The following is a 50918-nucleotide window of genomic DNA, read 5'->3' on the forward strand; positions in this document are numbered from 1 at the left end:
GGATGAACAGCACCAGCCCGGCCATGGAAATGCGCCGGTAGCCGATGATGTCGCCCAACGAGGCCAGGGGCAGCAGGGCCGCGATCATGGCCAGGTGATAGATGCTCACCACCCAGATCGACTGCGCATCGGTCGTGCCCAGGTCGGCGGCGATGGTCGGCAGGGCGGTGTTGGCGATCGCCGTTTCCAGATTGGCCATGGCGATGTTGAGCATGATCGCGATGACGGCGACCAGCCGTTGTGGTTTGGGTACCCCTGCACCGGGCGGCGACAGGGCGGTCTGTTTGAAGGAGAACAAGGCGAAACTCATGGGCAGCTCAGGGCGATGAAGCGCTGGCACATACTAGGGAAAGAACGCCGTCGTCAGAAATTAATTATCGGCATTGCCCGCAGTTGGAATTCGAATCCCCCCCGTGCGCCCTGCGACACCGACACCCTGGTGGGGGACGGTGGTCATGCTAGAATCGGCCCCTTCGAATCAGGAGATAGACGCGTGCGCAAACTGGCGGTGGTAATGGCAGTGCTGGCCCTGGCCGGCTGTGAGAACGAGGTCGAGGGTGTACACAAGCAGGTCGCCGAATACCTGCAAAACCCCAAGACGGCCAAGTTCGCCAACGTACGGATCGACACCCAAGGCTCCATCTGCGGCCAGGTCCGTGGCAAGGACGACGCCGGGCAATACGAGGCCTACCGCAGCTATGTCGCGATCAAGCACGACGGCCAGTACGAAATCATCGTCGACGAAACCGGCAATAACCTGCGTATCCGCGAGGTATGTGGCGGCGCCGACCTGCAGCGTCGCGCCGATGCATTGGCCGACCAGCCGGCCCCGGAAGGCTGGGACGTGGAGGTGATCCAAGGCGCCAACATGGGGGCGCTGAGCGACATGACCGCACGCCTGATCGAGAAGGGTATCCCGTCGTCGGTGGAGTACCGTGACGGCAAGCCGGTGGTGCTGATGGGGCCGTTCCCCACCAAGGCCGAGGCCGAGGCACGCAAGGCGGACGTCATGGCGCGGCTGGGCACCGACTCGATCGTCATCCAGCATGGTGCCAAGCGCTGATGAACGGAGGGTGCGCCGCAGCCGCGACGGCAGGGTAGCCCGAGGGGTAATGCCGGTTAGTTAAACAGTTGGGGCCGCTACGCGCCCCATCGCGGCACAAGGCCGCTCCTACGGGAAAACCGCCATTTTTGCGTGATTTCTGTAGGAGCGGCCTTGTGCCGCGATGGGCTGCATAGCAGCCCCAATAGCTTGACTGACCGGCATTTGCCCGAGGGGCGGGATATTTCTCGCAGAGGCGTGCACAAGGATAGGCAGGATTGTGCAGCTATGCTTGTAGGCAAGGCAGGCTGCAGAGGGGGAGGGGCTCATGTCTACGCTGGAACGGGCCATTGCCGTGGCGACCAAGGCCCACGAAGGGCAGTTCGATAAGGGGGGGGTGGCCTATATCCTCCACCCGTTGCGGGTGATGGCGCGGGTCACCACACCGGAACAGCGGATCGTCGCGGTGCTGCACGACGTACTCGAAGACACCCCTGTGACCCTCTCGGACCTCGCCCGCGAAGGGTTCCCCCTGAAGATCCTCGCCGCTGTGCTGGCCCTGAGCCGGCGCGACGGGGAAAGCTACGAGGCTTTCGTCATGCGCCTGGGCGTCGACCCGCTGGCGCGGCAGGTCAAGCTGGCCGACCTTGCCGACAACAGCGACCTGTCGCGCATCCCATGTCCGGGCCCGGCCGACCTGGCCCGGCTAAGCCGCTACCAGCAGGCCAGCGCCTACCTGCAGACGCTGGCCTGAGGCTCAACCGCAGGCCTTGAGGTTCACCGGCCCGACGAACTCGTTGCCGTGGCCCATCACGCAGGCCACCCGCTGGTTGCGTTGCAGTTCCCAGGGCTGTGGCGGGTAGGTCTTGTTCCAGGCGTTGAACAGCTGCCGGTCCTGCTTGGACAGGCGCAGGTTGTAAGTCTTGCTCATGTAGAAGTAGGTGCGCGCGATCATCCCGCGAATCGACGGGCGCGGCATCACCTTCTTGGCCTTGAAGTCCACCTGGGTCAGGCAACTGCCGTATTGGCCGTGCTGCTGGGGCAGCCAGCCGAAGCTGTAGTTGCTGCGATCGCCATTGACCTCGCCGATGCTCGGCACCAGGTTGTGCAGGTCGGCCTCGGCGCGCTTGTACACCTCGTCATGGCGCGAGCAGTTCTTGCGCCCGCCGTTCTGCCAGCATTGGCGCTGGTGGCCGATGTGCCAGGCCGGCACGATGTGCTCCCACTCGATGCGCGAGGCGCGCTGGGCATTCTTGCGTGGGGTGTAGCCGCAGGAGGCCAGGTCGACCTTGTTGCCCTTGTATTTGCAGCCGCAATAGAACTCCGTGGACTGCGGCGCGTACAGCCGCCACGCGACCTTCTTGGCTTCCTGGAAGGTGCGTGGTGCATCGGCGTGGGCGGTGGTGGCGGTGAACAGCAGGCAAGCGACAGCGAAAAGCGAAACTCTCATGCGGGGTCAGTCTTCCTTGGGCACGGTCCAGAAGATCTGCACGCCGCCGTCGTCGCGGTGGGCGAGGGTGACGTTGTCGTTCTCGGCGATCTCCTCGAGCAAGGTTTCCCAATCGTCGGGGGACTCGTGCTCCAGGCGGAAGATCAAGGCGGCGCGGCTGCGCTGGGCGATGGGGCTGTTGATGATCTTCTGGATACGGATACCCAGTTGTTCATAGCTGCTGAGGGTTGCTGCAGAGGTACTGGCCACGGGGCTTTTCCTTGTTTTGCTGTATGCGCATACAGTATTTCACTGTAGGCATTTTCGCAACAGCGTGTAAGGTGAAAAGCCTATATGACCGTGGTAGAGCGGTTGGTTCCCACAAGAAGCGTGACGCTACGCCCGTGGGAGATTTACCCAGCCCTTCGGGCTGCGCTGTCGCGCAGAGAACAAGCGGCTAGCGCCGCCCCCCTGTGTGCGGGCTTGCCCGCGATCAAGGGCGAAGCCCTTGCCAGGCGACGGTGATATCGGCCCGGCCCAATCGCGGGACAAGCCCGCTCCCACAAGTCCCGCAAAATCAAATAGTTATGAGTTGTTCTATGAGAGTGGGCTTGTCCCGCGATTGGCCGGCATGCCATGCACACCGGCCAGGCCTTGCGAGGATCAGTATTCCCAGAAGATCCGCTGCAGTTCCTTACTGTCCTGGGTCTTGGTCATCGCGACCATGGCCAGGATGCGCGCCTTCTGCGGGTTCAGGTCATGGGCCACGACCCAGTCGTTCTTGTCATCAGGCTGCTCGGCATTGCGCAGTACGAAACCGCCCTGGTTCACGTGGGAGGAACGAATGATCTGCACGCCGTTCTTGCGCAGCTCCTGCAAGGCCGGCACCACGCGCGAGGACACCGAGCCATTGCCGGTACCGGCATGGATCAGCGCCTTGGCACCGTTCTGCGCCAGCGCCTTGTAGGCCGTGTCGGTCACGTTGCCGTAGCCATAGGCGATGTCCACCTGCGGCAAGCTGCTGATCTGCTTGATGTCGAACTCGGAGTTGACGGTGTGGCGCTTGGCCGGCAGGCGGAACCAGTACGATTTGCCTTCCACCACCATGCCCATCGGGCCCCAGGCGCTCTTGAAAGCTTCGGTCTTGATGTTGACCGACTTGCTCACGTCACGGCCGGACTGGATCTCGTCATTCATGGTCACCAGCACGCCCTTGCCGCGGGACTGCTTGTCGCTGGCCACGGCCACGGCGTTGTATAGGTTGAGCATGCCGTCGGCGGACATGGCAGTGCCCGGGCGCATGGAGCCGACCACCACGATCGGCTTGTCGGTCTTCTCCACCAGGTTGAGGAAGTAGGCGGTCTCTTCCAGGGTGTCGGTACCGTGGGTGATCACGATGCCATCGACGTCCTTGCTATCGGCCAATTCCGCAACGCGCTTGCCCAGCTTGAGCAGGTCGTCGTTGGAGATGCTCTCGGAGGCGATCTGCATCACCTGCTCGCCGCGTACGTTGGCCAGGTCGGCCAGCTCCGGCACGCCGGCGATCAGCTTGTCGACGCCCAGCTTGGCGGCCTGATAGGTGGCACTGTTGGCAGCGCTGGCGCCGGCTCCAGCAATGGTGCCGCCGGTGGCGAGGATGACCACGTTGGCCAACTTCTGCTGGGTTTCGGCTTCCTTGGCAGACACGGTGGAAGGCAGGACCAGCAGCAGGGCGAGTGCGCTGGGGGCGAAGGTTTTAAGTGCAGCATTCATCGTTATTGTTCTCTCTCTTCCTAGTGAGATGGTCGCTGTATCGCACAGGCTGTCAGGCATGTTTCGTACCAGCTTGATGTGCAGGCGGGGCCATGTGGTGCAATGGGTTGCGCAGTGACTCCAGGACCTGCGTTCGACACGGCTTGTAGGGCTGCGGCGCAGCCCATCGCGGCACAAGGTCGCTCCTACAAGGAGGTGCATTCCATTCGGAATACCGAACAAGCGTAGGAAAAGGTGTTCGGTTTTTCGGAAATATTCCGGATAATCCCGACGTACGTGGCCCAGGCCGAACCGCATAGTGGGTTTGACAAAAGCAGGTCTTGTTTCCATAGTGATTCAACGCAAACGTTTGCGATCCGATAAAAACCACAAGATTCGGAGTCAACTCCATGAAACTGCCATTCCCCGGCCGCGTCCTGGCCCTGGCTGTGCTCTCCACGCTTTCCCTCGCGCTGCCCTTGTCCGCCGCCCATGCCGAAGACAAGCCGAAGGTCGCTTTGGTGATGAAGTCCCTGGCCAACGAGTTCTTCAGGACCATGGAAGACGGCGCCAAAGCCTACCAGCAACAACACCCTAACGATTTCGATCTGGTGGCCAATGGCATCAAAGACGAGTCCGACACCGGTAACCAGATCCGCATCGTCGAGCAGATGATCGTCTCGGGCGTCAACGCCCTGGTCATCGCCCCGGCCGACTCCAAGGCCTTGGTGCCGGTGGTGAAGAAGGCCATGGACGCCGGCATCACCGTGGTCAACATCGATAACCGCCTGGACCCGGATGTGCTCGAGAGCAAGGGCATCAGCGTGCCCTTCGTCGGCCCCGACAACCGCAAGGGCGCTCGCCTGGTCGGTGACTACCTGGCCCAGCAAAAGCTCAAGGCGGGCGATCAGGTCGGCATCATCGAAGGCGTGCCCACCACCACCAACGCCCAGCAGCGCACCGCCGGCTTTAAGGATGCCATGGACGCTGCGCAGATGAAGGTGGTCTCGGTGCAGTCGGGCAATTGGGAGATCGACAAGGGCAATGCCGTGGCCGCGGCCATGCTCAACGAATACCCCGATCTCAAGGCGCTGCTGGCCGGCAACGACAGCATGGCCCTGGGCGCCGTCTCGGCCGTGCGCGCCGCCGGCAAGACCGGCCAGGTGCAGGTGGTGGGCTACGACAACATCCGCGCCATCAAGCCTATGCTCAAGGATGGCCGCGTGCTCGCCACCCTCGAGCAGCATGGCGCCGACCAGGCCGTGTTCGGCATCCAGGCGGCTCTGCAGATGCTCAAGGGCGAGAAGCCGGCGGTAGATGCCGACAACGTCATCCAGACGCCGGTCGAACTGGTCACCCAACCCTGAACCAGGCAGGAGCGTCGGCCATGTCAGCCTCGGCCAATCAAGCCACCCTCGCCGTCAGCGGCCTGGGCAAGACCTACACCCAGCCGGTGCTCGGCGAGGTGACCCTGGAGCTGCGCGCGGGCGAAGTGCTGGCGCTGACCGGCGAGAACGGCGCCGGCAAAAGTACCTTGTCCAAGCTCATCAGCGGCCTGGAAACCCCGACGGTCGGGCACATGCACTACCGTGGCCAGCCTTATGCCCCCGCCAGCCGCAGCGAGGCCGAGCGCCTGGGGGTGCGCATGGTCATGCAGGAGCTGAACCTGCTGCCGACCCTGACCGTGGCCGAGAATCTGTTCCTCGACAACCTGCCCAGCCGCTTCGGTTGGATCAGCCACAGGCGCCTGCGCCAGCTGGCCACGGCGGCTATGGCCCAGGTCGGGCTCGATGCCATCGACCCGGACACGCCGGTCGGCGAATTGGGCATCGGCCACCAGCAGATGGTCGAGATCGCCCGCAACCTGATCGGCGACTGCCGTGTACTGATCTTCGACGAACCCACGGCCATGCTCACCGCTCGCGAGGTGGAGCTGCTGTTCACCCAGATCGAGCGCCTGCGCCAGCGCGGCGTGGCCATCGTGTACATCTCCCATCGCCTGGAGGAGCTGCAGCGCGTGGCCCAGCGCATTGCCGTGCTGCGCGATGGCAAGCTGGTGTGCGTCGAGCCGATCCAGCGCTACACCGCGGCCGAGCTGGTCAACCTGATGGTCGGGCGCGAGCTGGGCGAGCACATCGACCTGGGGCGTCGGCAAATCGGCCAGACGCTGCTCAAGGTCCAGGGCCTGAGCCGTGGTGACAAGGTGCGTGACGTGGCGTTCCAAGTCAGGGCAGGGGAGATCTTCGGCATCTCCGGGCTGATCGGTGCCGGGCGCACCGAACTGCTGCGGCTGATTTACGGTGCCGACCGCGCCGACAGCGGCCATATCGAGCTTGGCCAGCCGTTGCGGCGCGTGCAGGTGGACTCCCCGAAGGCTGCCGTGGGCGCCGGCATTGCCCTGATCACCGAAGACCGTAAGGGCGAAGGCCTGCTGCTGAGCCAGTCGATCAGCGCCAACATCGCCTTGGGCAACTTGGGCGCCGTGTCCCGCGCCGGCATTCTCGACACCGACGCCGAGCGCGCCCTGGCCGAGCGGCAGATCAACGCCATGCGCATCCGCAGCGCGAGCCCCGCGCAGGCGGTGGGTGAGCTGTCCGGCGGCAACCAGCAGAAGGTGGTGATCGGCCGTTGGCTGGAGCGCGACTGCCAGGTGCTGTTGTTCGACGAGCCCACCCGCGGCATCGACGTGGGCGCCAAGTTCGACATCTATGGCCTGCTGGCGGAGCTGGCGCGCCAGGGCAAGGCCTTGGTGGTGGTTTCCAGCGACCTGCGCGAGCTGATGCTGATCTGCGACCGCATCGCCGTGCTGTCCGCCGGCCGCCTGGTCGACACCTTCGATCGCGAGCGCTGGAGCCAAGACCAATTGCTCGCCGCGGCCTTCGCCGGCTACCAGAAACGTGACGCGTTGCTGCACGAGGCAGCGCCCAGGATGGCCCCATGAAAACCACACCCCTCGATACCCCGGGCAATACGCCTGTGCGCCGCAGCGGCACCTATTTTGGCCTGGGCACCTACCTGGGCCTGGCCGGTGCCTTGTTGGCGATGATCGTGCTGTTCTCGTTCCTGAGCAGCCACTTCCTGTCCTACGCCACCTTCAGCACCCTGGCCAACCAGATACCCGACCTGATGGTGCTGGCCGTGGGCATGACCTTCGTGCTGATCATCGGCGGCATCGACCTGTCGGTCGGCTCGGTGTTGGCCCTGGCGGCCTCGGCGGTCAGCGTAGCGATCCTTGGCTGGGGCTGGAGCCCGCTGCCCGCTGCGCTGCTGGGCATGGCCGTGGCGGCGCTGGCCGGCAGCATCACTGGCGGCATCACTGTGGCCTGGCGCATTCCTTCGTTCATCGTCTCCCTGGGCGTGCTGGAAATGGCTCGGGGCCTGGCCTACCAGTTCACCGACTCGCGCACCGCCTACATCGGCGATGCCTTCGCCTGGTTCTCCAACCCCATCGCCTTCGGTATCTCGCCGGCCTTCATCATCGCCTTGCTGGTGATCGTCCTCGCTCAGCTGGTGCTGACGCGCACCGTGTTCGGCCGCTACCTGATCGGCATCGGCACCAACGAGGAGGCCGTGCGCCTGGCCGGCATCGATCCACGCCCGTACAAGGTGCTGGTGTTCGCCTTGATGGGCCTGCTCGCGGGCCTGGCCGCACTGTTCCAGATCTCTCGCCTGGAGGCCGCCGACCCCAACGCCGGTGCCGGTCTCGAGCTGCAGGTGATCGCAGCCGTGGTGATCGGCGGTACCAGCCTGATGGGCGGGCGCGGCTCGGTCATCAGCACCTTCTTCGGCGTACTGATCATCTCCGTGCTGGCCGCGGGGCTGGCGCAGATCGGTGCGTCGGAGCCGACCAAACGCATCATCACCGGGGCGGTCATCGTCATCGCCGTGGTGCTCGACACCTACCGTAGCCGGCGCGCGGGCCGGCGGAACTGAAACCATGGCAACCATCAAAGACGTCGCGGCACTGGCGGGTATCTCCTATACCACCGTGTCCCATGTACTGAACAAGACCCGCCCGGTCAGCGAGCACGTGCGCCTGAAGGTCGAGGCGGCTATCGCCGAGCTCGACTACGTGCCCAGCGCCGTGGCTCGCTCGCTCAAGGCGCGTAGCACCGCCACCATCGGCCTGTTGGTGCCCAACAGCGTCAACCCGTACTTTGCTGAGCTGGCCCGGGGCATCGAGGACGGCTGCGAGCGCAACGGCTACTGCGTGATCCTCTGCAACTCCGACGATAACCCGCAAAAGCAGCGCAGTTACCTGCGCGTACTGCTGGAAAAACGCATCGACGGCCTGATCGTCGCCTCGGTGGGCGAGGACCGCGACCTGCTCGAAAGCCTGGCGGGCGTGCGCACGCCCATGGTCATCGTCGATCGCGCCCTGGAAGGCGTGGATGCCGACCTGGTGCGCATCGACCACGAGCAGGGCGGCTACCTCGCCACCCGCCATCTGCTGGACCTGGGCCATCGCGACATCGCCTGCATCGGCGGCCCGGCGGACACCGGTGCCAGCCAGCTGCGCCTGGCGGGCTTTCGTCGTGCCATGGCCGAGCAGGGGCTGCAAGTGCCGCAAGGCCGCGTACTGCATTGCGACTTCAGCAGCCCCGGCGGCCATGCAGCAGCCGGGCACTTGCTCGATGGCGCGCGCCCGACGGCAATCTTCGCCGGCAATGACATGATCGGCTTCGGCGTACTGCGCGCCGCCGCCGAGCGCAACATCAGCGTGCCCGGCGAGCTGTCGGTGGTCGGCTTCGACGACATCGAACTCAGCCGCTACGTCTACCCGCCATTGACCACCGTCGGCCAGTCGATCCGCGAGCTGGGCGAGAGCGCCGCACAGTTGCTGCTGTCGCGCATCGCTGTGCCTCGCAGCGGCGACGCCGAGCAGCGCATCGTCGCCCCGCGTATCGTGCTGCGCGAGTCCACCGGTCCGCGCCCGGACCTGTTCAATGATTACCGTTAAGGAGGTGCCATGAGCGCCAAGGTCGTGGTGGTCGGCAGCCTCAACATGGACCTGGTGGCCCGCGCCCAGCGCCTGCCCCGGGCCGGTGAGACCCTGGCCGGCGACAGCTTCTTCACCGTGCCTGGCGGCAAGGGTGCCAACCAGGCGGTGGCCGTGGCGCGCCTGGGGGCGAGCGTGGCGATGGTCGGCAACGTCGGCGATGATGCCTACGGCGAGCAACTGCGTCAGGCCCTGGAGCACGAAGGCATCGACTGCCAGGCGGTCGGCGTGTGCGAAGGTGTTTCCAGCGGCGTGGCGCTGATCACGGTGGATGCCGCGAGCCAGAACGCCATCGTCATCATTGCCGGGAGCAACGGGCGGCTGGCACCAGAGAGCGTGCAGCGTTTCGGCGCGCTGCTGCAGTCGGCCGAGGTGATCATCTGCCAGCTGGAAGTACCCATGGCCACGGTGGCCTGGACCCTGGCCCGCGGGCGCGAGCTGGGCAAGACGGTGATCCTCAACCCGGCACCGGCCACTGGCCCTTTGCCGGCGGACTGGTTCGCCCATATCGACTACCTCACTCCCAACGAAAGCGAAGCCCAGGCCCTGACCGGGCTGCCGGTCACCGATCTCGACAGCGCCCGCAGTGCCGGTGAGCGGCTGCTGGCCCTCGGGGCGGGCAGGGTGATCGTCACCCTGGGCGCGCAGGGCGCCTTGTTCGTCACGCCTGCGGGCAGCTGCCACTTCCCCGCGCCAGTGGTGCAGCCGCTGGACACCACGGCGGCGGGCGACACCTTTATTGGTGGGTTCGTCGCAGCCCTGGTGCGCGGCCTGGAGGAGGGCGAAGCCATCGCCTTCGGTCAGCGCGCCGCTGCGTTGTCGGTGACCCGCGCCGGTGCCCAGCCTTCGATTCCCTACCTGGCGGAGCTGGTGCCATGAAGAAGACCGGGGTGCTGAACATCGCGCTTTCGCGGGTGATCGCCGGGCTCGGTCATGGCGATATCGTGGTGATCGGCGATGCCGGGCTGCCGGTGCCGCCTGGGGTCGAGTTGATCGACCTGGCAGTGGTGCCAGGTGTGCCGGATTTCGCCAATGTGTTGCGAGCAGTATTGGGGGAAATGCAGGTGGAGCGGCATGTGCTGGCCGAAGAGATGCTAGACGTCGCACCGCCTGCGCTGGTGATGGTGCAACAGTGCTCCGGGTTACTGGGCTCGCAGGCACTGTTGCCGCACCTGGCGTTCAAGGATCTTTGCCGGCAGGCCAAGGCCGTGGTGCGCACCGGGGAGTGCAAGCCCTACAGCAATATCGCCCTGGTGGCCGGCGTTACCTTCTAGGCTCTGTCTGAAAAGTCTTGAGACGCCGGTCAGGCAAGGCGAAAACAGCCGAGGAAGCGGAGTTTACGGGTTGTAAATGAGCATTCCGAGGCTGTTTTCAACGCAGCATGACCAAGTATCAAGGCTTTCAGACAGAGCCTAGGCGGGGCCCTGTAGGAGCGGGCCTGCCCCGCGATCGGCTGCAACGCGGCCCCAAACCTCTCATCAAGGCAACAAGGAGTGCCTCATGCTAAAGCACCTGCTACAAGGAGCCATCCTCATGTCCATCCTGGTCGCTACCACCCTCCAGGCCGCTCCACGCGACCTGATCATCGACACCGACCCCGGCGCCGACGACGTGGTGGCCCTGTTCCTGGCCATGGCATCCCCGCAAGAGCTCAACATCCGCGCCATCACCACCGTCGCCGGCAACGTGCGCCTGGCCAAGACCTCGCGCAATGCCCGCCTGGCCCGCGAATGGGCGGGCCGCGAGGACATCCCGGTATACGCCGGGGCAGGGCGCCCGCTGGTACGCAAGCCGATCTACGCCGCCGACGTGCACGGCGAAGAAGGCCTGGAAGGCGTCGAGGTGCACGAACCTCGCCAAGGCCTGGCCCAGGGCAACGCCGTGCAGTACCTGGTCGATACCTTGTCCAGCGCCGAGCCCCACAGCATCACCCTCGCCATGCTCGGCCCGCAGACCAACCTGGCCCTGGCGTTGATCCAGAAGCCTGAGATCGTCAAGGGCATCAAGGAAGTGGTGGTGATGGGCGGTGCCCACTTCAATGGCGGCAACATCACCCCTGTGGCCGAATTCAACCTCTACGCCGATCCCCATGCCGCCGAGGTAGTACTGGCCAGCGGCGTAAAGCTCACCTACGTGCCCCTGGATCTCACCCATAAGGTGATCACCAGCGAGGCCCGTTTCAAGCAGCTGGCCGCGGTCAACAACCAAGCCAGCCGGCGCGTGGTGGACATCCTCAACGTCTACGTCAAGCACGACATGGACCTGTACGGCATGCCCGGTGGCCCGGTGCACGACGCCAGCGTAATCGCCTACCTGCTCGAGCCCGAGTTGTTCAGCGGCCGCCGTGCGCACATGGTGATCGACAGTCGCGAAGGGCCGACCTTCGGCCAGACCGTGGTGGACTGGTATGGCGTGCTCAAGCAGCCTGCCAACGTCTTGTGGTTGAACGAAGGCGACGCTCAGGGCTTCTTCGACCTGCTCAGCGTGCGCCTGGCTCGATTGCGATAGCCGCGTGCGGTGCGTAGCGCTCGAACACCTGTTCGATGAAGCTACGCGCCGCCTCGCTGCCGCGGTCGCGCACCAGCAGGTCGATGGCGATCAGTAGCAATTCCTCGGGGGTGCCGGGGCTGTAGGCGCTCTGGCCCTCGGCCCATTTGACCTTGATGTCGGCATCGATGCTGTGGCTGCTCATGGAAGGCTCTCGTGGCGGGCCCGGGCTGTGGGTCGAACACCTGACCTTGGCATTCGAAGGGAGGCGTGGTGCGCTCCGCTTGCAGCAGTAAATCATGCCTTTGCCCTGGCCGCACAGTGGCGCACCGGGCATCCGTCGCAAAATCCGGTCACGATTGGCTTTTGGCCTGAGGGGCTCGCTTCAGGCAGACTTGTCCGGTTTTGCAACAAATGTTGAATGGAGCTGTCGCATTAGGCAGTTCCCGTGATCGATTAGGAGGATTCATGTTCCGTACCCGTGCTTACCTGGCGACCTTGCTGGCGGCTGCAGTCCTGGCAGGTTGCAGCACAGGCGGTTCTTCGGACCCAGCCACCCCGGCCGACAACGGCGGGCGCTGCGAAGCCAGCGCGGCCGACTTCACCATCGGCAAGCAGGCCACCCCTGAATTGCTCGAGCAGGCCCGCAAGGCCAGCGGCTCGCAGCTGGCGCGCATCCTCAAGCCCCACGACGTCATCACCCTGGAGTACCGCTCCGAGCGGCTGAACCTGAACGTCGACGACAAAGGCGTCGTCACCCGCGTCAACTGCGGCTAAGCACGGCGCCCCCCTTAAGCCGGCGCGCCCCTGTGGGGGCCGGCTTGCCGGCGATTGAGTAATACCGACGCCCACAAAAAACCCGCCACGAAGGCGGGTTTTTTGTATTCGTATCCGAATTACTCCGGACGAACCTGCGCAGCCTGCATGCCCTTCTGACCGCGCTCGGCAACGAAGGAAACGGTCTGGCCTTCTTTCAGGCTCTTGAAGCCGTCGGTTTCGATGGCCTTGAAGTGTACGAACAGGTCGTCGCCGCCGCCTGCTGGGGTGATGAAGCCGTAGCCTTTTTCATCATTGAACCATTTGACGGTGCCGTTTTGGCGATTGGACATGGGGTGAATCTCCAGAAACATGATTTTTATCGAGGGTGCAATGTCGCCGAGGCTACGCAGCACCGGCGACATCATAGTCTAATTCTGCGCATCTAGCGCCTGTTACCTTCGCAGGATACTGATCTACGGCAAACAATGCGTAGATCGACCGCCAAAAGGCCTCAGCTTTTGGGGGCGCAGGCCTGCTTCACGGCGCTCTGGGCCCGCTGCATCAGCTTGGCATCGACGCCGTCCTTGCTGTCGAGGTCTTCGATTTCCGCCTTGGTGAAGTTTTTCTCGATGGCGTCGGCGCCACATTTGCAATGCTGGTCGGCCGTCTTGGCATCGACGCCTTGCGCGGTGGCCACCTGGACACACTGGTCCATGTAGGCGCCTTTCTTGCCGGCAGGCCATTCTGCCTGGGCCGCCACCGGCAGCAGCAGGGCGCTGGCAGCCGTCAGGGCCAGAAGAGACTGAAGTCGCATAACCACACACTCCTTGGGTTGAGTCTCATCAAGAGTAGGATGCTTCAGAGACTCTGAGGTGGAATTTTCCGAACAAGTTCACCGAAGCGGTGTAATTTCCAAATATTTCTGCCTGGCGCCCAAGCCGCGTGCTAGGATGATCGGCTTGCAGCGCGTCCTCACGCGGCCTGCATCCCATTTATCATTTTCCAGTCACTCTGGTTCGTCCCTGGCAGGCCGAAAGGTCTCTGCCACTGTGAGGCAGGCTTTCCCACGGGAAAGGCAGGGCGGATCTTGTACTGGCTCATCCCAACCCATGTGACCTTTGGTAGGGGTCACCACTAGGAGAGGAGGCGCCATGCCCGTAATTACTCTTCCCGATGGCAGTCAACGTTCGTTCGACAAGGCCGTCACCGTTGCCGAAGTCGCCGCCTCCATTGGCGCAGGCCTGGCCAAGGCCACCCTGGCCGGCAAGGTCGACGGCAAGTTGGTCGATGCCTGCGACCTGATCGAGAACGACGCCACCCTGCAGATCATCACCCCTAAAGATGAAGAGGGACTGGAGATCATTCGTCACTCGTGCGCCCACTTGGTCGGCCACGCGGTGAAGCAGCTGTACCCGACCGCCAAGATGGTGATCGGCCCGGTGATCGACGAAGGCTTCTACTACGACATCGCCTACGAGCGCCCCTTCACCCCTGAAGACATGGCCGCCATCGAACAGCGCATGCAGCAGCTGATCGACAAGGACTACGACGTCGTCAAGAAGATGACCCCGCGCGCCGAAGTCATCGATGTGTTCAAGAGCCGTGGCGAAGACTACAAGCTGCGCCTGGTCGAGGACATGCCCGACGAGCAGGCCATGGGCCTGTACTACCACGAAGAGTACGTCGACATGTGCCGCGGCCCGCACGTGCCGAACACCCGCTTCCTCAAGGCCTTCAAGCTGACCAAGCTGTCCGGCGCCTACTGGCGCGGCGACGCCAAGAACGAGCAGCTGCAGCGTGTGTACGGCACTGCCTGGGCCGACAAGAAGCAGCTGGCGGCCTACATCCAGCGCATCGAGGAAGCCGAGAAGCGCGACCACCGCAAGATCGGCAAGCAGCTCGACCTCTTCCACCTGCAGGAAGAAGCCCCGGGCATGGTGTTCTGGCATGCCAACGGCTGGACCGTGTACCAGGTGCTGGAGCAGTACATGCGCCAGGTCCAGCGCGAGAACGGTTATCAGGAAATCAAGACCCCGCAGGTCGTCGACCGCATTCTCTGGGAGCGCTCCGGCCACTGGTCCAACTACGCCGAGAACATGTTCACCACCTCGTCGGAAAGCCGTGATTTCGCGGTCAAGCCGATGAACTGCCCGTGCCACGTGCAGGTGTTCAACCAAGGCCTCAAGTCCTACCGCGACCTGCCGCTGCGCCTGGCCGAGTTCGGCGCCTGCCACCGCAACGAGCCGTCCGGTGCGCTGCACGGCATCATGCGCGTGCGTGGCTTCGTGCAGGATGACGCGCACATCTTCTGCACCGAAGACCAGGTGAAGAAGGAAGCCGCCGACTTCATCAAGCTGACCTTGGACGTCTACAAGGACTTCGGCTTCACCGACATCGCTATGAAGCTCTCCACCCGCCCCGCCAAGCGCGTGGGTTCCGAAGAGCTGTGGGACCGCGCCGAAGGCGCCCTGGCCGATGCGCTGAACGAGTCGGGCCTGGAATGGGAATACCAGCCGGGCGAGGGCGCCTTCTACGGCCCGAAGATCGAGTTCACCCTGCGTGACTGCCTGGGCCGTAACTGGCAGTGCGGTACCCTGCAGTACGACCCGAACCTGCCCGAGCGCCTGGATGCCAGCTACATTGCCGAAGACAACAACCGCAAGCGCCCGGTCATGCTGCACCGTGCTATCCTCGGTTCCTTCGAGCGCTTCATCGGCATGCTGATCGAGCACTACGCGGGTGTATTCCCGGCGTGGCTGGCGCCAACCCAGGCGGTGATCATGAATATCACCGACAAGCAGGCCGATTTCGCCCTCGAGGTGGAAAAAACGCTGAACGGAAGCGGTTTCCGTGCCAAGTCCGACTTGAGAAATGAGAAGATCGGCTTTAAAATCCGCGAGCATACTTTGCTCAAGGTCCCATACCTTCTGGTTATAGGGGACCGCGAAGTCGAAACGCAGACCGTTGCAGTACGTACCCGTGATGGCAAAGACCTGGGCTCCATGCCCGTCTCCCAATTCACTCAACTGCTCGCTGAAGCCGTAGCTCAGCGCGGTCGCCTAGAATCGGAGTAATGACTATTAAGCGTGAAATGAGAAACGATAAACGAACTGCACCGAAAGCCCCGATCAACGAGAATATCTCGGCACGCGAGGTTCGGTTAATTGGCGCTGACGGCGAGCAGATTGGCATCGTCTCGATTGATGAAGCGCTGCGTATCGCTGATGAAGCGAAGCTGGATCTGGTGGAGATCTCTGCAGACGCGCAACCGCCTGTCTGCAAGGTGATGGACTACGGCAAGCACCTCTTCGAGAAGAAGAAGCAGGCTTCCGAGGCCAAGAAGAACCAGAAGCAGATCCAGATCAAAGAAATCAAGTTTCGTCCAGGGACGGAAGAAGGGGATTACCAGGTAAAACTACGCAACCTGGTACGTTTCCTTAGCGATGGGGACAAGGCCAAGATCTCTCTGAGATTCCGCGGCCGTGAGATGGCCCACCAGGAGCTGGGCATGGAGCTGTTGAAGCGGGTCGAAGCTGACCTCGCCGAATACGGCACCGTTGAGCAGCATCCGAAGATGGAAGGACGCCAGCTTATGATGGTCATCGCCCCCAAAAAGAAGAAGTAATCTCCCGGGCACGGCAGGCCTGATGATTATGTGTAATTTTATCGAATGCGGAGTTCCAACATGCCAAAAATGAAAACCAAGAGCGGTGCTGCGAAGCGTTTCCTGAAAACCGCTTCCGGCTTCAAGCACAAGCACGCTTTCAAGAGCCACATCCTGACCAAAATGTCGACCAAGCGTAAGCGTCAACTGCGCGGTGCCAGCCTGCTGCACCCGTCTGACGTGGCAAAAGTCGAGCGCATGCTGCGCGTACGTTAATTCTGGTCAACGATAGAGGAAGTTACTCATGGCTCGTGTAAAGCGTGGCGTCATCGCTCGTAAGCGTCACAAGAAAATTCTGAAACTGGCTAAAGGCTACTACGGTGCGCGTTCGCGCGTATTCCGCGTTGCCAAGCAAGCGGTCATCAAGGCTGGCCAATACGCCTACCGTGACCGTCGCCAGAAGAAGCGTCAGTTCCGCGCTCTGTGGATTGCTCGTATCAACGCCGGTGCCCGCACCAACGGCCTGTCCTACAGCCGTCTGATTGCTGGCCTGAAAAAGGCGTCGATCGAAATCGACCGTAAGGTTCTGGCCGACCTGGCAGTGAACGAAAAAGCGGCGTTTGCTGCGATTGTCGAGAAAGCTAAAGCCGTTCTGGCTTAAGTACCCACGACAATCATCCGGCGGCGCCCTGCGCCGTCGGGTGTAAAACGTCATCGATAGGGGAAGAGCCTTCAAAAGCTCTTCCCCTATTTTCGTATCTGGAGTCTGTACATGGAAAACCTGGACGCGCTGGTTGCCCAAGCCCTCGAGGCCGTGGAACGCGCTGAAGACATCACTACCCTGGAACAGATCCGGGTCCAATTCCTCGGCAAGAAGGGCGAGCTGACCCAGGTGATGAAGACCCTGGGCAACCTGCCAGCCGAAGAGCGCCCCAAGGTCGGCGCGCTGATCAACGACGCCAAGGAACGCGTCACCGACGTGCTCAACGCACGCAAGGCCGCCTTCGAAGAAGCCGAGCTCAACGCTCGCCTGGCCGCCGAATGCATCGATGTGACCCTGCCAGGCCGTGGCCAGACCACCGGCGGGCTGCACCCGATCACCCGTACCCTCGAGCGCATCGAGCAGTTCTTCACCCATATCGGCTACGGCATCGCCGAAGGCCCCGAGGTCGAAGACGACTACCACAACTTCGAAGCGCTCAACATCCCCGGCCACCACCCGGCCCGGGCGATGCACGACACCTTCTACTTCAATGCCAACATGCTGCTGCGCACCCACACCTCGCCGGTGCAGGTGCGGACCATGGAGTCCAGCCAGCCGCCGATTCGCATTGTCTGCCCGGGCCGTGTGTACCGCTGCGACTCGGATATCACTCACTCGCCGATGTTCCACCAGGTCGAAGGCCTGTTGGTCGACCGCGGCATCAACTTCGCCGACCTCAAGGGCACTATCGAGGAGTTCCTGCGGGTATTCTTCGAGAAAGAACTGGCGGTGCGCTTCCGCCCGTCGTTCTTCCCCTTCACCGAGCCGTCCGCCGAAGTCGACATGGAGTGCGTGATGTGCTCCGGCAAAGGCTGCCGCGTGTGCAAGCAGACCGGCTGGCTCGAGGTCATGGGTTGCGGCATGGTGCACCCGAACGTGCTGCGCATGTCCGGCATCGACCCTGAAGAATTCCAGGGCTTCGCCTTCGGCATGGGCGCCGAGCGCCTGGCCATGCTGCGCTATGGCGTCAACGATTTGCGTCTGTTCTTCGACAACGACCTGCGGTTCCTCGCCCAATTCCGCTAGGCCCGATCGACGCACTTTCTAGGAGAACAGCATGAAATTCAGTGAACAGTGGCTGCGCGGTTGGGTCAACCCGCAAGTCTCCCGTGACGAACTGGTTGCCCGCCTGTCCATGGCCGGCCTCGAAGTCGACAGCGTAACCCCCGCTGCCGGCCAATTCAGCGGCATCGTGGTGGGCGAGATCCTCACCACCGAACAACACCCGGACGCCGACAAGCTGCGCGTGTGCCAGGTGAGCAACGGCCAGGAAACCTTCCAGGTCGTCTGCGGCGCCCCCAACGCACGCCCCGGCATCAAGATCCCGTTCGCCATGATCGGCGCCGAACTGCCAGGCGACTTCAAGATCAAGAAGGCCAAGCTGCGCGGCGTCGAGTCCTTCGGCATGCTGTGCTCGGCGGCCGAGCTGCAGATCAGCGAAGAGAACGACGGCTTGCTGGAACTGGCGGCTGACGCCCCGGTCGGCGAAGACATTCGCGTGTACCTGAACCTGGACGACGCCAGCATCGAGATCGGCCTGACCCCGAACCGCGGCGACTGCCTGTCCATCGCAGGCCTTGCCCGTGACGTCGGCGCCCTGTACGACGTTCCGGTCACCCGTCCCGAAGTGCCTGCGGTCGCCCTGGCCCACGACGAAGTACGCCCGGTCGAAGTCTCCGCTCCGGCTGCCTGCCCGCGCTACTTGGGCCGTGTGATCCGCAACGTCGACCTGAGCAAGCCGACCCCGCTGTGGATGGTCGAACGCCTGCGCCGTAGCGACGTGCGCAGCATCGACGCCGCCGTCGACATCACCAACTACGTGATGCTCGAGCTCGGCCAGCCGATGCACGCCTTCGACCTCGCCGAAATCAACGGCGGCATCCGCGTGCGCATGGCCGAGGAGGGCGAGAAGCTCGTCCTGCTGGACGGCCAGGAAGTCGCCCTGCGTGCCGACACCCTGGTCATCGCCGACCACACCCGCGCCTTGGCCATCGCCGGCGTCATGGGTGGCGAGCACAGCGGCGTGAACACCGAGAAGACCCGCGACCTGTTCCTGGAAAGCGCCTTCTTCGAGCCGATTTCCGTTGCCGGCAAGGCCCGTTCCTACGGCCTGCACACCGATGCCTCGCACCGCTACGAGCGTGGCGTCGACTCGCAGTTGGCCCGTGAAGCCATGGAGCGTGCCACCGCGCTGGTACTGGAGATCGTCGGCGGCGAAGCCGGCCCCATCGTCGAGGCCGTGAGCGAACAGCACCTGCCGAAGGTCGCGCCGGTCACCCTGCGCGCCGAACGCATCAACCAGATGCTCGGCATGGATATGGACGCCGCCCAGGTCGAGCAACTGCTCAACGCCCTGGAGCTGAAAACCAGCGCTAGTGGGGGGGCTGATGGTGCGGCGCAGTGGACCGTCGAAGTCCCCAGCCACCGCTTCGACATCAGCCTCGAAGTCGACCTGATCGAAGAGCTGGCCCGCCTGTATGGCTATAACAACCTGCCGGTACGCTACCCGCAGGCCCGCCTGGCCCCCCAGGCCCGCCCGGAAGCCCGTGGCGAGCTGCCGACCCTGCGTCGCCTGCTGGTCGCCCGCGGCTACCAGGAAGCCATCACCTACAGCTTCATCGACCCGAAACTGTTCGAGCTGTTCACCCCTGGCGTCGAGCCGCTGCTGCTGGCCAACCCCATCTCCAGCGACATGGCCGCCATGCGCGCGTCCCTGTGGCCGGGCCTGGTCAAGGCGCTGCAGCACAACCTCAACCGCCAGCAAGACCGTGTACGCCTGTTCGAAAGCGGCCTGCGCTTCGTCGGCCAGTTGGGCGACCTCAAGCAGCAGCCGATGATCGCCGGCGTCGCCACCGGCAGCCGCCTGCCGGAAGGCTGGGCCAACGGCCGTGACAGCATCGACTTCTTCGATGTGAAGGCCGACGTCGAAGCCCTGCTGGGCTACTCCGGCGCCCTGGGTGACTTCACCTTCGTCGCTGGCAACCACCCAGCCCTGCACCCCGGCCAGACCGCCCGTATCGAGCGCGACGGCAAGGAAGTCGGCTACCTCGGCGCCATCCACCCAGAGTTGGCCAAGACTCTGGGCCTGGAGCGCCCGGTATTCGTCTTCGAACTGGTGCTGGGCGATGTGGTCGAAGGCCGCCTGCCGAAATTCAGCGAACTGTCCAAGTTCCCTGAAGTGAGGCGTGACCTGGCTTTGATCGCAGGACGTGATGTAGCTTCTAGCTCCGTGCTTGAAGTAATTCGTGACAATGCGGGCGAATGGCTCACAGACCTCAGGCTGTTTGACGTCTACCAGGGTAAAGGTATTGATCCTGATAGAAAAAGCCTGGCTGTCGGCTTGACCTGGCAGCATCCATCGCGCACTCTTAACGACGATGAGGTGAACACTACCCTGCAAAACATCCTCACCTCGCTCGAACAAAGGTTGAACACCACGTTAAGGAAATAGCGTATGGGTGCTCTGACGAAAGCTGAGATGGCCGAAAGGCTGTACGAGGAGCTGGGGCTCAACAAGCGAGAGGCCAAGGAGCTGGTCGAGCTGTTTTTCGAAGAAATTCGGCATGCACTTGAAGAGAACGAGCAGGTCAAGTTGTCCGGTTTCGGTAACTTTGACCTTCGCGACAAACGCCAGCGGCCGGGCCGCAACCCCAAAACGGGGGAAGAAATCCCGATCACTGCTCGCCGCGTCGTCACCTTTCGTCCAGGGCAGAAACTGAAAGCCCGGGTTGAGGCCTATGCTGGAACCAAGCCATAACGATGAGCTGCCCCCCATTCCGGGCAAGCGCTACTTCACCATCGGTGAGGTCAGTGAGCTCTGTGCGGTAAAACCGCACGTGCTGCGTTATTGGGAACAGGAATTCCCGCAGCTCAACCCGGTCAAGCGCCGCGGCAACCGGCGGTATTATCAGCGCCAAGACGTGCTGATGATCCGCCAGATCCGCGCGCTGCTATATGACCAAGGCTTCACCATCGGCGGGGCGCGCTTGCGCCTCTCCAGTGATGAGGCCAAGGATGACACCACCCAGTACAAGCAGCTGATTCGGCAGATGATTGCGGAATTGGAAGATGTGTTGGTGGTGTTGAAGAAGTGACCTAAAGCCTGATGAGTGGATTTTTTTGAAAAAAAGCTTCCATTATTCAAAAGGTTAGGGTAGATTCTTCACCGTTCTCAGCAACATCGAGAATGATGTCGGGGCGTAGCGCAGCCCGGTAGCGCACTTGCATGGGGTGCAAGGGGTCGAGTGTTCGAATCACTCCGTCCCGACCAATAATCCCAAGGACTTAGGCCATTTCCGCAAGGGGTGGCCTTTTTCCTTTGCGTGACTTTTGCGTGACTTCTCAGGTTTCTACGCCTGCCTCCTCTTCAAAATGGTCAGCACCGGCCCACGCGAGTCCGTCGCTGAAACTTTGTTTGCCGCCTCTATCAACTGTCCCAGCTCCGCGCCAGAATAGTGGCTGGTCACGCTGCCGTTCTTGTGGCCAAGAAGCGACTTCCGATCTTCCTCTGTTACACCGGCTGCTTTCAGGCGCCTGCCGAAAGTGTGCTTCAAGTCGTGGACCCTGATAGAAGCGAACCCAGGGTGTGCCGGTCGCAAGTGTTGCTCCTGCCAGAGCTTTGCCGCGCGCACCCTCGCTTTCTTCCAGGCCGAGTCGTTCATCCTGTGCATCCCGGTGCCGTTGTAGGGAAATACCCATTCCCGGCTAATCCCTCGCTGCCCGTCGATGATCGACTTTGCCACGCTATTCAGCACCACCAGACGCTCATCTCGGTTCTTCACGCCTGAGTTCTCGTGCCGGCCGCCGAAATCGGCAGGTATCAGGAACACACTGGTGCCCAGTTCGGGTACTGAGATCTCCCAGTCCCACCTCAGTTTGCAGACCTCCTGCTCCCGGCAGCCCGTGTTCACCTTGAACAGGGCCATACGCTGCAGGTGGTCCGGCAATTCACCGAAGAGAATCGATTGCTCATCCCATGACATGGGGTAGGGCTTTCGACTGGACCTCTTCTCCTCCAGCTTGGTCAGCAGCGGAACGCTGTCGAGCCACGGCCTGCGCTCTTCATCCCGCCACTTCCGGCAAGCCAGCGACAGAACGCGAATAACCCGCTCGATCGCGATGTTCACCGTCCGGTTGCTGACCGCCTTCCTAACTTTCCCATTCGGCAAATCTTCGTCCGTCTGCCGGTCCCGAATGAACGGGGCCAGTGCCTGGTCGTCGATGTGCGTCAGCGGCAGGTCGCCCAGGTATGGATCAAGTTGCTGGAGGCACAGGGCAGTCAGCTTGATTGACGGCTGATCCTTGTGCTCGAGGAGGTATCTGGTGGCCGCCTCCCGGAACGTCCGAACCTGCCGAACACCATATACTTTGCGTTGGCGGATCTGCTCGAGCCGGTGGATCAGGTACTTTTCCGCTTCCGCCCGGTCACAAGTTCCAGTGCTTTCGTAAAGTCTCTCGCCGTTGATCCTCTTGTCGATGTGCCAGATGCCGTTCCTTTGGGAAAGGCCTGTGATTGTCTTTCGCGCCATCCCTTATCTCCTGATGGGCGCTCGCTGCCGGGTGATTGTCGTCCCTGAGCGCCTTCTTTCGCAATTGCCATGGCCTGGATGTAGTCGTTCACCCAGGCGTCCAGTTCTTCCCGATCAAAGCCTATGCCGCGCTCCCCGATGGGGAACTCGCTCACATGCGGCCTCACGGTCTTGTTGAATTCCGATCGGCACATGCCGAGGTAGTGGGGTGCATCGCCGGCTCGGATGATGCGCGGCTGAATGCGTGCGGACGGTGCCGCGCTGGCGTTTGCCATGTGGTTCTCCTGCGGCCGATCAGGCCAAGAAGTGGTGCCCGACCTGCGCCGCCCGGGCGGCTTGCTCGGTGCGGAACATGATTTCTTTGGTGCCAGGCCAGCCTTCCGCCTCGAACTCCACCGATACCCACCAGTAGCCAAACTTGCGGTACGGCTCGCCGAGGATCTTCGTGACGTAGCAGTCGATCAGGTTCATGGATGGTCGCCTCCCTCGATGATGGAGTGCTCGACAGTGCGCGACTGTGGATCGGCATCACCCAGGAACACCATGTTCAAGGCCGTGTCCTGCAGGTTGCCGACCTCGTCGGTTCCTTCTTCGTCCTCGGATAGCACGGGCAGGGCCTGGTGGCGGATCATGTCGATGCTCAGGCCCTCGGGTATTTCGAACCGGGTGGTGATGGTGGTTTTTACGGTGATCACTGGCATGGATGACTCCTTGGTCAGTCCCAGTCGTGGCTGACGCCTGGCTTGATTGGTGGTGTGCACTGGAGGGAGCCAAGCTCCAGCAGGGTGAAGTGGCCATCCATCCAGCCGGCGGTGTCGATGTGGTAAACATTGCCGAGCACGGCCGGCTGCCGGAGCGGGGTGTGCCCACATACAAGGGCGCGCAAGCCTTCGACGCCCTCCTTGTCACCGTCCTGAATTCTGCTGCGCGACCACATGCAGGTGTTCTGCACAAGCTTCAACCGCTTGTTGCTCTCGGGTGATTCCAGTTCGTAGCGCAACCTATCCCACGACGAGAACGGGCAGTCGGCGTGCACAATGCCAACCAGGCCTTCGGGCGTTTCCACCTCAATGGCGATCGGGATCTCGCGGAACTGGGTCGCGAACTCGCGTTGCTCATCCCAGGCTAGGCCGGCGAACCAGCTGCCGCCGTTGTAGACCCAGTTCTCTGTGTCGCAGGTGTCGAACCGGCAGACGTAGTCGTCGTGGTTACCGCGCACCGGGTGGAACCATTGCTTGGCCAGCCAGTTGAGCGCGTCGCGGCACTCGGGCCCGCGGTCGACAAGGTCACCAACACTGAACAGCCGGTCAACTGCCGGGTCGAATCCGGCAGAATCCAGGGCGGCCTGCAGGCGGGTGAAGTGCCCGTGAATGTCGCCGACCGCGAAATCGCGGCCAGCCGTGTTTGCGGCGAAGCGCTTTATGCGTAACACCTCGATGTTTTCGAGCATGCAGAATCCTCGCCCGCGCATGTCGGCGGGCTTGAGTAGTTGGGGGAGGGGTTAGGCTGGAATCAGCCGCAGCGGACGCGCGGCGAGTGGAGCGTCTGCGGGCGAGCTGGGCGGACAGCCTCGAAGTAGAGGATCTACATGTCGTCCCAGGCTTCCTTCATGGTGGAGCCCTGGCCGGTGCAGCCCATTCGCCGGCACCACCAGGAGCCGTTCCAGTAGGTCATGCGCGCTTTCATGGTCGCGGCCCCCTGTAGATCAGGTAGGCCATGTAGGCGAGGGGAAGGATCACGGTCATGGCATCAGCTCCTTCGGCACGTGGACGGTATCACCAAGCTTGTGGTTGACGAGGCCACGGCAGAACGCGACCAGTGCGGTTGGGCCGTAACACCAGACTCCGGCACCGGCAGGGCCGCCTGCGTAGCAGACGTCGTCCGGTAGCCCGTGGACGTGCTGCGATGTTCCAGAGTGTTTGTCGATCAGCAGGCCGCCCTGGCTCCAGTCCTTCGAAGGCTGATAGAGGTTCGTCCAGCAGCCACCTTCGGGCGTGTCGTAGATGCAGATGACGCCATGCTCACCAATAGCGACTTCCGCAGCATCAGTTGCGATGGCCACAGCCCAGTCCAGCGCAGCGCCTATCAGTCTGGCCGTCTTTACTTCGATCAGGTCGGTCATCGCTGCACCGCCTTCGGCTCAATCCTGGCAAGGCGATCGCGCAGAGAGTTGATTTCATCCTGATATTCATCGGCGAGCTTGGCCAGGTCATCGAAGTTGACCCAGTTGCCATGCTTGTCTGGCACGCGGATGACGCTTCCTTTCTCGTCCTCTCCGCCACGCCAGAAGTTGAACCTGGGGAGCTGGTGCGCCTTATCCCAAAGGTCATAGCCTTCGCGTGTTTTGATGTTCCTCACAGCTCATACCTCTCATCAATCCAGCGCCCAGGCGCCAGAGCCGGTGTAGGGGTGGTGGGCAATTGCTCGTTTTTCCACATGGAAGTAGGCGCATAAGCCCGTGATTTCGGGCTTTCTATGGTGGTGGGCGAACTCAGCTGGCTGTCAGGGATGCAGCTGATGCCTACCCCATTGAGCAGGTAGCAGGTGACGCCGCGCTGGCTGTCGTGCTGCACGTCGATGACGTTCTCGGTTGCGCTGGCGCCGGTGGCCAGCAGCAGGAGGCAGAGGGCGAGGCGGGTCATGATTGCACCTCGGCGTTGTAGCGCTTGTAGCCCTCGCCGAACTCCCAGCAGTAAGTCGCCGGCCATGCACCACGGGTACCCTGCGGCACGATGTTGTACATGCAGTCGTAGGTCCCGTGGCCCGGGGTTGTCTTGATCCAGACATGCTCAGGGCCACCCAGACACCAGCCAGGGTGATCTGCAACGGCAGCCTTCATGAACTCTTCCAGGTTGTGGTGACCCTTGCTCATGCAGATGTAGGTGTCTTCGCCGACGCTACGCACATCAAGCGGATAGGTTTTGGATGGCATCGTTCTGCACCCTTTCGAAGTAGAAGACGACCTCGGCCCCGGTCTCGGCGATCAAGCCGTAGGCCTTGGCCAGGCGGTAGATGGGGTGGTACTGGTTGAGGCTGTTGACGTGTCCTGCCAGCCAGCGGCGCCAGTCCTCAAGCTGCATGCGGTGCTTGCTCAGGTTGCAGGGCACGCAGGCGGGCATCATGTTGGCCAGGTTGTGGTTGGCTGGCCGGAGGGCCGGGACCGTCTTCGCCGCTTCGCCAGTGTTGCGGACGACTGGCTCGAAATGGTCGGCGTGCCAGCGCTCGCCCAAGGCGTTGCCGCAGTAGGCGCAGCGGCCGCCGTATTTCAGGCGGATCTGCTCACGCTCAGCTTTCTTCAGGCGCACGGGTGCTCCTTGGCCGCCATATCGCGGCAGTGAGTTGTACAAGTGGTTGGGTTCGGTACAAGAAAATCGGCCGGTGGTCCGATTCAGTTCTCAAGCTGCGATACCGAGATTGCGTCTCGCCTCGCTTTGGCTATGGTGAGAGTTCACCCGTGGCATACAACTAAAATCGTAGGAGGCCGACATGAGGATTCGCGGTGAAGTTTTCTGGGAGTGGGCTGATCCAACGCTTCACCACCGAACTCATGACGAAGAACTCGAGGATGGAACGGTCATTGATGTTCAGGTGCGATTGTCGCGGACGGGTACGACGCAGATGTTCATCGGCGTGTATTCGCCAAACGGGTTGGCGATCCACGAAGAAGCTTTCGATTCCCGACCTGGCGAGTCAATGACCAGGGCGCTGGCCTGGGGAGTGGGGCGGGCTCGCCGGATCGCCACCGATACCCAGCCGAAATTCGATAAAGTCGCCTGCTCGAAATAGAGGGGACAGGGGCTACAGCTGAGTGGAGTACTTTTGTACTCCAGTGGTCAGGAGGGCTTGCGATCCAGGGCGGCGCGGGCTTGCCAGTCATTCCATCTGGTTTGCATAGTCCTGCATTCATACTCATCATGACGGACTGGGTGGCGCTTAAGTTCTGAATCAATTGGGCGTCCGGTCGTGAGGATTACATGCCTTTCAAAATCCGCCCGCTCGTCGATCTCAACCGGCGCGCTCGGCTCTGCGCTGGCGGATAGGGACTTGATCTTGTCTGCCAATTGCAGATAGCTGGTTCCTGCCGCATCGCCTCGGCCAGATTCATATTCAACTGCCGGTAGGGCCTCACGCAGCAGCGCATCCCGCTCGGCCAGCTGAGTGCGCAAATTTTCTATCTCCGCCTCTTGCTCCCGCAAACCCCGCCACTTGAGGTCATTGTTTTTGACAATCTCCAACTCGTCGCGCAGCCTCTCAACCTCGGCAGGATCGGCGTGGGCATAGACCTTCATATCGTCAATTATGTGAGGGTCGCCGATTGGGGTAAAAACGATGCGCTCGTTGTAGTCTCGTACCAGTGTGCCGATGGCATCGCCCTGGTGCAGCTCGGCTGGAACGCTACCAGTCATCGGACCCAAGCCAACAATCGGCAGCCCAGTATCCGCCGCATCCCTCTCTGCCTCTTCTCTGGTCCACCAGAAGGCAGTACCAACCATCCAGGCTATTGGCTCGGGGTGGTGCTGCGGTTCTGCGTGCGTTTCGCGGTAGCCCGCCAGGAACAGCAGGTAGTCGCTGTGGGTGCGCTGGTCTTCGAAGCCGGAGCTGTCCTTGCGCAGCTCTTCCTCGCCCAGGCCGAGCGGGTTGAGCCTGATGAACACATCGCGTGGGTCGGTGTTGCTGGATCGGTTTTCTGTGGGCATGGGATACCTCAATCGAGACGTTCAAGTTGTTGTTGGATGCGCCGGCCGATCCAGCGGACGACGAAGACGGCCTTGCTGTTGCCGATCGCTTTGTAGCGCGGGCCGTCTGCCGCCGCTTGCAAGCACTGCTCAAAGGTCATTCGCCCGCCACGCATCAGGTACCGGGCATAATCGGCCTCAAGCTTCTCGGGTCGGATGGCACGGCCATAAGGGATAAGGGTGTGATCATCAGGAAAACCCTGAAGGCGCTCGCACTCCCGAGGTGTGAGCCGCCGTACAAAGCTTCCTTCCCGGACCATTGGCTGGCCGCGCCCGGTACCGTCTTCGCTGGCGTCGAAGCCCTCGGCCTTCAGCGTGTGGGTGATCTCGCCTGTGATGCATACCGCGACCTGGCCACCGGCGTTGGGGTGGCTGGCGCCGTGACCCATGGCACGAAGCGTCGGGGCAAGGTCGCCGGCATCGGCGCCATGGTCCTTGCAACTGAAGGCGAGCAGGGCGTTCTCCTGGCCGTTGTTCCGACCCAGCGTGTGGGCCATGCCATGCAGCACGTCAGGGTCCTGCGTACCGTGAACCACCAGCATGCCGCTCTCGGCGTCCTGTTGGGTGGCACTGCCTGCTGCCTTACCGTTTGCCTGGAGGGTCCCAGCTATTAGTTGTCCCGCGGCAGCTTCATCTGCTCCGAATCGCCATCCGCCACCAGGCGAAGTGCCTCCGAGAGTTCCGATGGTAGTGTTCGCCCCCTCACCTCGGCGCGGCGGAGTATCCCGGCGCAGGCCCTCTCGCTCAAAAAGTACTTCGAGGGGATCGAACCCTGTTCGAGCACTTGCGACAACGAACACACGGCGGCGTCGTTGGGCCAGGCCGAAATATTGGGCATCCAGAATCCGCCATGCGGCTGTTCGCGTGGGTCCATACACACAACCAGCGTCCTTCCATTTGCCCCCTGGCGGCTGGAGTTCTTCGGATTCGCCCACCAGGGCGCCGAGGAAGCAGCCAAACGCGTTGCCTTTGTCGGAGAGGACGCCGGGGACGTTTTCCCAGAGGCAGACGGCCTCGGGCTGACCGTGCATGGTTCGAACATGGTCAATTGCATCGAACAACTCCACGTATTTGATGGTGAGAGCGCCGCGGGGATCGGCGAGGCCTTCTCGCATCCCGGCCACGCTGAAGGCCTGGCAGGGCGTGCCTCCGACCAGCACCTCAGGCGCCGGGATCTTGCCGGACAGCACCATGGCAGCCAGGCGGGTCATGTCGCCGTGGTTCGGCGTCTCGGGGTAGTGGTAGGCCAGCACGGCGCATGGGAACGGCTCGATCTCAGCGTACCAGTCGGCACGCCAGCCCAGCGGGTGCCAGGCCACGGTCGCAGCTTCAATGCCGCTGCAGACGCTTCCGTAGGTGATGGGCATAGGATCTCCGGTCAGGCGCGGGCGATGATGTCGGCCTCGGCCAGCTCGCAGAAGAAGGAGCAGGCGGGCAACTTCTCGTTGCGGCGCACTGGGCCATCGCCAAGGTCGCGAAGTGAGAAGCGCACGTTGGTGGTGCGATTGCGGAAGAGGTATGAGCCTTCACCCAAGTCATCCTGAATAGCGCACAGCGCCTCGTACTGCTCTGGGAAGTCCTGACGGATCGCCCGGAAGTAACCTTCGCCGCCCTTCACGCAGCCGATGCAATTGGCGTTGTCGTAGCCCATGCGGTACATGAGTGGAAGCTCAATGCCGGCACGCAGAACCATCGCCTTGCAATCCTCTTTGCCCAATCTTTGTCGATCAATGGGGCAATGACTGGGCGATCAGGGTTTCGGTCTCGGAAGTCCTCAAGCCGGTCAGCCTCTTCGGCTGTGTAACCAAGGACCATCACATCGCCGGCCTGGTTAAAGGTGCTCAGCAAATTTCTCTTGAGCAGCCTGCTGCAAGGCGCGCCGTTCGGGCCGCGCATGAAGCGCTTGCGCCGAAATACCTCATGAGCGTCGGCGCCGTACTTCTCGTCTCGCAGCACGGTGATGGACTGACCGAACCAGGCTTCGCAGTCCTGGGCGAACCGGCGGTTGTCCTCATGCTCGTTGGCCAGGAATGCGTTGATGATCTGCACGTTGTGCGTGCTGCCGTACTCAGCCAGGGCCAGCTTGGTGGCCACCGCCGAAGCGGCGCCGCAACTGAACTGACAGACGATTCGATTGGACATGGTGGGTCCTCGCCGGGGTGGCGTGATTCGTTTATGTGGGGTATTTAGTCGACAAGCGGCATGGGGCCGCATCGGAGCAAACGTGAACACGAAGGAACTGAAGAAGTTTTTACGGATACCAGACAAGCATGAGTTCAGGTCCGGCGACGGTGTCATGGAAATCACCGCCGGCGTCGAAACCTGGAACTACTACGAGATAGATGAGAATGGGAAGACTGTCGCTCACTACCTGATCGTTGAAACCTATGATCATGAGGGTGGTGGAAGTTTGACCTGGAAGAAAACCAAAAAAGGGTGAGCCCCAGTTCTCACGCTGTTGGCTTGGTGTCGTGAAACACATCTATCTGCGAGACGCCGTGCGAGCAGGCGCCTCCCTCGCCGGGTCGGCGTTATCGTTGAATAGGGGAAGGCGCTGGCGGGCAGCGCGGGTCAGGCGGCTGGGCGTTCGATTTCGTCGCAGGCGTCTTGGTCTGGATCTGATACGATGCTGCGCACGCTGGCGTCATAGAAGGCCTGCACCACATCTTCGCTAAGTAAGATTTCGTGGCGCATCATCAGGAATTTGGCCAGTTCGTCATCGGCCATGGCGTCCATCTTGAGGATCGCCATCTGCAGCACTTCGTTGATCGGCATGTCATCGGCGCGCTGGCAGATACGCTCCATCGCCTGATGGATGCCGGGCCTAACCCGATGCCTCAGCGCCTTCTCGTCGAACTTGAGCCGCTTCTTCTCGGCGTTGTCATTACGCTGCTGCTGCGTCAGAGCCATCATCTTCTCCATTACGCACAAAGCGGGTGCCCGGCCCTATGTCGAGCAGGTCGCACACCCGGTTGATGATCTTGAGCGCGGCGTCGAACACCATGGCGTCGTCCGGCTCGCGGGCCAGGCGTTTCATGTTCGGCTGGTGCTCGAGGCAGACTTTGTCGACCAGGCGCCGGGCCAGCCTGCGCAGGTGGTCGGCGCTGTCGTGCACCCGCAGGCTCAGCGCAAAGGCCAGGGCCACATCATCAGGCCGGTACTGGCCGCCGCTGCGGGTGATGTACAGCTTCTTCACCGGACGATTCATCCAGGCCGGCAGGGTTACCACTCCAGAAGGTGCTTTCTGCATGTCTTCGCTCCGATAGGCCGCTTGGCGGCAGGTGGAACTGTTCTTGCCGCCTGCGCTGGCGGACCAGGCTGTTGATCCGCCTCATGGGTGGCACACCTCAATGGGCGCTTTCTTCGTAGAGCCAGAGGGCATGACAACGAGGAGACGATTGTTACCTCGGTATACGCCCCAAGGCTGGCCAGTGGATCTGGCCATGGCCGCCGCATACTTCACGGCTGGCACAGGCTGAGACATGGTGGCGATCATGCCTACCCCCGATTCCGCTGTAGCGGGAAATCAATGCCAAAATCATCTAGGATCCGGACGAGCCGACAGTTGCCAATACCCAGCTCAGCCGTGGTCCGGCACCTGGACTTGCCAGAATCACGCAGGGCAATGATCTTGTCGGCCAGTTCGCGATCCTCCTGGCTCGGTTCGGCATTTACCTTCGCCGGTCTGGCTGACTTGGGCGGGTTGAAGAATCTGAATCCTCCCCGCGCCGCTACGCCCCATAGAGCGGTCTTGGTTTCGCCCAGCAGCTTTGCGACCTCGCTGCAGGTCATGGTCTTGGCGAGCTCTTCGATCTGAGCTGTGCGGGCCTTGGCGCGGTTTTTGCGCTCGCCGCCGCGCTCCTGATTGATTGGCTTGGCCCGCTTTGGCTTTGGTTCGGGGTGCTTGCGCTGCCGAAAAGGCACGTATTCGAAGCCCTCAAGCACTACGAGCTGGCCGCCAGACGCGAAGAAGGCAGCCTTCGCTGCCTCCAGGTCGATTGATTGGTTCACCCTTCACTCCTTTGCGCCTCAGTCAGGGCGGCATTGAGGTCTGCGGTTTGGCTTTCTGCCGGCTTGATGGAGAAGAAATCTCCCACTGCGGCCTGCCCGTTCTTGATGCTGTTGAACACGCCGCGCAGAGAGGCGATTTCCTCGGGCAGGATCTCGTCCAGGCTCTTGTTGAGATAGGCACGCAGGTGCTTCTCGGTCACGCCTTGCTGGGCGAATGCGTCGACCAGGGCGCGGACACGGTCAGTAAGTGGCAGGCTGGTGTCGCCGGCCAGTGTCTTGCGGCACTGGAAAACGGCAGCTTCGACCAGATCCGGCGGCAGGATGGCCAGCAGTCGTGCACGTAGGCGGCGACCGCCCATGTTCGCGGTGATCTCGTAGATGTCACGCTCTTCGGTCAGGGCTTGTCCACCGCCGCGCTTGTCACGGATGTGGCGAACGGTGAATTTCTGCGACGAGTAAGTGTTCGTTTCCAGGTCCCAGGCATAGGCCTCCATCTCACTGTTGCCTTGCTGGCGACTCAGCTCGCGGATGCCGTACTCAATGTTGCCCCAGCACCGGGCCAGCTCTTCGGCCAAGCGGATTGATGGGCCGGAAACGGTCTGGCCACCGCGCGGGTAGGCGTACTCGCCGGACGCCGCCAAGCTAGGCCGGCTGCACGAGTTCATGATCTTGCTGTAGGCAAGGGCCTCGTCGCGTGGGAATCTTTTGGCCAGCAGCAGCTTGCCCTGGGCTTCGGTCACGGCCCGGCTCTGTTCGATGTTCACAGTGCCGTGGTTCACGTGCTCCGCCATGCCGCGCGGGGCGAATGGGTTGATATCGGTCATAGCTTGTCCTTCGCCCAGTAGGGCAGCGTGAGGGTTTCGATGGCCGGCCACTCGTTGTGCCGAAGGCAGTCGGCGTAGACTTCGATGTTGCGGTGATACTCGGTTCGGCCAGCAGCCTTGGCCTCGAAGTCCATGGTGAATAGGCGAACTGGGTATTTGCCGCATTCAATGCTGGTGCTCACGACCAGGAACACGAACGCGGCCGGCGCCTCGCCAAAGTGCGCTGCGTAGCCGTCGCTGTAGTAGCTGTCCTGAACGTGATAGCGGTAGTCGTAGAACGACCTGGCGAACTTGCTCATATCGGCCGTGGTCTTCAGGTCCAGGATCCAGCCAAGGCGTTCGATGGTCTTGTCTGGCCGGCAGCGGCACAGCACTCCTTCGCGCTCGTCATTCCAGTAGATGCTTGCCTCGGCGTCACCCTGCGTTTCGAGCAAGAATCGGGCGTGGGGGTGGGCCATTACGCTTTCGCGGATCAGGCCAATCTTCCTGCCGTCCTCTGCCGACAGAACGGTCTGACCGGTGAGCGTGGATTCGAACTCTTCCCACTTTTCCTTGCCGGCCTTGGTATTGCGCGGCGCATCCGCAGGGCCGACTGCGTACTCGGCGGTGTAGCGCTCTGGCTCCAGCAGCAGGGCGTGCACTGCATCGCCAAAGTCAAGCGACTTCTTCTTCTCCGGATCTTCCGGCGCCGCTTTGCTCCACTGGAACAAGGCCGGGGCTTTGGCGATCAGGTCGAGCTGCGACTTGGAAACGCCGTCGCCGCCGTGGTACGCCTCGTTGCTGAGGTCGCGGTAGTATCCGGGTTGCATATGTGAACCTCGCGCCAGGCCGGCGCCGTCATTTGAAAGGGAATCGCCAGGTCACCCAGGCACGGAGGTACGCTCCAGGCCCTGGCTGCGGTGGATGTTTGCGCGCTCTCGCCGCTTACGCTCCCGAAGGGTACGGTTATCCCCGATGGGGGCCGCCGTGCTCGGCTACGTGATTCAGGAAGTGATGCTGCCGGCCAGCGCGCTGGCGAGCATGAAGACGGAGCATGCGAGGAGCATGGAGAAGGAGCCGCGCAGTATGTAGAGGCGCTTGGCTCTCTGGTAGCCGGTCATGGCTTGACGCCCAGCAGCTTCAAGAGATTGAAGACTCCGCGACCAGGCCTGCCGCCGCCACGGGGAATGTACTTGCCGGTGCCTGGCCAGAAGTCAGCGACCTTGCCTTCGTGCGAAACGATCAGGTGTGCGCCCATGTTCTTGGTTTCGAACTGGACGCCACGCTCGGCGAGGATCTCGGCGCTGCCTTGGCGGTTCTTGGCCCGACGCTCAGCGCTTTCAGCCTGCCAGCCGATTTCGGTGGTGCGCTCGATATCCCTCATGTCCGCACCTCATAAGCCAGGGTGCACATCCCGCAGAGGTAAGCCCGGCCAGACCACGCCGCCGGGTTCTCGATGTGAGCCAGGCGCGCCTGGTTCATGGCGTCCTCCATAGTCAGACCTTTGAACACCATCAGGATGTGGTCATCTGGCACGGCCTGGGCGACCTCTGCCACCTGCTCGTCAACGATCGACATGAAGATCGGCGTAGTCATGCAGCCTCCTTGCGCCGTTCGGCAATCCGCCGGATGCGCTCGCAGTAGTGTTTGAACTCGTTGGAGTCGATGGCCAATAGGGAGAAGTAGGCGACCACCAGGGTTTCGGCTTTGGCGTCCTCGACCGGGCCAGAGCCCGGCAGAAGCATCGTTTCGATTGCTGCCTCAATGGCGCTGACTGCCAAGCTGTGAGGGCTCATTCCGCCTCCTCGGCCTGGGCCAGCACTCCCTCTTTGGCGAAGGGGGTAAGCAACTGACGGGCGATTTCTTCCAGCACGGACTCAGGGTTGGCCACGCTCAGGATCTCGTCAGCTGCCGCTGCTGCGTCACTGGTGACCTTGCAGCGCGCCGCCAGGACCAAGCGGCCCAGCACTGAGTCGCTGATGCCATTCAGTCCCAGCTGGCCCATGACAAACTCATCCACCGCCTGGGCAAAGCGCTCGTAGGTGACACCTTGCTTCGGGCGCATCCGGCGCTGAAACACTACGTCCCGGCGCGCCATCAATTCGGCGATGCCGTCGTCTATCCAGCGTGCCTCCGCCTGCTCAGCCGTGCTTTCGCTCACCGCCGGCGGCAACTGGTTGTCGTACTCAAACTGTGCTGCTCGAAGTGCGCCCATGGTCGCCTCCAGGTGGTGGGTTACTCGGTGGGTGGGGAAGGGAGGGGCTGCCAGTGAGTTGGCCTGTGCATCGTTCCTGCGTCACCAGGCACGCGCTCATCGTCGTCTTCATCGACATAGCCGTAGAAAACGTCGTCGTGATAGGTCGATGGCGCTACGTAGCGGGCGCCGCCATGGTTGTTGTAGATAAAGCCCGTGCAGATAACCTGCTGGCCCTCGTCAGGCAGCCTGTCGCTGCACTTGATCCAGCCGCTCATGGCTTCGCCCGGGCGGCGAGCATGGCGTCCGCGATCTCGTAAGAGTCCTTTGCGAGGTCATCCCAGCTGACGTACTGAGATTGTCTTGAGCGTGATGCCTGCATGGCCTTGGCCGCGAAGTAGTCGCGCAGGTTCATGCCTGGGTAGGCGCTGAAGGTTTGCGGCTTGATTTCTTCGCCATTGAAACCCTTGATCGGCGTGATTCCGCTGTTGTTGATCTGGGTGGGAAATGCGGGTCCGCCTGTGTCTTTGCTCATCTTGTGAACCTCGGTAGCCAACCGCATTGGCCAGGAGCCAGGCGCGGGTGACCAAACCCACCGTGAAAGGTGGCCTGGCGCCTGCCAATGCGGTCGATGTGAAGGGAAGGGGATGCGGGATGCATCGGTCAGAACCATCGGCAGTCCCTCCTGCTGCTCAGGCGGGAACAAACCCTAAGGCCGCTTATTCAGGGCGGAGTCGGGCACCGGCACGCTCGTCCGGGGCGCTACCAGCAAGGCAGTTGCTGGGATGGTTCTGACCGATACACCCAGCGATGGGGAGCAGGGCATCGGGCAGTTAACGTCAGGCTGACGTAGCGCTGGTTGTCTCTTCTTCGTCTGTCGCGCACTTCTTGCCACAGAGCGGGCAGTAGTTCGCGACCACCGACACCGTCTTGTTCACGCGCTTCATGCCGCCGGTTCTCTTCGGCGCCATGTAGTGGCCGGTGACTTCTACGCAGAAGCGCCGACTAGCTTTCCCTGTCTCGATGTTCAGTGAAAGGTTGTAGCCCTCTGCGCGCATGTAGAAAGGCCCGGATCCTGGCGCCTCCTCAGCAAGCTGGTCCGAAACCAGCTTCACGGCATCGCTGATGCAGGTGCAGCTCATCGTCTTGCCCTCCAGGGCGGTTGATTTCAGGTTGCGGCGAGCCTGTCAGCCCTATCCAGCAGGGCGATACAGACACGCTCATCGAATCTGTCAGTAGTGCGGTATCGTTCGACCGCTTGCCGGATGACGCCGGCTTTGGCGGTCGCCCAGGCCTTGTGCGCTTCGTGCGGGCAATCAAAGCTGCCGATGAAAAGGCGCTTGCCATGACCGTCGTGTGCACGAGCTATGTAGCGCTTCCGGAACAGGTAGACGCCTGTCGGCAAAGCGCCTGAACTGGCGGCGCAGTCGTTAAGCAGTGTGTTGATCCAAATCGGCACGAAGACACAGGTTTCAGGCGAGTAGCGTTTCTCCTGAGGCCTGAGAATGTCCTTGTCCAGGTGATTGCCTTCCCAAGGCTTGTCCTGCATCCAGCGCTTGAACACGCTGAATCTCAGCCACTCCGAATCAACAGAGCAGCCTGCGTATCGATCCGCTTCGTTCTTGCCGGGAGCGAAACACCTCCTGATTACGCCCTTCCATCGGTTGTAGAAGGGGCAACCATTTGTGGTTTGCTCGTCGTTGATGCCCACGCCGTAGATGATGCCTTTTCGCATGGTCGCTCCTCTTGTCACCAAAACCACCTAGTGCAAGTGGCTTTGGTGAGCACCCGGTCGCCCAGGTGCTTCAGTGAATCGGTTGGACCGGCCTCGCTACTGGCGACAGGCCGGGGTATTGCGTCAGCGATGTCATAGCCATTTTCCCGCCGCTGATTGCAGGTCAGGCTTAGTCGTCGGTGTGGGCTTCGAGCTTCCTCCTCATGGCGGCAATCAGTGCCTATTCGCCATGGATCGCAGGTCCTTACAACATGCACGCTGCAGCTCTGTTTGCCCGGGTGATTAGGGCAGGGTGCATGAGGTCCGGCGCCCCTCAATGCCGAAGCTCGGGGCGCTAATTCAAATAGGTATCTCTCCCTTCTGCCGCGGGGATTCGCGGGGCGCACTGCTTGCCGGGTCGTTCGCGCGGTTCGAGCGTTTCGCTCTCGATCAGCCGTGCAGGGTGCTCCTGCCGTGGGCGGGCTATCTGACCCGTCTGATCGCCGGTCGCCGGTAGAGGCAATGCGGTCTGTTGGTATTTCTGTGTTGCGCTGGCTTGTTAAAGAGCGGTGAGGCTTGAGGGCCTCCCGAGGGGCTGTGTAGCACCTCGATGGAGTGAAATTTAGCCGCAAGCTAAAATTGCGTCAATAGCTCAAAGCTAAATTATTTTCGCTGGGCGAGAAACCCCACCTAACCCAACCTTCCCGGCAGGGTGTCTTTACGCTTCGCTTAGCACTGAGCTATGATTCTGACTGAGCTGTACGGATATACAGTATTGGAGGTAGGAAAATGGCGGCAGTACTTGAGGATCGGCAGAGCGGAGCACGAGAGGAACTTACTAGCCTGGAGCGCCTTGGGCTGCGGGTATCAGCAATGATCAATTCGCCGCTGGCGCAGCTTGGGAGGAGGGTGCTGATCCATCGCCTGGATACGGACAGTGATCAGGATTGGGATGCGATAATGGAGCTGCTATCCGAAACGGACGGCCTGGACATGACCTTCTGCGATGACGGATCGGTGATTCTGCAATGGGAGAAGCCGGACGATGGCGACCAGGCGGTCGAACGGGATAAGGACGTTGAAGGCGAGCAGCCTGCAGAGGACGAAGCGCCATTCTGATGGTCACAAAAAGCCCGCACTAGGCGGGCCCAATTTGACGTATGGGCAGGTTTCAGCCTGCGGTTGACGCCTTCGGGATTTCAGCATCAGGCACTTTGAGACCATCCTTGAAGAACATCACTTCATCACCAACATACCGGGCCTGGGCAGTATAGTGAAGACCGTACTTCAGCGCTTCTGAGCCGCTGTACATCTCGCAGATCTCGGGGGCGCTGTCATACGACACAACCCATTGCCTGTTGAATCCTGGTGACTGGAGCAACTGGGCAATCTGCAGATGGTCGTCATGCTTGTAGAAGTTTCGGTACAGATCGCGCCCCTTCACGTAGTATGGGGGGTCTAGGTAGATCAATGAGCGATCAGGAAGTAGCTCTGATACCCGACTGAGAAGGCTGTAAGCATCCTCCCGATGGACCGTGATGTTGTGCGCATGCTGGGCTATACGATTAAGTCTAGCTGCGATCATGTCTTTACTGAATCGAGCGTCTAGCTTATAGGTCCCAGTTTGGGCCTTGCCTCCGATGACACCTCCCTTGAGGATGCCTGAACGATTGGTCCGGTTAATAAATAGAGTGGCGAACCCCCTCTCGGTGGGCGACAAACTTGAGTCTTGGTCCAGCATCACCTGGCGGAGGCGATGCCACTCATCCATCGTGATCGGGGTGTCGTGAAGGAGCCGCAGCATACCCTCCGGGTCTGCAGTCGCCGCTGACCAAAAAGCATGGACAGCCGGGTCCAGATCATTGATGTGAACGTGGCACGCATGCCCATCAAACAGAAGCTCTAGGGCTACGCCCGCGCCGCCTGCAAAGGGCTCTAGGTAATGACCGCCGTCCAAGCCGTTTGCGCGCATGACCTCAGCGATGAACGGCGCGAAACGCGCCTTGCCGCCGGGGTAGCGAAGCGGGCTATAAAGCTTGTTGGAGTACATAAAAATCTCATCGTTGGAGGCTGGCCAGCCTCAGTCTAGCGGCCGGCAGTATACTTGGTCAGCCCCTAAGGTGTAAGCCTGGCTGTAGCAATAGAGGCTGTCATCAGGGCAGATTCGAACGCTTCAACCTTATCGGGGTGCTCATTCAGCCACAGATCAACTAGCCCCCAGTCCTCAATGATTGTTAATCGATTTCTCATCCATTTTTTTGCTGACACGCGATCTTTGATATTGGTTTCGCCCTTGATTAGATGCCGGTCGATTTGATTCGAAGTAATTTTATTGTCTTTTAAAAACTGTCTTGCGGACGGGTAGTTTTCTCCGTCCGCCATTAGTTCAAGAGCGAATTCGTATAGAGTTCGCTCTGGGGAATACCCGTTCCCATTAGCGTCACACCCTCCTGGAAGCTTGACTACATTTTTTAGGCCTTTGGTGATGGCGGAATCGGCATCAACGACTATTAAAACTGTTTTAAAGTGAGGGTCAAATTTTTGCAGGCCTTGAAGATTCTGGCATCCTACGCTGATCGGAATCGCTTTGAGTGTTTTTTTAGTCGCTTTCTTGACCTTGATTTTCAGGCTTCTGGTTAGAAGTCGGCTTAAGAAAAAGTTAGCCTCAGCATCTTCTAAATAGATTTTCAGTGTATTGTCTGTTTTTACTGCTTCTTTTTTTATCTTTGGAGCTGTTAAGGTCATGTCGTTTTTGATTGCTTCTAGCGACATGTCTTTTTCGGTGCGTGGCGCAATTGAGTCTGTTAGATAGACTACCGAGTCCATTCTAAGGCCGTTGCCTTTTATTTCGTTGTTTTCTGGGTGCACCATCTCAATCATGTAAAGCGAATGAGTAGTGGCGACAACTTGCAGGCGCAGGTTTTTTGCGTGATTCTTGATTGAGTTAATAAGCGCTTCTTGTGCGTGCGGATGAAGTCCAGCGTCTAATTCATCGATTACAAGTAAGCCGCCAGGGTAATCAGGAAGATCGCGTTGAAGCTTCTTGAAAGATGCAAGAGCAGTAGCAATCGCGCTGAGGCTGTCTTGCCCTAGCGATATGCTTTTGGGGCTATGTTTATAGTCTGGATGTTTCGCAGACTTTTTTGTTCCGACAATGGATTGGGTGGTGATGTTTGGAATCTTCCCTTTCTCTCTCGGGCCAATACTGATAATGTCCTGGATGAATTTGTCTATGAACTCAGCGTCCGCAGGGTCGATAGAATTGTCCTTTGAGGTTTCAATTGACTCTGGGTCCGCCTCCCCAACAGGTATCATGCGGGTCATACCAAGATAAATCGTTGGGAGTGGTACCTTTGCTGCAACCCCCACGCTTAGTCCACTGACGGGATCTATATATGGAGAATCTTTCAGATTTCGAGGGACTACGCGAGCCTCTAATCTATATGTGTCCCCGTCGCGATTTTTTACTTCACGCTTAGTCTGCCCGCAACGTTTAGAAAATTCTAATCCATTGATGGTATAATCGAGATATGGGTTTGGAAGCTTTCTCTCTTTTTGATTGGTGAGAAATTCACTCTCATAATCTATGTGAATGATTTCATCTAACAACCCGGTGAAAGACTTGCCGGCGTATGTTGTGATGCTTTGGTCTGTTATCCCTGACCCATTAGCTATCAGAGCTAAAATTGTCGATTTACCTATGCCGTTATGTCCGGCTATCAGCGTAATTCTCTCTGCGAACTCGATCTCGATTTTTTTAAGTTTGCGGAACGGAGGAGTATTGATCCTAAGTTTTCTAAGCAGAATTTGGCTTTCAAACTCGGTCTTTTTTTGTTTTTTAAGGCTGGTATGACGTGTGGCCATAATCTTCCCTGTGACGACGCCCTGCGATGCTAATGGGTGTTGGTGTTGTTTGTGCTTTCTTGATTCTTATGTGTTTTCTTGTAATCAATTACTTTCCGTCAAATTCTTGCTCAACCTCTTATCAGTTTGCCGAACGCTTAACTTGAATCATGGCGAGGTTGAAAAACGGCTAAAGTAGATGCGCATTCCAGACCAGTAGTACACGGGCCTGGATGTAAGTCTCTTCCCGCCGGATCATCCGATCCTTGTGCTTCGGGTTGTCCGAGATCATCTCGAAGTGATCTTCGTCCGCAATCTGTAGCCGCTTGATATACAGATGGTCGCCCCAGGAGAACAGATAGATCCCGTCACCAACGAACTCTCGGATGCTTACGTCGACGATCAGCGGGTCCCGGTTCTTAATAGTGGGTGCCATTGACTGGCCCCAGCCGGTGACCAGCTTGAGGTGGTAGTGCTCGGTGAACTCCACGCCGAGCTCGCGCAGATGCTTCGGGCTGACACGGACGTCCTGGAGCATTTCAGGATAGTCGGGGGCAACCTGTCCGCCGCCCATGGCCCCGCGGATATCGTAGTGGGCGATCCGCACCTCATCCCCGACAAGACCTGGCCGGGAAAAGTCAGCCGTAATCACGCTTGAGACAGCCGGCTCCTCAGCCGCTGCAAGCAAACGCTGGCGAGTTTCCTCAGAAATTCCCTTCCCGCTCTTGGCCAGCATCTGCTTGACCAAGTCGGCAGCCGATAGCTTGCTGTCCACGGCCTCCGCTTGCGGTTGTGCGTTTTCGCCAGCAGGGATCGAGTCGAACCAGCCTCGGGGCAATCCCTCAACCTCTTCGATTCGCCGCGCGACATCGTCGCCCAGGTTCTTTGCCGTCTTGTCCGAGAGGATTTGGCTCAGATGCGCAGGAGCCATCCCCCAGCGCTCAGCGCAGGACCCTTTTCTCTGGCTGCCGATCAGCTTGACCAGATTGTGTTTGCGAATCTCGTAGATATCCATGACGCGAAGAATGCCAGTGTTTAGCTGACTGCTAAATGTGCGCAAAGCTAAATTTCCCTTGCTCGAACATTAGCCATGAGCTAAATTTCGCCATATGTGTAAGGAGAACCCTCATGAATGATCACCTCCGTGATTGGTTGAGCGGGGCCACAAATGAGCGGCGCCAGGCAGTTGCTGCCGCCGCGAAGACATCCGTGGGTCATCTGTGGCAGCTCGCAGGTGGTCACCGGAAGGCCTCTGCTGATCTCGCCGAACGGCTGCAAGACGCATCTGGTGGAGAAATCACCATCGCCGGCTTGCGCCCAGATCTCATCACGTTTGCTCGAAAAGCGCTTAAGGGCGCCGCCTAACCATCTTCAACAGCAGCAAGGAGCCTTTCCCGCATGTACGCCAACCCCAAGCACCTGCATGACCGTGAGATCAAGGTCCGGGTCGATGAGGACACGTTCGAACTGATTCAGGCGCTGGCCAAGTTTCACCGCACCCAGCGTGCGGTGCTGTGCCGTGAGCTGCTTGAGGCGCAATTGGCCGCCCTGTCTTCGGAGACTACCGGTGAACACGAAGTGGCCTGAAGGCCCGGAGGAGGGCCCATGCCTATTGAACAGGTCGGCCTGGACCAGGGATTGATGGAGCAGTTGGAGCGAGAGGCTGCGCGTCGGGGGATGACTCCTGAGGCGCTTGCAGCAGAGCTCATCCGTCGAGAACTGGCCAGCCGAACCAAGCCCCGTAACCCGCGGGGGGTGGTAACGCCATTCCACCGAAGGGCCTGACCAGGCCCTGATAAGCCCGAATCGTGAGCATAAAAAAACCGCCTGGCGGGGCGGTTTCTTCAACTACTTCTGTGAGGCTGATTATGCATAGCTCCCACCTACATGTACAGGCCCTGAGCGGGCCCGCGCCACAAAATGCGAATCACGATTTCGTGGCGCGCAGTCATTTTGACCTGGCAGTGAATGCCGCTCGCCAGGTTCGAGCCCAGTACTCGCGCCAATCCAAACGACAGCTCGTCCGTGAGTGCCTGCAGCACCTGCACGCGTTCCTGGCTGCCCCGCGCCCTGGAGCAGCCCATGAGTAACGTCATCTCTCTCAAATCAGCCGGGGGGTTTACCCGGATGGAAAACGATCTGTACGAGGCGTTGATCGCGGCCGACCTGTCGGGGCGTGAGCTTCGCGTGGCTCTTGCAATCCACCGCCTCACCGCAGGTTACAACCAGGAAGCCGTGAAGGTTGCCGCGCTGTACATCGCCAAGATGATGTACCAGGACGAAGCCAAGGCCGTTGCTGAGCGTGCAAACGTCTCTCGCGCGATCAACTCTCTGATCCGTCAACGTGTGATTTTCCGTGATGGCGGTAGCCGTGACCCAATCACTTTCCTGCCTGTTTCCGAGTGGAAAATTGACCAGAAATCCACTGTGTCGAAATCTACACACTGTGTAGAAAAGACCCTTGCCACTGTGTCGAAAATTACACACATAAAAGAAAGAAATACAAATACCAATGCTAACGCATTGGTTGTCGCCGCTGTCGCTTCGACGGTCGATGGCGAAGGGCAGGGTGAAGATCCAAAGCCAGCCACCGATCCTGTCCAGCCCGAGCAGACGAAAGCCGATCGCATACCGTACGGTCGCATTGTCGCGATCTACAACGAGGTTTGCGGTGGCACGCTCCCTCAGTGCATGAAGCTCACCGAGAAACGCCGGCGCCTAATCCGCGGCTGCTGGAACCTCGAGGTCAATGGTGTTCACCCCTTCCGTAAGGGTGAGTTCTGGGCCGCCTATTTCACCGACTGCCTGGCCAACAAGCACTGGGTCGGCCAGAACGACCGTGGCTGGACCGCCGATATTGAGTTCCTGACCCGCCAGGACAAGGTGCTCAAGGTTCTGGAGGCTCAGCAATGATCGAGACTCGCCCACTGGTCTCCGAGGAAGCCGAACACGGCGTCGTCGGCGCACTGATGCACCAGCCTGACCTGATCGAATCTATCGGCGCCAAGGTATCCGTCCAGCACTTCTACGACCCTGATGCCGCCGACCTGTTCGGCATGATCCTGGGCGCTCGGTCGGCAGGCCGACCAGTTGACCCGGTAGCCCTGTCGGACATCCGCCCAACGCTCAGCAGCGGTGAGCTCACTATCGTTCGAGCTTCTGAGCTCATGCGCTCTGTTCCGTCCGTGGCCAACGTCCATGAGTACGCCAGGATCGTTTCGGAGCGTTACAAGGCGCGCCAGATCAGCGAAATCGGGCAGTCGATCATCGATATGGCGACCCATGCGCGCCCCATCGCCGGAATCATCGCGGATGTCCAGCAAACCGTCATGACGCTCAATAGCGAAGATGACGAGCCGGATGTTATCAGCCTGGCCGAGGCCCTTGGCCCCGTCATCGATGAAATGGACGACCGCTTCAACGGACAGGGCATCAATGGGCACTCCACCGGTCTGGCTGATCTTGATGAACTGCTGCAGGGCCTGCGCGGCTCTCACGTGATCATCATCGCCGGGCGGCCAGGGACAGGCAAAACAACCCTGGGCCTGGGGATTGCCGAGCATCTGACGATCCGCAACGGCAAGTCCGCTTTGGTGTTTTCGCTCGAGATGTCCGGCAAAGAGCTGTCGAAGCGAAGCCTTGCGTCTGCCTCGGCTGTAACGCTGGGCAACATCGACACTGGCAAGGCCATGGGTGACGGTGAGCAGATCCAGAAGATTACTGCTGCTGTCGGGCGTATGCGTGACGCCGACCTGCGTATCTGCCAGAAGGGCGGCCTTCCGCTGAGCCGTATCCGCAACATCGCGCGGTTCCAGCACAAAGCCAAGCCCTTGGACCTGATCGTCATCGACTACATCGGCCTGATCGCGCCGGAGGCAGGTAGCCGCCAGCAGAATCGCAACCTCGAGCTCGGAGCGATCAGCCGCGGGATCAAGGGCATGGCCAAGGAACTGAACGTGCCAGTGATCGTTCTGGCCCAGCTCAACCGAAGCATCGAGACTCGTACCACCAAAAAGCCGCAGATGTCGGACCTGCGCGACTCCGGCGAGATCGAGCAGGACGCCGACATCATCCTGATCGCGCACCGGGATGCAGATTCCGATCTTGGACAAAGCGGCGTCACCGAAATCGACGTAGTGAAGCACCGCCACGCGTCGACCGGGCACTGCCTATTGCAGCACCAGGGTGAATTCGCCCGCTTCACCAACTACGCCGGATCGCGTGAACAGCAGCAGGCTGCCGCACAGCCGGCACGGCGGTCATCTCGTTCGATGCTCAACGATTTCAAGCCAGGGGGTAGCTTCTGATGGGGCAAACAATCTTCGCGCGCGGCGGCTACCTCATGCGCTCGCACTCTGAAACGCGCTGGGCCGACATGATGGACGCCCTGAATATCGACTGGCTGTACGAGCCGCGCCTGGTGAAAACCCGGCATGGCGCTTATCTGCCGGACTTTTACCTGCCTCGGGCCGGTATGTTCGTGGAGGTCAAAGGCCCGCGCCCAACGGAAGTCGAGCGCGAAAAGGCCATGGACGCCAGCGCCGCTACCGGCTGTCCGGTGGTGATTGCCTATGGCGACATGCAGTTCATGTTCCCAGGCGTCGGCGGTGCACGGTTGCTTGTCCTGTATGCCGGCCGCACCGTCGAGTTCAGCACTCACGAGCTGCATGGCCTGATCGAGCATGGTCTTGGGAAGGACGCATACCACGGCTACCTGCGTGTCGGCATGAAGCAGCCGCACCCTGGCGCATTGCATATCTACGAGATTGCCCAGAGCTCAGCGGTGGCGGCCATGGACCGTAGCGTGCGTGAACGCTACCTGGCCGGCGTGAGCCGCGAAGCCAACGCGGAGAAGACCGCCATGCACGGCCAGATTAGCCGCAGCGAATGGGCGCTCACCAAGTTCGTCGAGAAGCTGAATGCTCGCAAGGAGGCAGCATGAGCCGTGCACACCTGCTGGCCAAGTTGAACATCAAGCGCGCCGGGCAGCCGGCCGGGGAGGTGGTGTGATGAACAAAATCCACATGTGGCACCGCATGGCAATGCTTGGCCTGATCAGCGTGAAGTGCGGCCGAATGGTCAAGGCTACCCAGTTCACGAACGAGCCCAAGAAAGTCACCTGCCTGGCCTGCCTGAAGAAGATGGGGGGTATCCCGTGATTGACCAGCGCCGCTTACTCATCATCCAGATCGCTATTTCCATGCTTGAGCAATGGTACTCAACCTGGGAGGGATTCAAGAGCCACCACGATGGAGGCATTCGGCGTCTGGCGCTGTGCTCAAAGGCCCGTGGATTGGTTTATCACGACCGGGCGTTGCTGAAGGGTGCGAAAGCCATGCAGGAGAAGCACTGATGGACACCAACAAGATGCGCGAGCAGTTCGAGACGGCGTTCGTCGAGGAGCAGGTGCGGGCATGCGGCGAGGGTTTCCGAAGCTCTGCGGTTTACATGGTCAAGCAGAACATGGCCACGGTAAGCGCGGCGTGGTGGGCGTGGCAGGCCTCCCGCGCGGTCATAGTGCTGGATCTTTCCGACCTGTCCCAGTGCTTCAGCCCGAACGACTGCGGCGACTGGGCGATGTGGCTAGACGACGTGAAGAAACTGATCGAGGCCCAAGGCCTGAAGGTCAAGGTGAAGCCATGACCATCGACAAAGAGAAGCTGAAGGAGCTGGCCGAGGCTGCTACGCAAAACCATGGCGCTCGGCGCGTGGAATTCGACCACAACGGCCGGCATGTGATCGGAGATGGCAGCTGGAAGATCCTGAGCGCCTGGCATACGCCAGACGGCAAGGTCGCGCAGAACGCTGAGTTCGCCGCAGCTGCGAGCCCGGCTACGGTACTGGCTCTGCTCGCGGAGATCGAGCACGCGGAGAGCCGTCTGCACGACGTTGCTGTGCTGTGCGCGACAGTCGAGCAAGAGCGCGACCAGCTCAAGGCCGAGAACGAGGCGCTGCGCAAGGATGCCGAGCGCTATCGCGCCATCCGTGACGATATCCCACATGGTGACTTGGGGCGAGCAATCCTCGATGTTCAGGCCGCAGACGATTATGACGCCGCGGTGGACGCGGCCATGGCCCAGGAGGTGAGCCATGGCTGACCTTATGCTTCGCAACGAATCCGACCGTACTCGCCTGCTGGGATACATCCAGGGGCTGGACCTGGCCAAGCCGCGCCGCCTAACCATCGTCGAGGTGCGCAGCAGGCGCTCGGATGCACAGAACCGCTTGCTGTGGCAGTGGAACGGCTTGATCCAGGCTCACCTGCGCGACTCGTTCGGCCAGCTGGCCAGTGCCGAGGAGTGGCACGAGATCCTGGTGGCCAAGCTCTGGCCCGCCGAGGTGCACCCGGTGGAACTGCCCGACGGCACCCGGTACCGCGTCGGACGCGCCAAGACCCGTAAGTTCAACACCCAGCAGATGACCCAGTACTTGGAGCTGCTGGACGCCTACTGCGCGGAGCACCTGCAGCTGCTCCTGCCGCATCCCGAGGACCTGATGATGGCGATCTACGGCGAGCGCCGGGGGAGGGCTGCGTGATGCTTGCCAAGGAGATCAAGCCGAAGAAGTGCAAGGCACCAGGTTGTAGCAAGCACTTCAAGCCGACCATGACCACGCAGAAGGTGTGCAGCATCGCCTGTGCCCTGGCGATGACCAAGGATCCGAAGGCACAGAAGGTGGCAGCCAAGGCCATTACCAAGCAAGCGCGACAGGACCTGCGGGAGCGCCGGGAGAAGCTGAAGACCCGTCGCGAGCACATGGCCGAAGCGCAGACCGCGTTCAACGCCTATATCCGCGAGCGTGACGCCGGCTTGCCGTGCATCAGCTGCGACTCGCTGCCGAGCGACCACGACCTCATCACCGGTAGCCGCTGGGACGCCGGCCATTACCGGTCGGTTGGCGCCTGCCCGGAGCTGCGGTTCGAGCCGCTGAACGTCCATCGGCAGTGCGTGAAGTGCAACCGAAACCTGTCTGGGAACGCGATCGAGTACCGCATCCGGTTGGTGAAGCGTATCGGCGCCGAAGCAGTTGAGTGGTTAGAGGGCCCTCATAAGGCCCTGCGCCTGACCATCGAAGATCTGCAGGCCATCAAGGCTCTGTACAGGCAAAAACTCAAAAGCCTGAGGAGAGCAGCGGCATGACACCGGCATGGGGATTCCTGATGTTGGCCGCCCTCTTGGCGGCAGGTGGCGCGGCGTTGTCCTGGGCGGGTGCGATACGCCGCAAGCGGCACCACGAAGAATTCATTTTGAGAAAGACCAAGCGGGCAGGGGGGTGGGCAGTGATCTATCAGAACGTTGTATCGGCAGTGGTTCGAGCCCTGGCGGCGGAGACGATCAACAGTGCAGGCGGCTGTGACTACACCCCTAAGGTGCAGGCCAGCAAGCTCAAAGGCGAGATCGTCGGCAAGGAGGCCGCATTCCTCATGGACTGCTGGGTGTTCGGCCGGCTGCACAAGAATCTCAGCGATGAGCACTGGCGGCACCTAGTGGCGAAGTACTCCACGCACGTCGACCGCAAGCACGCGGCTATCGAGGAAATCACCCGGCTGCACCGGTCACCGGCGCCCAAGCGCTTCCGCCACTGCGCGATCCTGACCTGGGCCATGCCCAAGCTGCCCGGAGTGGATGGCAAGCGCAGCACCTGCGTGCTCCCGGCCGCCTGGTACGAGATGGACAACTGGAGCAACGAGCCGCACCCGATCAAGACGCAGGAGCGCTGGAGACGGGACATTCGAAAGGCACTGGAGCGCGAAGTAGACGCTGCGCTGGTCGAAGCACAGCACATTCTTGAGCATGAAGGCCTTTTGGTGGCAAATGTCGCTTGACTATGAGTGAGCCAATGAGCCAATATGAGCCCATCCTGTCATTCCTGCGTGTTTGAGGATGACAAATCAAACCCGGCCACTGTGCCGGGTTTTTTTATTGTCCATTGAGGCCCTCAAGAGTCCTGGCGACAACCCAAGCGAGAGCGAGCAGAATTATTTTCTGGAACGCGGAACGTTTTGATAGCACTATGATTCTGATAGGTTGCTAACTAAACAAACATGGAAGACCGTGATTATGAAAATCGTTCTTGCTGCTGCAGCGCTTTCCCTTTTCGCTGCGTCCGCCGGAGCAGCTGAGCTTTCGGGGGCGCTCGGTGCGACAAGCCAAGGCGGCCTTACAGCGCGCGTAGGTGTGGGCTTCAACTGGGACAAAAGCTGGTTTGAGAGCAGCGCGGGCCGGCTCACCGGGTACTGGGATGCTGGTTACACCTACTGGGAAGCAGGTGATGCCTCTGGTGGCGCTCATTCGCTGTCCTTTGCGCCAGTTTTCGTTTACGAGTTCGGCAGCGGTAACGTGAAGCCATTCGTTGAGGCTGGCATCGGCCTTGCGGTCTTTTCTGGTACATCCGCTGGCGACCAGGACTTCGGCTCGGCTTTCAACTTCGAAGACCGCATCGGCGCAGGCTTGAAGATCGGCGAGACGCAGAAGGTTGGTATCCGAGCGATCCACTACTCCAACGCTGGTATCAAGCAGCCGAACGACGGCATCGAGTCGTACTCCCTCTTCTACAGCCACCAGATTTAACTGTTTCTGCGTAGCTCCCCTTGCCCGCCTTGTGCGGGCTTTTTCATTTCTGGAGATCTTGGATGGACCCGACCGACCTCGGCCCAGGCACAGCCACCTGGCTGGGCGGAACGGGCACCGTATTGCTGGGCGGCTTTCTGTGGCTGCGCAAATTCCTGTCGAAGGATGCAGCCGATCGCGCGATGGACAACGCCGATATCGGCACCGTCCGCCGCTTGAATGAATTGCTCGATTCCGAGCGTGAGTCCCGCAAGCTTGCCGAAGCCCGCGCAGACCAATTCGCCAAGGAGCGCAACGAGCTCGCAGCAGCAGTAGGGCGGATGGAGGGGAAGATCGAAGCCCTCACTAGCCAGGTAGGCCAGCTCACCGAGAAGGTGACCACCCAGAGCGCCGAGATCTCCCGGCTTCGCTCCCAGCTTGGAGGTACAGCCTGATGGACAAGTGCGCGCTGGAATTCATCGCTCGCCGCTGGTGGCGCCGGGCTGAGGTATGGGTCATTGCCGCGGTGTTGATCGCCGGCGGCGCTGTGCTGGGATGGCAGTCGGCCTACTGGTCCATGGCCAGCACCCAGGCTCATCAGGTCGACGAGATCCGCAGCGCCTACGACGCAGCTATAGCGGAGCGGGACAAGCGTCTGGACGACCTGACCCGCAAGACCGAGAGTGCTGTGACTAAAGCGTCCAAGGCGGCGACCACCGCCACCCAAGCCGCCGACAAGGCTGATGAGGCCCTCAATCGGGTATCGCCATAGCCGCGCCACAAAATAGAGGTGCGCCGTTTCGTGGCGCTGAAAGATGGCGACGCATGCGAGGGCGCCGCCAACAGCCTCACTTAGGCTTCAGGGCCTCTTGAATCAGATCAGCATAATCGTTCAGACGGTTCATTTCCTGATCAAGATGGGTTCCATTCGCTGGTGCGGATGTTACCCGGGCGGCAATCAGCTCAAGAGCTGCGGCTACAGCGATGCTGCGTTTGCGCGCCGGACTGGCATGCTCATAGCTGGCATTGGTATTTCCAGCCAGTGCTAGGTTCACTTCACTCATATTTCACGATCCTGTTGGTTGGGGGGGACTCTCACCAATACCGGCAATCAGCCATCATTTCAAGTTTCCGAGCGCATACATGACAACCAAGCAACCCGACTGGGAGGCGATCGAACGAGCCTACCGGGCCGGGTCGCTTTCGGTTCGAGCAATAGCCGAGAACAACGGCGTCACTGAAGGCGCAGTACGCAAGCGAGCCAAGAAGGAAGGCTGGACGCGCGACCTCGCCAGTCAAGTCAAGACGGCGGCTCGCGACAAGCTGGTACGCAGCGCGGTACGCACGCCCAGTACGCAGCCTCGTACCGATGCGGAAATCATCGAGGAGGCGTCTAACCAGGCTGCCTCCGTGGTGCTGGCTCATCGAACCGGTTTGGCCAACTGGCGCTCGATCGCCGACAAGCTTTCGGTGGCCCTGGCCGAGATGGACGTCAACGAAGAAAACCTGGGGGACTTCTCCCGTGCGCTGAACGCTGGCGTAGATGCCCAGCTCAAGGTCATCAAGGGCGAGCGGCAGGCATACGGCCTGGACAGTGAGGAAGGCAATCGCACGGTCGACGAGCTGGCCGCCATGATGGATGAGCTATCGAAGGACGCCTGACCATGAAGCCCGAGCACCTGAAACTGCTCCGGGACCGGTTCTGGCGGCTGAACAACCTGTACTTCATCACGGACAAGCAGGGCAAGAAGGTCCGCTTCCGCATGACGCAGGAGCAGGTCGATTACTTCCAGGGGATGCACACCCGCAACATCATCCTCAAGGCGCGGCAGTTGGGCTTCACCACACTGGTTTGCATCGTCCAGTTGGATGCCGCGCTGTTTGAAGCGGCCAAGTGCGCCCTGATCGCCCACACCCTGAACGACGCCAAGCGCCTGTTCCGGGAGAAAGTGAAGTACGCCTACGATCACCTGCCCAAGGAGATCAAGGCGGCCAACCCGGCGCGCAACGACGCCGCGGGGGAGCTGGTGTTCAGCAAGGGCGGGTCGCTGTACGTGTCCACCTCCTTTCGGGGCGGCACGCTGCGCTACCTGCACGTTTCCGAGTTCGGGAAGATCTGTGCCAAGTTCCCGCACAAGGCGCGGGAGATTGTCACCGGCGCGTTCGAGGCGGTGGCCGCTGAGTGCTTCGTCACTATTGAATCGACCGCAGAAGGCCGGGCCGGGTATTTCTTCGACTACAGCCAGTCTGCCGAGAAGCAGCAGCTCGCCGGTGTGCCCTTGGGCTTGCTGGACTGGAAGTTCTTTTTCTTCAGCTGGTGGCGGAATCCGCTGTACTGGCTGGGCCCGACCGGCGTTGTCATCCCAGACCGTCTGACCAAGTACTTCGACGACCTGACCGCCAAGCACGGCATCGTCACCAACCCAGGCCAGCGCGCCTGGTACGCCGCCAAGGAAAAGACCCTTGGCGACGATATGAAGCGTGAGTACCCATCGATACCTGCCGAAGCATTCCAGCAGACAATCGAGGGCGCCTACTACGCCAAGCAGTTCACCAAGCTCTACGCCGCCCAGCGTATCGGCAAGCTACCAGACAACAGTCACCTGCCGGTGCACACGTTCTGGGACATCGGCGTGGGCGACTCCACGGCCATCTGGTTCGTCCGGATCGTCGGCGAGGAATACCACGTCGTCGACTTCTACCAGAACAGCGGTGAAGGCCTGCGG

At 61.0% G+C, this 50918-nt stretch carries 75 protein-coding genes, 1 tRNA gene and 1 pseudogene (2 of these 77 only partly in view); 40 read left to right on the plus strand and 37 right to left on the minus strand.

Features of this window, described 5'->3' with window-relative positions; genetic code table 11:
- Positions 1-310 carry the start of an MFS transporter gene (locus IRZ56_RS02220; RefSeq protein WP_196143421.1) on the minus strand. Its footprint begins 1121 nt before the window's first position, so only the first 310 of its 1431 coding nucleotides appear in the window; the start codon lies at positions 308-310; the stop codon falls past the left edge of the window.
- A 183-nt stretch (positions 311-493) separates the two neighbouring features.
- On the opposite strand from IRZ56_RS02220, the gene IRZ56_RS02225 reads away from it, so the two are divergent.
- Both IRZ56_RS02225 and IRZ56_RS02230 read left to right on the plus strand, forming a co-directional pair.
- Positions 494-1063, plus strand: coding sequence for an SPOR domain-containing protein (locus tag IRZ56_RS02225; RefSeq protein ID WP_196143422.1), 570 nt, complete (start codon positions 494-496; stop codon positions 1061-1063).
- Between the two features lie 307 nt (positions 1064-1370).
- Positions 1371-1796 (plus strand): GTP pyrophosphokinase, encoded by a 426-nt coding sequence (locus IRZ56_RS02230; protein WP_196143423.1) that lies wholly within the window; start codon positions 1371-1373, stop codon positions 1794-1796.
- A gap of 3 nt (positions 1797-1799) precedes the next feature.
- On the opposite strand, the gene IRZ56_RS02235 is transcribed toward IRZ56_RS02230, so the two are convergent.
- From IRZ56_RS02235 to IRZ56_RS02245, 3 genes are all read right to left on the minus strand, one after another.
- Positions 1800-2492, minus strand: coding sequence for an endonuclease (locus tag IRZ56_RS02235; protein ID WP_196143424.1), 693 nt, complete (start codon positions 2490-2492; stop codon positions 1800-1802).
- A gap of 6 nt (positions 2493-2498) precedes the next feature.
- Positions 2499-2741: a DUF1654 domain-containing protein gene (locus tag IRZ56_RS02240; RefSeq protein WP_196143425.1), complete on the minus strand. Its 243-nt coding sequence runs from the start codon at positions 2739-2741 to the stop codon at positions 2499-2501.
- 393 nt (positions 2742-3134) lie between these two features.
- On the minus strand, positions 3135-4223 hold the full coding sequence (locus IRZ56_RS02245) for an asparaginase (RefSeq protein ID WP_196143426.1): 1089 nt from the start codon (positions 4221-4223) through the stop codon (positions 3135-3137).
- A gap of 389 nt (positions 4224-4612) precedes the next feature.
- Between IRZ56_RS02245 and IRZ56_RS02250 the strand changes: the two genes are divergently transcribed.
- The 7 genes from IRZ56_RS02250 to IRZ56_RS02280 all read left to right on the plus strand — a co-directional run bounded on the left by IRZ56_RS02250 (position 4613) and on the right by IRZ56_RS02280 (position 11709).
- Complete coding sequence (locus tag IRZ56_RS02250) at positions 4613-5569, plus strand: sugar ABC transporter substrate-binding protein (protein WP_196143427.1); 957 nt, start codon at positions 4613-4615, stop codon at positions 5567-5569.
- 20 nt (positions 5570-5589) lie between these two features.
- Complete coding sequence (locus IRZ56_RS02255) at positions 5590-7143, plus strand: sugar ABC transporter ATP-binding protein (protein WP_196143428.1); 1554 nt, start codon at positions 5590-5592, stop codon at positions 7141-7143.
- Positions 7140-8135, plus strand: a complete 996-nt coding sequence (locus IRZ56_RS02260; RefSeq protein WP_196143429.1) for an ABC transporter permease — start codon at positions 7140-7142, stop codon at positions 8133-8135. The genes IRZ56_RS02255 and IRZ56_RS02260 overlap by 4 nt, the downstream gene beginning before the upstream one ends.
- Positions 8136-8139: 4 nt before the next feature.
- Positions 8140-9162 carry a LacI family DNA-binding transcriptional regulator gene (locus tag IRZ56_RS02265; RefSeq protein WP_196143430.1) on the plus strand — a complete coding sequence of 341 codons (1023 nt, stop codon included), beginning with the start codon at positions 8140-8142 and terminating at the stop codon, positions 9160-9162.
- A gap of 9 nt (positions 9163-9171) precedes the next feature.
- A complete protein-coding gene (rbsK, locus tag IRZ56_RS02270) occupies positions 9172-10080 on the plus strand; it encodes a ribokinase (protein WP_196143431.1) in 909 nt (302 codons plus the stop codon).
- Positions 10077-10475 (plus strand): D-ribose pyranase, encoded by a 399-nt coding sequence (rbsD, locus tag IRZ56_RS02275; protein WP_196143432.1) that lies wholly within the window; start codon positions 10077-10079, stop codon positions 10473-10475. The genes rbsK and rbsD overlap by 4 nt, the downstream gene beginning before the upstream one ends.
- Positions 10476-10701: 226 nt before the next feature.
- Positions 10702-11709: a nucleoside hydrolase gene (locus IRZ56_RS02280; protein WP_196143433.1), complete on the plus strand. Its 1008-nt coding sequence runs from the start codon at positions 10702-10704 to the stop codon at positions 11707-11709.
- Here the strand turns inward: IRZ56_RS02280 and IRZ56_RS02285 are convergent.
- Entirely contained in the window at positions 11681-11893 is a 213-nt protein-coding gene (locus IRZ56_RS02285; RefSeq protein WP_084855592.1) for a hypothetical protein, read from the minus strand. The two genes, IRZ56_RS02280 and IRZ56_RS02285, sit on opposite strands and share 29 nt — an antisense overlap.
- A 263-nt stretch (positions 11894-12156) precedes the next feature.
- Here IRZ56_RS02285 and IRZ56_RS02290 point away from each other — a divergent pair, with 263 nt between their 5' ends.
- Positions 12157-12465 carry an I78 family peptidase inhibitor gene (locus tag IRZ56_RS02290; protein ID WP_196143434.1) on the plus strand — a complete coding sequence of 103 codons (309 nt, stop codon included), beginning with the start codon at positions 12157-12159 and terminating at the stop codon, positions 12463-12465.
- 119 nt (positions 12466-12584) lie between these two features.
- Here IRZ56_RS02290 and IRZ56_RS02295 read toward each other — a convergent pair whose 3' ends face one another.
- Both IRZ56_RS02295 and IRZ56_RS02300 read right to left on the minus strand, forming a co-directional pair.
- Positions 12585-12797 (minus strand): cold-shock protein, encoded by a 213-nt coding sequence (locus IRZ56_RS02295; RefSeq protein ID WP_023379795.1) that lies wholly within the window; start codon positions 12795-12797, stop codon positions 12585-12587.
- A gap of 161 nt (positions 12798-12958) precedes the next feature.
- Positions 12959-13261: a hypothetical protein gene (locus IRZ56_RS02300; protein ID WP_196143435.1), complete on the minus strand. Its 303-nt coding sequence runs from the start codon at positions 13259-13261 to the stop codon at positions 12959-12961.
- Positions 13262-13598: 337 nt separating this feature from the next.
- On the opposite strand from IRZ56_RS02300, the gene thrS reads away from it, so the two are divergent.
- The 9 genes from thrS (at position 13599) to IRZ56_RS02345 (ending at position 21084) form a co-directional block, all read left to right on the plus strand.
- Complete coding sequence (gene thrS / locus IRZ56_RS02305) at positions 13599-15521, plus strand: threonine--tRNA ligase (protein ID WP_196143436.1); 1923 nt, start codon at positions 13599-13601, stop codon at positions 15519-15521.
- Positions 15521-16072 carry a translation initiation factor IF-3 gene (gene infC, locus IRZ56_RS02310; protein WP_172402975.1) on the plus strand — a complete coding sequence of 184 codons (552 nt, stop codon included), beginning with the start codon at positions 15521-15523 and terminating at the stop codon, positions 16070-16072. The genes thrS and infC overlap by 1 nt, the downstream gene beginning before the upstream one ends.
- A gap of 60 nt (positions 16073-16132) precedes the next feature.
- Entirely contained in the window at positions 16133-16327 is a 195-nt protein-coding gene (rpmI, locus tag IRZ56_RS02315) for a 50S ribosomal protein L35 (RefSeq protein ID WP_003250667.1), read from the plus strand.
- A gap of 28 nt (positions 16328-16355) precedes the next feature.
- A complete protein-coding gene (rplT, locus tag IRZ56_RS02320; protein WP_003250671.1) occupies positions 16356-16712 on the plus strand; it encodes a 50S ribosomal protein L20 in 357 nt (118 codons plus the stop codon).
- A gap of 111 nt (positions 16713-16823) precedes the next feature.
- Positions 16824-17840, plus strand: coding sequence for a phenylalanine--tRNA ligase subunit alpha (pheS, locus tag IRZ56_RS02325; RefSeq protein ID WP_196143437.1), 1017 nt, complete (start codon positions 16824-16826; stop codon positions 17838-17840).
- 31 nt (positions 17841-17871) lie between these two features.
- Positions 17872-20265 (plus strand): phenylalanine--tRNA ligase subunit beta, encoded by a 2394-nt coding sequence (gene pheT / locus IRZ56_RS02330; RefSeq protein WP_196143438.1) that lies wholly within the window; start codon positions 17872-17874, stop codon positions 20263-20265.
- A 3-nt stretch (positions 20266-20268) separates the two neighbouring features.
- Positions 20269-20571, plus strand: a complete 303-nt coding sequence (gene ihfA, locus IRZ56_RS02335) for an integration host factor subunit alpha (protein WP_003250679.1) — start codon at positions 20269-20271, stop codon at positions 20569-20571.
- Positions 20552-20908 carry a MerR family transcriptional regulator gene (locus IRZ56_RS02340; RefSeq protein WP_043213594.1) on the plus strand — a complete coding sequence of 119 codons (357 nt, stop codon included), beginning with the start codon at positions 20552-20554 and terminating at the stop codon, positions 20906-20908. The genes ihfA and IRZ56_RS02340 overlap by 20 nt, the downstream gene beginning before the upstream one ends.
- Positions 20909-21007: 99 nt before the next feature.
- Positions 21008-21084 (plus strand) — tRNA-Pro (locus IRZ56_RS02345).
- 79 nt (positions 21085-21163) lie between these two features.
- On the opposite strand, the gene IRZ56_RS02350 is transcribed toward IRZ56_RS02345, so the two are convergent.
- The 9 genes from IRZ56_RS02350 to IRZ56_RS02390 form a co-directional block, all read right to left on the minus strand.
- The gene (locus tag IRZ56_RS02350) at positions 21164-22342 is read right to left on the minus strand and encodes a tyrosine-type recombinase/integrase (RefSeq protein ID WP_196143439.1); all 1179 of its coding nucleotides are present in this window, start codon (positions 22340-22342) and stop codon (positions 21164-21166) included.
- A 294-nt stretch (positions 22343-22636) separates the two neighbouring features.
- Complete coding sequence (locus tag IRZ56_RS02355; RefSeq protein WP_196143440.1) at positions 22637-22813, minus strand: hypothetical protein; 177 nt, start codon at positions 22811-22813, stop codon at positions 22637-22639.
- On the minus strand, positions 22810-23043 hold the full coding sequence (locus IRZ56_RS02360) for a hypothetical protein (protein ID WP_196143441.1): 234 nt from the start codon (positions 23041-23043) through the stop codon (positions 22810-22812). Before IRZ56_RS02360 ends, IRZ56_RS02355 begins: the two co-directional genes overlap by 4 nt.
- Positions 23044-23057: 14 nt before the next feature.
- Positions 23058-23792 (minus strand): metallophosphoesterase, encoded by a 735-nt coding sequence (locus IRZ56_RS02365; RefSeq protein ID WP_196143442.1) that lies wholly within the window; start codon positions 23790-23792, stop codon positions 23058-23060.
- 291 nt (positions 23793-24083) lie between these two features.
- On the minus strand, positions 24084-24464 hold the full coding sequence (locus IRZ56_RS02370; protein ID WP_196143443.1) for a phage protein NinX family protein: 381 nt from the start codon (positions 24462-24464) through the stop codon (positions 24084-24086).
- Positions 24461-24700, minus strand: a complete 240-nt coding sequence (locus tag IRZ56_RS02375; RefSeq protein ID WP_196143444.1) for a hypothetical protein — start codon at positions 24698-24700, stop codon at positions 24461-24463. Before IRZ56_RS02375 ends, IRZ56_RS02370 begins: the two co-directional genes overlap by 4 nt.
- Positions 24697-24984 carry a hypothetical protein gene (locus IRZ56_RS02380; RefSeq protein WP_196143445.1) on the minus strand — a complete coding sequence of 96 codons (288 nt, stop codon included), beginning with the start codon at positions 24982-24984 and terminating at the stop codon, positions 24697-24699. Before IRZ56_RS02380 ends, IRZ56_RS02375 begins: the two co-directional genes overlap by 4 nt.
- Entirely contained in the window at positions 24981-25274 is a 294-nt protein-coding gene (locus IRZ56_RS02385) for a hypothetical protein (protein WP_196143446.1), read from the minus strand. The genes IRZ56_RS02380 and IRZ56_RS02385 overlap by 4 nt, the downstream gene beginning before the upstream one ends.
- Positions 25249-25647 carry an HNH endonuclease gene (locus IRZ56_RS02390; protein WP_196143447.1) on the minus strand — a complete coding sequence of 133 codons (399 nt, stop codon included), beginning with the start codon at positions 25645-25647 and terminating at the stop codon, positions 25249-25251. Before IRZ56_RS02390 ends, IRZ56_RS02385 begins: the two co-directional genes overlap by 26 nt.
- 181 nt (positions 25648-25828) lie before the next feature.
- Between IRZ56_RS02390 and IRZ56_RS02395 the strand changes: the two genes are divergently transcribed.
- A complete protein-coding gene (locus IRZ56_RS02395) occupies positions 25829-26128 on the plus strand; it encodes a hypothetical protein (protein WP_024086940.1) in 300 nt (99 codons plus the stop codon).
- Between the two features lie 47 nt (positions 26129-26175).
- On the opposite strand, the gene IRZ56_RS02400 is transcribed toward IRZ56_RS02395, so the two are convergent.
- From IRZ56_RS02400 to IRZ56_RS02410, 4 genes are read right to left on the minus strand one after another with little or no spacing between them, the layout of a single operon-like run.
- Complete coding sequence (locus IRZ56_RS02400; RefSeq protein ID WP_196143615.1) at positions 26176-27039, minus strand: hypothetical protein; 864 nt, start codon at positions 27037-27039, stop codon at positions 26176-26178.
- Between the two features lie 8 nt (positions 27040-27047).
- Entirely contained in the window at positions 27048-28445 is a 1398-nt protein-coding gene (locus IRZ56_RS02405; RefSeq protein WP_196143448.1) for a DNA cytosine methyltransferase, read from the minus strand.
- 11 nt (positions 28446-28456) lie between these two features.
- Positions 28457-28729 (minus strand): hypothetical protein, encoded by a 273-nt coding sequence (locus IRZ56_RS23085; protein WP_230390316.1) that lies wholly within the window; start codon positions 28727-28729, stop codon positions 28457-28459.
- Entirely contained in the window at positions 28693-29220 is a 528-nt protein-coding gene (locus IRZ56_RS02410; protein ID WP_230390317.1) for a hypothetical protein, read from the minus strand. The genes IRZ56_RS23085 and IRZ56_RS02410 overlap by 37 nt, the downstream gene beginning before the upstream one ends.
- An 82-nt stretch (positions 29221-29302) precedes the next feature.
- Here IRZ56_RS02410 and IRZ56_RS02415 point away from each other — a divergent pair, with 82 nt between their 5' ends.
- The gene (locus tag IRZ56_RS02415; RefSeq protein WP_196143449.1) at positions 29303-29518 is read left to right on the plus strand and encodes a hypothetical protein; all 216 of its coding nucleotides are present in this window, start codon (positions 29303-29305) and stop codon (positions 29516-29518) included.
- A 131-nt stretch (positions 29519-29649) separates the two neighbouring features.
- On the opposite strand, the gene IRZ56_RS02420 is transcribed toward IRZ56_RS02415, so the two are convergent.
- The 13 genes from IRZ56_RS02420 to IRZ56_RS02480 form a co-directional block, all read right to left on the minus strand.
- A complete protein-coding gene (locus IRZ56_RS02420; RefSeq protein WP_196143450.1) occupies positions 29650-29988 on the minus strand; it encodes a hypothetical protein in 339 nt (112 codons plus the stop codon).
- The gene (locus tag IRZ56_RS02425) at positions 29963-30328 is read right to left on the minus strand and encodes a hypothetical protein (protein WP_196143451.1); all 366 of its coding nucleotides are present in this window, start codon (positions 30326-30328) and stop codon (positions 29963-29965) included. The genes IRZ56_RS02420 and IRZ56_RS02425 overlap by 26 nt, the downstream gene beginning before the upstream one ends.
- Positions 30329-30576: 248 nt before the next feature.
- A complete protein-coding gene (locus IRZ56_RS02430) occupies positions 30577-31089 on the minus strand; it encodes a hypothetical protein (RefSeq protein WP_196143452.1) in 513 nt (170 codons plus the stop codon).
- A complete protein-coding gene (locus IRZ56_RS02435; protein ID WP_196143453.1) occupies positions 31086-31913 on the minus strand; it encodes a hypothetical protein in 828 nt (275 codons plus the stop codon). The genes IRZ56_RS02430 and IRZ56_RS02435 overlap by 4 nt, the downstream gene beginning before the upstream one ends.
- A complete protein-coding gene (locus tag IRZ56_RS02440; RefSeq protein ID WP_196143454.1) occupies positions 31910-32722 on the minus strand; it encodes a PD-(D/E)XK nuclease-like domain-containing protein in 813 nt (270 codons plus the stop codon). The genes IRZ56_RS02435 and IRZ56_RS02440 overlap by 4 nt, the downstream gene beginning before the upstream one ends.
- A 287-nt stretch (positions 32723-33009) precedes the next feature.
- On the minus strand, positions 33010-33276 hold the full coding sequence (locus tag IRZ56_RS02445) for a hypothetical protein (RefSeq protein WP_196143455.1): 267 nt from the start codon (positions 33274-33276) through the stop codon (positions 33010-33012).
- Positions 33273-33488, minus strand: a complete 216-nt coding sequence (locus IRZ56_RS02450; RefSeq protein ID WP_196143456.1) for a hypothetical protein — start codon at positions 33486-33488, stop codon at positions 33273-33275. The genes IRZ56_RS02445 and IRZ56_RS02450 overlap by 4 nt, the downstream gene beginning before the upstream one ends.
- The gene (locus IRZ56_RS02455; protein ID WP_060516552.1) at positions 33485-33688 is read right to left on the minus strand and encodes a hypothetical protein; all 204 of its coding nucleotides are present in this window, start codon (positions 33686-33688) and stop codon (positions 33485-33487) included. Before IRZ56_RS02455 ends, IRZ56_RS02450 begins: the two co-directional genes overlap by 4 nt.
- Positions 33685-34107, minus strand: a complete 423-nt coding sequence (locus tag IRZ56_RS02460) for a hypothetical protein (protein ID WP_196143457.1) — start codon at positions 34105-34107, stop codon at positions 33685-33687. Before IRZ56_RS02460 ends, IRZ56_RS02455 begins: the two co-directional genes overlap by 4 nt.
- 20 nt (positions 34108-34127) lie before the next feature.
- Positions 34128-34364 carry a DUF551 domain-containing protein gene (locus IRZ56_RS02465; RefSeq protein WP_196143458.1) on the minus strand — a complete coding sequence of 79 codons (237 nt, stop codon included), beginning with the start codon at positions 34362-34364 and terminating at the stop codon, positions 34128-34130.
- Positions 34361-34759 (minus strand): hypothetical protein, encoded by a 399-nt coding sequence (locus tag IRZ56_RS02470; protein ID WP_196143616.1) that lies wholly within the window; start codon positions 34757-34759, stop codon positions 34361-34363. Before IRZ56_RS02470 ends, IRZ56_RS02465 begins: the two co-directional genes overlap by 4 nt.
- A gap of 166 nt (positions 34760-34925) precedes the next feature.
- A complete protein-coding gene (locus IRZ56_RS02475; RefSeq protein WP_196143459.1) occupies positions 34926-35228 on the minus strand; it encodes a hypothetical protein in 303 nt (100 codons plus the stop codon).
- A 26-nt stretch (positions 35229-35254) separates the two neighbouring features.
- The gene (locus IRZ56_RS02480) at positions 35255-35821 is read right to left on the minus strand and encodes a hypothetical protein (protein ID WP_196143460.1); all 567 of its coding nucleotides are present in this window, start codon (positions 35819-35821) and stop codon (positions 35255-35257) included.
- Positions 35822-36589: 768 nt separating this feature from the next.
- Between IRZ56_RS02480 and IRZ56_RS02485 the strand changes: the two genes are divergently transcribed.
- Positions 36590-36919, plus strand: coding sequence for a DUF1654 domain-containing protein (locus IRZ56_RS02485; RefSeq protein WP_196143461.1), 330 nt, complete (start codon positions 36590-36592; stop codon positions 36917-36919).
- Between the two features lie 52 nt (positions 36920-36971).
- Here IRZ56_RS02485 and IRZ56_RS02490 read toward each other — a convergent pair whose 3' ends face one another.
- From IRZ56_RS02490 to IRZ56_RS02500, 3 genes are all read right to left on the minus strand, one after another.
- On the minus strand, positions 36972-37850 hold the full coding sequence (locus IRZ56_RS02490) for a DNA adenine methylase (protein ID WP_196143462.1): 879 nt from the start codon (positions 37848-37850) through the stop codon (positions 36972-36974).
- A gap of 65 nt (positions 37851-37915) precedes the next feature.
- Positions 37916-39664: an ATP-binding protein gene (locus IRZ56_RS02495; protein ID WP_196143463.1), complete on the minus strand. Its 1749-nt coding sequence runs from the start codon at positions 39662-39664 to the stop codon at positions 37916-37918.
- Positions 39665-39833: 169 nt separating this feature from the next.
- Positions 39834-40658: a S24 family peptidase gene (locus tag IRZ56_RS02500; protein ID WP_196143464.1), complete on the minus strand. Its 825-nt coding sequence runs from the start codon at positions 40656-40658 to the stop codon at positions 39834-39836.
- Positions 40659-40771: 113 nt separating this feature from the next.
- On the opposite strand from IRZ56_RS02500, the gene IRZ56_RS02505 reads away from it, so the two are divergent.
- The 16 genes and pseudogenes from IRZ56_RS02505 to IRZ56_RS02575 all read left to right on the plus strand — a co-directional run bounded on the left by IRZ56_RS02505 (position 40772) and on the right by IRZ56_RS02575 (position 48964).
- Positions 40772-41008, plus strand: coding sequence for a hypothetical protein (locus IRZ56_RS02505; protein WP_090346888.1), 237 nt, complete (start codon positions 40772-40774; stop codon positions 41006-41008).
- Positions 41009-41041: 33 nt separating this feature from the next.
- A complete protein-coding gene (locus tag IRZ56_RS02510) occupies positions 41042-41230 on the plus strand; it encodes a hypothetical protein (protein WP_196143465.1) in 189 nt (62 codons plus the stop codon).
- Positions 41231-41725: 495 nt separating this feature from the next.
- Positions 41726-42556, plus strand: a complete 831-nt coding sequence (locus IRZ56_RS02515; protein WP_196143466.1) for a replication protein — start codon at positions 41726-41728, stop codon at positions 42554-42556.
- Positions 42553-43950, plus strand: coding sequence for a DnaB-like helicase C-terminal domain-containing protein (locus tag IRZ56_RS02520; RefSeq protein WP_196143467.1), 1398 nt, complete (start codon positions 42553-42555; stop codon positions 43948-43950). Before IRZ56_RS02515 ends, IRZ56_RS02520 begins: the two co-directional genes overlap by 4 nt.
- Positions 43951-43985: 35 nt before the next feature.
- On the plus strand, positions 43986-44585 hold the full coding sequence (locus IRZ56_RS02525) for a hypothetical protein (protein ID WP_196143468.1): 600 nt from the start codon (positions 43986-43988) through the stop codon (positions 44583-44585).
- Positions 44573-44653, plus strand: a pseudogene (locus IRZ56_RS23385) (Replication protein P); the annotation flags it as partial. The gene IRZ56_RS02525 and the pseudogene IRZ56_RS23385, both read left to right, overlap by 13 nt.
- Positions 44653-44802, plus strand: a complete 150-nt coding sequence (locus IRZ56_RS02530) for a hypothetical protein (protein ID WP_196143469.1) — start codon at positions 44653-44655, stop codon at positions 44800-44802. The pseudogene IRZ56_RS23385 and the gene IRZ56_RS02530, both read left to right, overlap by 1 nt.
- Complete coding sequence (locus IRZ56_RS02535; protein ID WP_196143470.1) at positions 44799-44996, plus strand: hypothetical protein; 198 nt, start codon at positions 44799-44801, stop codon at positions 44994-44996. Before IRZ56_RS02530 ends, IRZ56_RS02535 begins: the two co-directional genes overlap by 4 nt.
- Positions 44996-45286: a hypothetical protein gene (locus tag IRZ56_RS02540; RefSeq protein ID WP_196143471.1), complete on the plus strand. Its 291-nt coding sequence runs from the start codon at positions 44996-44998 to the stop codon at positions 45284-45286. Before IRZ56_RS02535 ends, IRZ56_RS02540 begins: the two co-directional genes overlap by 1 nt.
- Complete coding sequence (locus IRZ56_RS23090; RefSeq protein ID WP_230390318.1) at positions 45283-45741, plus strand: ead/Ea22-like family protein; 459 nt, start codon at positions 45283-45285, stop codon at positions 45739-45741. Before IRZ56_RS02540 ends, IRZ56_RS23090 begins: the two co-directional genes overlap by 4 nt.
- Positions 45734-46180 (plus strand): recombination protein NinB, encoded by a 447-nt coding sequence (locus IRZ56_RS02550; RefSeq protein WP_181126842.1) that lies wholly within the window; start codon positions 45734-45736, stop codon positions 46178-46180. The genes IRZ56_RS23090 and IRZ56_RS02550 overlap by 8 nt, the downstream gene beginning before the upstream one ends.
- A complete protein-coding gene (locus tag IRZ56_RS02555) occupies positions 46180-46782 on the plus strand; it encodes a recombination protein NinG (protein ID WP_196143606.1) in 603 nt (200 codons plus the stop codon). The genes IRZ56_RS02550 and IRZ56_RS02555 overlap by 1 nt, the downstream gene beginning before the upstream one ends.
- A 140-nt stretch (positions 46783-46922) precedes the next feature.
- On the plus strand, positions 46923-47468 hold the full coding sequence (locus IRZ56_RS02560) for a hypothetical protein (protein ID WP_196143607.1): 546 nt from the start codon (positions 46923-46925) through the stop codon (positions 47466-47468).
- A gap of 235 nt (positions 47469-47703) precedes the next feature.
- Positions 47704-48213 (plus strand): acyloxyacyl hydrolase, encoded by a 510-nt coding sequence (locus tag IRZ56_RS02565; protein WP_196143472.1) that lies wholly within the window; start codon positions 47704-47706, stop codon positions 48211-48213.
- A 62-nt stretch (positions 48214-48275) separates the two neighbouring features.
- A complete protein-coding gene (locus tag IRZ56_RS02570) occupies positions 48276-48647 on the plus strand; it encodes a chemotaxis protein (protein WP_196143473.1) in 372 nt (123 codons plus the stop codon).
- Complete coding sequence (locus IRZ56_RS02575; RefSeq protein ID WP_196143474.1) at positions 48647-48964, plus strand: hypothetical protein; 318 nt, start codon at positions 48647-48649, stop codon at positions 48962-48964. The genes IRZ56_RS02570 and IRZ56_RS02575 overlap by 1 nt, the downstream gene beginning before the upstream one ends.
- 76 nt (positions 48965-49040) lie before the next feature.
- On the opposite strand, the gene IRZ56_RS02580 is transcribed toward IRZ56_RS02575, so the two are convergent.
- A complete protein-coding gene (locus IRZ56_RS02580; RefSeq protein WP_230390319.1) occupies positions 49041-49256 on the minus strand; it encodes a hypothetical protein in 216 nt (71 codons plus the stop codon).
- Between the two features lie 79 nt (positions 49257-49335).
- Here IRZ56_RS02580 and IRZ56_RS02585 point away from each other — a divergent pair, with 79 nt between their 5' ends.
- Both IRZ56_RS02585 and IRZ56_RS02590 read left to right on the plus strand, forming a co-directional pair.
- On the plus strand, positions 49336-49854 hold the full coding sequence (locus IRZ56_RS02585; RefSeq protein ID WP_196143475.1) for a hypothetical protein: 519 nt from the start codon (positions 49336-49338) through the stop codon (positions 49852-49854).
- 2 nt (positions 49855-49856) lie between these two features.
- Positions 49857-50918: the 5' portion of a terminase gene (locus IRZ56_RS02590; RefSeq protein WP_196143476.1), read on the plus strand. Its footprint extends 429 nt past the window's final position; the window shows 1062 of its 1491 coding nt (coding positions 1-1062); its start codon is at positions 49857-49859; its stop codon lies beyond the right edge, outside the window.

Origin of the sequence: Pseudomonas guariconensis (assembly GCF_015680235.1) — a bacterium.
GTDB classification, from domain to species: Bacteria; Pseudomonadota; Gammaproteobacteria; order Pseudomonadales; family Pseudomonadaceae; genus Aquipseudomonas; species Aquipseudomonas guariconensis_A.

Coding starts and splice junctions, on each gene's coding strand:
- IRZ56_RS02230 (WP_196143423.1), top strand. CDS start 1,371: ATGTCTACGCTGGAACGGGCCATTGCCGTGGCGACCAAGGCCCACGAA.
- IRZ56_RS02235 (WP_196143424.1), bottom strand. CDS start 2,492: ATGAGAGTTTCGCTTTTCGCTGTCGCTTGCCTGCTGTTCACCGCCACC.
- IRZ56_RS02245 (WP_196143426.1), bottom strand. CDS start 4,223: ATGAATGCTGCACTTAAAACCTTCGCCCCCAGCGCACTCGCCCTGCTG.
- IRZ56_RS02250 (WP_196143427.1), top strand. CDS start 4,613: ATGAAACTGCCATTCCCCGGCCGCGTCCTGGCCCTGGCTGTGCTCTCC.
- IRZ56_RS02255 (WP_196143428.1), top strand. CDS start 5,590: ATGTCAGCCTCGGCCAATCAAGCCACCCTCGCCGTCAGCGGCCTGGGC.
- IRZ56_RS02260 (WP_196143429.1), top strand. CDS start 7,140: ATGAAAACCACACCCCTCGATACCCCGGGCAATACGCCTGTGCGCCGC.
- IRZ56_RS02265 (WP_196143430.1), top strand. CDS start 8,140: ATGGCAACCATCAAAGACGTCGCGGCACTGGCGGGTATCTCCTATACC.
- rbsK (WP_196143431.1), top strand. CDS start 9,172: ATGAGCGCCAAGGTCGTGGTGGTCGGCAGCCTCAACATGGACCTGGTG.
- rbsD (WP_196143432.1), top strand. CDS start 10,077: ATGAAGAAGACCGGGGTGCTGAACATCGCGCTTTCGCGGGTGATCGCC.
- IRZ56_RS02280 (WP_196143433.1), top strand. CDS start 10,702: ATGCTAAAGCACCTGCTACAAGGAGCCATCCTCATGTCCATCCTGGTC.
- IRZ56_RS02285 (WP_084855592.1), bottom strand. CDS start 11,893: ATGAGCAGCCACAGCATCGATGCCGACATCAAGGTCAAATGGGCCGAG.
- IRZ56_RS02290 (WP_196143434.1), top strand. CDS start 12,157: ATGTTCCGTACCCGTGCTTACCTGGCGACCTTGCTGGCGGCTGCAGTC.
- IRZ56_RS02295 (WP_023379795.1), bottom strand. CDS start 12,797: ATGTCCAATCGCCAAAACGGCACCGTCAAATGGTTCAATGATGAAAAA.
- IRZ56_RS02300 (WP_196143435.1), bottom strand. CDS start 13,261: ATGCGACTTCAGTCTCTTCTGGCCCTGACGGCTGCCAGCGCCCTGCTG.
- thrS (WP_196143436.1), top strand. CDS start 13,599: ATGCCCGTAATTACTCTTCCCGATGGCAGTCAACGTTCGTTCGACAAG.
- infC (WP_172402975.1), top strand. CDS start 15,521: ATGACTATTAAGCGTGAAATGAGAAACGATAAACGAACTGCACCGAAA.
- rpmI (WP_003250667.1), top strand. CDS start 16,133: ATGCCAAAAATGAAAACCAAGAGCGGTGCTGCGAAGCGTTTCCTGAAA.
- rplT (WP_003250671.1), top strand. CDS start 16,356: ATGGCTCGTGTAAAGCGTGGCGTCATCGCTCGTAAGCGTCACAAGAAA.
- pheS (WP_196143437.1), top strand. CDS start 16,824: ATGGAAAACCTGGACGCGCTGGTTGCCCAAGCCCTCGAGGCCGTGGAA.
- pheT (WP_196143438.1), top strand. CDS start 17,872: ATGAAATTCAGTGAACAGTGGCTGCGCGGTTGGGTCAACCCGCAAGTC.
- ihfA (WP_003250679.1), top strand. CDS start 20,269: ATGGGTGCTCTGACGAAAGCTGAGATGGCCGAAAGGCTGTACGAGGAG.
- IRZ56_RS02340 (WP_043213594.1), top strand. CDS start 20,552: ATGCTGGAACCAAGCCATAACGATGAGCTGCCCCCCATTCCGGGCAAG.
- IRZ56_RS02350 (WP_196143439.1), bottom strand. CDS start 22,342: ATGGCGCGAAAGACAATCACAGGCCTTTCCCAAAGGAACGGCATCTGG.
- IRZ56_RS02355 (WP_196143440.1), bottom strand. CDS start 22,813: ATGAACCTGATCGACTGCTACGTCACGAAGATCCTCGGCGAGCCGTAC.
- IRZ56_RS02360 (WP_196143441.1), bottom strand. CDS start 23,043: ATGCCAGTGATCACCGTAAAAACCACCATCACCACCCGGTTCGAAATA.
- IRZ56_RS02365 (WP_196143442.1), bottom strand. CDS start 23,792: ATGCTCGAAAACATCGAGGTGTTACGCATAAAGCGCTTCGCCGCAAAC.
- IRZ56_RS02370 (WP_196143443.1), bottom strand. CDS start 24,464: ATGACCGACCTGATCGAAGTAAAGACGGCCAGACTGATAGGCGCTGCG.
- IRZ56_RS02380 (WP_196143445.1), bottom strand. CDS start 24,984: ATGACCCGCCTCGCCCTCTGCCTCCTGCTGCTGGCCACCGGCGCCAGC.
- IRZ56_RS02385 (WP_196143446.1), bottom strand. CDS start 25,274: ATGCCATCCAAAACCTATCCGCTTGATGTGCGTAGCGTCGGCGAAGAC.
- IRZ56_RS02395 (WP_024086940.1), top strand. CDS start 25,829: ATGAGGATTCGCGGTGAAGTTTTCTGGGAGTGGGCTGATCCAACGCTT.
- IRZ56_RS02400 (WP_196143615.1), bottom strand. CDS start 27,039: ATGCCCACAGAAAACCGATCCAGCAACACCGACCCACGCGATGTGTTC.
- IRZ56_RS02405 (WP_196143448.1), bottom strand. CDS start 28,445: ATGCCCATCACCTACGGAAGCGTCTGCAGCGGCATTGAAGCTGCGACC.
- IRZ56_RS23085 (WP_230390316.1), bottom strand. CDS start 28,729: ATGGGCTACGACAACGCCAATTGCATCGGCTGCGTGAAGGGCGGCGAA.
- IRZ56_RS02410 (WP_230390317.1), bottom strand. CDS start 29,220: ATGTCCAATCGAATCGTCTGTCAGTTCAGTTGCGGCGCCGCTTCGGCG.
- IRZ56_RS02420 (WP_196143450.1), bottom strand. CDS start 29,988: ATGGCTCTGACGCAGCAGCAGCGTAATGACAACGCCGAGAAGAAGCGG.
- IRZ56_RS02425 (WP_196143451.1), bottom strand. CDS start 30,328: ATGCAGAAAGCACCTTCTGGAGTGGTAACCCTGCCGGCCTGGATGAAT.
- IRZ56_RS02435 (WP_196143453.1), bottom strand. CDS start 31,913: ATGACCGATATCAACCCATTCGCCCCGCGCGGCATGGCGGAGCACGTG.
- IRZ56_RS02440 (WP_196143454.1), bottom strand. CDS start 32,722: ATGCAACCCGGATACTACCGCGACCTCAGCAACGAGGCGTACCACGGC.
- IRZ56_RS02445 (WP_196143455.1), bottom strand. CDS start 33,276: ATGAGGGATATCGAGCGCACCACCGAAATCGGCTGGCAGGCTGAAAGC.
- IRZ56_RS02450 (WP_196143456.1), bottom strand. CDS start 33,488: ATGACTACGCCGATCTTCATGTCGATCGTTGACGAGCAGGTGGCAGAG.
- IRZ56_RS02455 (WP_060516552.1), bottom strand. CDS start 33,688: ATGAGCCCTCACAGCTTGGCAGTCAGCGCCATTGAGGCAGCAATCGAA.
- IRZ56_RS02460 (WP_196143457.1), bottom strand. CDS start 34,107: ATGGGCGCACTTCGAGCAGCACAGTTTGAGTACGACAACCAGTTGCCG.
- IRZ56_RS02465 (WP_196143458.1), bottom strand. CDS start 34,364: ATGAGCGGCTGGATCAAGTGCAGCGACAGGCTGCCTGACGAGGGCCAG.
- IRZ56_RS02470 (WP_196143616.1), bottom strand. CDS start 34,759: ATGGTTCTGACCGATGCATCCCGCATCCCCTTCCCTTCACATCGACCG.
- IRZ56_RS02475 (WP_196143459.1), bottom strand. CDS start 35,228: ATGAGCTGCACCTGCATCAGCGATGCCGTGAAGCTGGTTTCGGACCAG.
- IRZ56_RS02480 (WP_196143460.1), bottom strand. CDS start 35,821: ATGCGAAAAGGCATCATCTACGGCGTGGGCATCAACGACGAGCAAACC.
- IRZ56_RS02485 (WP_196143461.1), top strand. CDS start 36,590: ATGGCGGCAGTACTTGAGGATCGGCAGAGCGGAGCACGAGAGGAACTT.
- IRZ56_RS02490 (WP_196143462.1), bottom strand. CDS start 37,850: ATGTACTCCAACAAGCTTTATAGCCCGCTTCGCTACCCCGGCGGCAAG.
- IRZ56_RS02495 (WP_196143463.1), bottom strand. CDS start 39,664: ATGGCCACACGTCATACCAGCCTTAAAAAACAAAAAAAGACCGAGTTT.
- IRZ56_RS02500 (WP_196143464.1), bottom strand. CDS start 40,658: ATGGATATCTACGAGATTCGCAAACACAATCTGGTCAAGCTGATCGGC.
- IRZ56_RS02505 (WP_090346888.1), top strand. CDS start 40,772: ATGAATGATCACCTCCGTGATTGGTTGAGCGGGGCCACAAATGAGCGG.
- IRZ56_RS02510 (WP_196143465.1), top strand. CDS start 41,042: ATGTACGCCAACCCCAAGCACCTGCATGACCGTGAGATCAAGGTCCGG.
- IRZ56_RS02515 (WP_196143466.1), top strand. CDS start 41,726: ATGAGTAACGTCATCTCTCTCAAATCAGCCGGGGGGTTTACCCGGATG.
- IRZ56_RS02520 (WP_196143467.1), top strand. CDS start 42,553: ATGATCGAGACTCGCCCACTGGTCTCCGAGGAAGCCGAACACGGCGTC.
- IRZ56_RS02525 (WP_196143468.1), top strand. CDS start 43,986: ATGCGCTCGCACTCTGAAACGCGCTGGGCCGACATGATGGACGCCCTG.
- IRZ56_RS02530 (WP_196143469.1), top strand. CDS start 44,653: ATGAACAAAATCCACATGTGGCACCGCATGGCAATGCTTGGCCTGATC.
- IRZ56_RS02540 (WP_196143471.1), top strand. CDS start 44,996: ATGGACACCAACAAGATGCGCGAGCAGTTCGAGACGGCGTTCGTCGAG.
- IRZ56_RS23090 (WP_230390318.1), top strand. CDS start 45,283: ATGACCATCGACAAAGAGAAGCTGAAGGAGCTGGCCGAGGCTGCTACG.
- IRZ56_RS02550 (WP_181126842.1), top strand. CDS start 45,734: ATGGCTGACCTTATGCTTCGCAACGAATCCGACCGTACTCGCCTGCTG.
- IRZ56_RS02555 (WP_196143606.1), top strand. CDS start 46,180: ATGCTTGCCAAGGAGATCAAGCCGAAGAAGTGCAAGGCACCAGGTTGT.
- IRZ56_RS02565 (WP_196143472.1), top strand. CDS start 47,704: ATGAAAATCGTTCTTGCTGCTGCAGCGCTTTCCCTTTTCGCTGCGTCC.
- IRZ56_RS02570 (WP_196143473.1), top strand. CDS start 48,276: ATGGACCCGACCGACCTCGGCCCAGGCACAGCCACCTGGCTGGGCGGA.
- IRZ56_RS02575 (WP_196143474.1), top strand. CDS start 48,647: ATGGACAAGTGCGCGCTGGAATTCATCGCTCGCCGCTGGTGGCGCCGG.
- IRZ56_RS02580 (WP_230390319.1), bottom strand. CDS start 49,256: ATGAGTGAAGTGAACCTAGCACTGGCTGGAAATACCAATGCCAGCTAT.
- IRZ56_RS02585 (WP_196143475.1), top strand. CDS start 49,336: ATGACAACCAAGCAACCCGACTGGGAGGCGATCGAACGAGCCTACCGG.